This is a genomic window from Streptomyces sp. NPDC002130 (assembly GCF_040296465.1).
In the GTDB taxonomy this organism is placed as follows: Bacteria; Actinomycetota; Actinomycetes; order Streptomycetales; family Streptomycetaceae; genus Streptomyces.
The window spans coordinates 1-48,184 of sequence record NZ_JBEOXI010000031.1; the positions used below are offsets into that span (position 1 = coordinate 1).

Below are 48,184 nucleotides of genomic sequence, written 5' to 3' on the forward strand. Positions count from 1 at the left end.
GCAGATCGTCGGCGAGGCGCTGGGCGACCGGGTGGAGCAGTGGATCACACTCAACGAGCCGTGGTGCAGCGCGTTCCTGGGGTACGGCCGGGTATTGCGATCAGTTGACCGATCTCCACTACTCGGACACCTGCCAACGGCAGGTCTATTTCGTCGGTCATCGAATGATCTCCACATGAGGCGAAGTGACATCCTCAGCGGGCTCCAGGCAGCGCGCCAACAGAATGCCTTCGGTGTGGTTGCAGGGGTTCAACCGGTTTCTGTCGCCTTCTACTCCCCCGATTCGGATCGTCACGGTTCCATCGTCGTTGCGCTCGAAGTGGGCGTCGTTGAGGTTGACGGTGTGGTCGCGGTACTCGAAGGACTCGAACCAGTGGTTGTACAGCATTACGCCGAAGTAGGTGCAGTCCGGGACAGTAAATGTAATATCCACGGCAGTAGCATCTTTCAGTGACCACCAGCCGGCAACGTACTGGTTGGAGCTGGTGCCGTAGAAGTCTCCCCACCCTCGTTGCTCCGAGGTCACGCGAATCTCGTTGGGAGACTGACTGAGCGTTTCGATGAGCTGAAGACTGCGTCGAAGGCTCACATCCATACCCCGGGCAAGTTTCGTGAGGCGCTGGACCAGCCACGCCGTGTCGAGATCGGGGCGTGCACCAGGCGGCGGGCCGAGATCTACCTGCGAGGACGTCATCAACCTGTGCCAGGGGAATCCCGACCTGCCGACACCACCACACATCGTCGAGGCGCTCCGGACGGAGGTACTCGACCCCGTCACCCACCGTTACCCGGCCTTCTCCGGACTGCTCGAACTCAAGGACGCCATCAGCGCCTGGTACGCGACGCGGTACGGAGTGCGGCTGGATCCGGAGACCGAGGTGGCGATCCTGTTCGGCGCGAAGGCCGGCCTGGTCGAGATCAGCCAGTGCTTCCTCGACCCCGGCGACGTGTGTCTGATGCCGGATCCCGCCTTCCCGGACTACTGGGCGGGTGTGCTGCTCGCCAGGGCTCACATGCACCCCCTGCCGCTCCTGCGGGAGAACGGTTTCCTCCCGGACTACGGAGCCCTCGACCCGGCCGCGCGCGAGCGGGCCAAGCTGATGTTCCTGAACTATCCCAACAACCCGACCTCGGTGACGGCCCCGCACGGGTTCTACGAGGACACCGTGCGGTTCGCCGCCGAGCACGGCGTGATCGTGGCGTCCGATTTCGCCTACGGGGCGCTGGCCTTCGACGGGCAGTGCCCCGTCTCCTTCCTGCAGACGGACGGCGCCAAGGACGTTGGCGTCGAGTTCATCTTCCTGTCGAAGACCTTCAACATGGCGGGATGGCGCGTCGGTGCCGTGGTGGGACACCGCGACGTCATCGCCGCGATCGATCTCCTCCAAGAGCACTACTACGTCTCGCTTCCCCCGTTCATCCAGCGGGCGGCGGTAGCGGCCCTGACCGGGCCCCAGGAGAGCGTCCGGCACCTGGTGAAGACGTACGAGCAGCGCCGGGACGCCTTCCTGGACGGGCTGAGGAATTCCGGATGGTCCGTCGACACACCCCGCTCCATTTTCGCCTGGCTGCCGGTCCCACCCGGGGGAAACGGATCCGTCGCGTTCGCCGACGAACTGTTGTCCCGGGCCCACGTGGCGGTGGCACCCGGACGTTGGTTCGGCGAGCACGGCGAGGGATACGTCCGCGTGAGCCTGCTCGCCCCGGAAGAACGACTCCGGGAGGCGGCCCGGCGACTGGCCGGCTTCCGGCCCCGGCACCACACATCGAGCACGTGACCCGAAGGGAGCCCCATCATGACCGAAACGGTCGACAGCACCTCCCGTATCCAAAAGGAGCGCGACGCGATCGACGCGATCGACGCGCACATCATCGAACTGCTCAATCGGCGCGCCCACGTGTCCTCGGGCATTCAGAAGATGCGCACCGATGCCGGCGGCCCGCGCACGGTGTTCACCCGGGAGATGGAGATCCTCGCCCGCTACCGCGACGGCCTCGGCGAGTGCGGGACACAGATCGCGACGAGCGTCCTGAAGCTGTGCCGGGGCGTCGGCACGTTACAGCCCACCGTCGCACGGCCAGAAGGAGCCGCGTCGTGATACGGCACGTCGTCCTGTTCAAGTTCAAGCCCGGGGTGGACTGGGCTGATCCGCGGGCTGCGGGAGCGGAACGCACAGCCGCGAAGGTGGGCGGCGAGGTGCCGGATCTGCGCGAGTGGCGCTACGGGCGCAATGTGTCCCCGCGGGACATCGCCTACGACTTCCTGGTCGAAGGGCTCCTGGACGACATGGACGCGGTCGACCGCTATCTCGTTCACCCCTTCCACCAGCAGGCGATCCGTCAGTGGAAAGAGATCAGCGAATGGGTCGTGGTCGACGTCGAGGAGTGAGACGGCCGGTGCACCAGGACCGCAATCGCCAGGTGAACAACCCGCGAATTACCTGTGTGCGACGGTAATGGGACCGTGACTCGGATCCTTGTAGCCGGGTAGGATTTGAGACAAGAGGCCTGTGATCCAGTCGAGTTATTCCCAGGAGGTGTGCGATGAAGACGGTGCGGCGGCTGATTCCCGACGAACATCACCCCCAGTCGGCACACTCACTCCCGGACCGCTGCCGTTCCCCCCGGTCCTAGCGCGCATCTGCCTGGGAACCCCCCACCCCCCTTTTTTCTTCACCCTCAACACCCCTGCATCAAAGGAGGCATCGGTGTTCGACGAGCGCAAAGAAGCGGAAATGAGGTTGTACTCGGAGAAGCTGGCGCGGGAACTCGCCCTGAAGAAGGAGCGCGAGGAGACCGACCAGCCGGCCGAGACTCCCGAAACGCCCCTTGTTCAGAACTGAGGTTCAACGCCCCGCCGCGAACTCCACGAACTCGGACCAGGCACCGTCGGTGAACGCCAGCCGGGCGCCGTCCCGGTTCTTGGAGTCGCGGAGGAAGACGGTGGGCTGAGCAGTGGATATGGCGACCTCTACGCAATCGGGTCCGTCGTTGCCGCTGTAGCTGCTCTTGATCCATGTCAGCGGGGTGGGCATCATGTCTCTTCTCCCAGTACTTTCTCGATGAACGCCAATGAATCGCGGGGCGAGAGTGCCTGAGCCCGGATCATGCCATAGCGCATATCGAGGATCTGGACCTCCTTCGGATCACTGATCACCCGGTCGGACAGTTGACTCTCCGTGTGTCCGAGCGCCGTGCGGTCCTGCAGCTTCAGCAGCCGGAACGAGCCCATCACGGCCGCATGGTCCTCCCTGCGCGTGGGCATCACCTGGATCTCGACGTGCCTAAACTCAGCCACTTTCAACAGGTGTTCGAGCTGGCGGCGCAGCACCATTTTGCCCCCGAGCGGCCGTCGCAGCGTCATCTCTTCCTGGACAAAGGTGACCAGGGGATGGGGCACCCGATCGAAAACGGCCTTCCGTGCCATGCGCGCTGCCACGTGACGCTCGATCTCGTCCTCGCTGTACGCCGGCCGCCGCATCGCGTACAGCGCCTGGGCATACTCGGGAGTCTGCAACAGCCCGTGGATGTGCAGGGCCGCGTAGGCTCCGAGCTCGACCGCCTGGTCCTCCAGCTTGGTCAGGTCCCGGACGGTCTTCGGATACCGAGCCCTCTCCACATCCTCCTTCATCGCGGAGATCTTGCCCCCCGCACCCAGCACCTCATCGGCCTTGTCGAGAAAATCCGGCTTGGGGATCCGCCGCGCCCGCTCCACGGACGACACCATCTCCTCCCCGTACCCGATCGCCGAACCGAACTCCGCCTGCCTCAGCCCGGCCGCCTCGCGCCACATCTTGATCTGCCGCCCGACCGTCCTGAGCACGGCCGCCGCTTCCTCGTCCTCCACGCGTTCCCCTCCTGGCGTACGAGCCGTACGACCCCGCCATGCGCCCGGACAGTCACGCTCCGTACCGGGGTCGTCGCTGTTCAGAGTAGGGACGGGCGGCCACGCTGGGTGACATGAGCCAGAAATCCCTCGCTGAAACCAGCACCCCCGTACGCCACTTCGCGATCCAGCTGTCCGCCACTCGAAGGGGTGCTCGACTGGCTCGGCTGCTCACCGAACGCCAGCTCGACGAGTGGGGCGAGGCGTACGACGCCGCCGCGCAGGTCGTGGCGGAGCTGGCGTCGAACGCGGTGCTGCACGGGCGGGTCCAGGGCAGGGACTTCAGACTGGCCCTGAAGCTGCGCGCCGACCGCACGCTGCGTATCGAGGTCACCGACGCCCGGGGTGACCGGGTCCCGAGCATCTCGGAACCGGGGTGTGGGGACGCGGAGTTCGGCCGGGGTCTGTGGATCGTCGCGGCGTACGCGAGCCGCTGGGGAGTGGAGGAGGCACCTGCCCACGCCAAGACGGTATGGGCCGAACTGAGGCTGGGCTCCAGGGGTGACTTGACGGACTGGAGGCTCGAGGGGCCGGATCGCGGCCCGTCATGACCCGGCCGGTCCCGATGTCAAGAACCAAAGAACCGGGGAAAGAACCAACCCGCCCCCACCGCCCCCACGGCTCACCCGCAGGGGTGAACATCGCCAACTCGACAGTTGGCAGCGCTGGGCCATGACTCTGTGAGAGTCGGCAGGCCGTTCGACCGGGAGGCGGGGCTGCGGGAGTTCGACCTGCTGGGCGGGCGGGGCTTCATCAGCTTTCTGGCCGTACCCCGCCACGCGTGTGTCTACGTCTGCAACGTGATCTGGTACGGCTGACATCGACCCGTCGTCGATCAAGACCGCACGGACGGGTCTCAGGCAGTCCGCCCGAGTTTCTTCTCCAGCAGCGTGAAGGACTTGGGCGTCCCGCCCGGCTGTGGCTTGCCCTCCTTGTGGCCCACGACGCGGTATCCGGCGTCCCGGTAGTAGGTGGTCAGCGGGACGCTGCCGGCCAGGCAGTCCAGACGTACGCAAGTCCGTCCGGCTGCGGCCACGCGGTGTTCCGCGGAGCGCAGCAGGCGTCGGCCCGTCCCGGGCGGGGCGGTGCTCCGATCCACCATCAGCCGGTGCACGTACCCGGCCACGGGCGGCTGCGGGCCCCAGGCGGCCTCGTCCTCCCACCAGAGTTCCCAGGCGCCCGCGACGTGCCCTCCGAACTCGGCCAGCCACACCTCGCCGTGGGTCATGACCCGGCGGAAGTGGGACTCGTCGAGCTCTCCCGGCTGCCACTGCCCCATGATGCCCCGGTCCAGCATCCAGCGGGCCGCGTCGTCGCGGAGGCGGACGAGGGTGGGCAGATCGGCCCCGGTGGCCGGGCGTACGCGTAGATCGTTCACCCGGGGATCCTCGCACGCATGTCCGATACCCTCGAGTGCTCAGAGCTACGGTCCGTAGCCGGCCGTGAAGGCGGCGTTCCGGCCTCTGAACCCCCCGTCCCCGTTCGATTACAGTGCTGGGCGTCGTACGTGTGGACGGTCCCTGGGAGGTCAAGGTGGGTGCGACTGCCGGTGCCGTCTGGGGGCGTACGGAGCAGCAGGACTTTCGTAGCCGGGTGCGTGGGACGTTGCTCGGTGTGGCCGTCGGGGACGCGCTGGGTGCGCCCGTCGACGTGCTGGGGATCGACGCGATACGGGAGGCTCACGGCGCGGAGGGGCTCGTGGATCTCGCTCCCGCCTATGGGAGACGGGGTGCCGTCACACACCTCACCCAGCTCAGCCTCTTCTCCGTCGACGGACTGATACGCGCCCAGGTGCGGCGCGACACCGGCGCCTGGCATCCGCCCACCGACCTGCACCGGGCGTACCGCCGGTGGGCTGCCACCCAGCGTGACTGGGGGCCCGACGAGCGGCGCAAGGACGACGGGTGGCTCGCGCGGGAGGAGTGGCTGTACGCGCGGCGGGATCCCAGTCGCGCGCTGCTGCTGGGGCTCGGGGACGAGACCATGGGGACCCCGGACGCGCCCAAGAATCCCGGGGAGCTCGGGCCGGAGGCCGCCGCGCGGTCCGCCCCGTTCGGGCTGCTCGTGGGGTGGGAGCCGCAGCTCGTCGCCCAGCTCGCGGTGGAGTGCGCGGCGCAGACTCATGGTCATCCCACCGCCTGCCTCGCGGCCGGCGCGTACGCCGTGGTTGTGCACGCGCTGGCTCTCGGCGAGAGTCTTGACGGGGCCGTGCAGCGAGGGTTCGCGCTGCTCGCCGCCTGGCCCGGCCACCAGCCCGTGGCGGAAGCACTCCAGCACGCGCTCGGTGCCGTGCGGCAGGGCATGCCCGGGCCCGAGCGCGTGGCCGAGCTGTGCGGGGACGGTACGGCGGAGAGGCTCGTCAGCGCCGCCGTGTACTGCGCCCTCGTGGCCGCCGACGTCCGGCACGGGCTGTGTCTCGCCGTCAACCACGACGGCCCGTCCGCCGCCACCGCCGCGCTGACCGGCGGCCTGCTGGGTGCCCTGCACGGCGAGACGGCCCTCCCCCCGGCCTGGCTGGCCGAGCTGGAGGGCCGCCCCACGATGCTGGAGCTGGCCGACGACTTCGCGATGGAGATGACCCAGGGCCCGGCCCTGCACGGCCCGGGCGGTTCGTCCCCCGGCTGGCTCGCCCGCTATCCGAGAGCCTGAAACGCTCCCGCTGCGCCCCGCGACACGACGCCGGACACCATCACCACAGCCGGGCTCGGCGAGGACGAACCTCATCCCGGCCATCACCTCGCGATCCCGGTGACCTGTGTCTCCGGGCGGTCGTTTCCCGGCACCTGAGCACCGTGCGCACCTTGCCGTACGGCCGACTTAGAGGGCTATAGTGCTAGGCAACTAGATAAATGGAGGAACTGGTGATTGAGTTCCACCTGAACAGCCGGTCCGGCCTGTCCCCGTACCAGCAACTGGTCCAGCAGGTACGGCACGCGCTGCGCCTGGGTCTGCTGGAGGAGGGGGACCGGCTGCCGACGGTCAAGGACGTGGCGAAGCAGATGGCCGTCAACCCGAACACGGTGCTCAAGGCGTACCGGGAGCTGGAGCACGACGGCCTGGTGGCCGCCCGCCCCGGCGTCGGGACGTTCGTGACCCGGACGCTGGCCGACGGCACGCTCGCCGCGCACGGACCGCTGCGCAAGGACCTGCAGCGCTGGCTGACCAAGGCCCGCCTGGCCGGGCTCGACGACGAGAGCATCGAGGCGCTGTTCACGAGCACGTTTCGTGACGCCGCCGGAGAGGACGTGGCGTGAGCGCCGTCTTACGAGCCCAGGGCCTGGGCAAGAGGTACAAGCAGCGCTGGGCGCTGCAGAACTGCGACCTGGACGTCCCCGCCGGCCGGGTGGTCGGCCTGGTCGGGCCCAACGGCGCCGGCAAGTCGACCCTGTTGAAGCTGGCCTCCGGGATGCTGACCCCGACCGCCGGCACCATCGAGGTGTGCGGTGGCCGTCCTGCCGCGGGTGTGGAACAGCTGGCCAAGGTCGGCTTCGTCGCCCAGGACACCCCGACCTACTCCGCGCTGAGCGTCTCCGACCACCTCGACCTCGGCAAGCGCCTCAACCCGACCTGGGACGACGCCGTGGCGCGCGACCGGATCCGCCGCCTCGGGCTGGACCCCGGGCAGCGGGCCGGCAAGCTGTCCGGCGGCCAGCGCGCGCAGCTCGCTCTCACCCTCGGCATCGCCAAGCGCCCGGAGCTGCTGATCCTCGACGAGCCGGTCGCGGCCCTGGACCCGCTCGCCCGACGGGAGTTCATGCAGGACCTGATGGAGGCCGTCGCCGAGCACGAGCTGAGCGTCGTGCTCTCCTCCCACCTGGTCTCCGACGTGGAGCGGACCTGCGACCACCTCATCGTCCTGGTCGACTCCCGGGTGCAGGTGGCCGGCGACATCGACGACCTGGTCGCCTGCCACCACCGGCTCACCGGACCGCGGCGGGACCCGGCCACGCTCCCGGCGGGGCAGCACGTCATCACCGCCAGCCACACCGACCGGCAGACCACCCTGCTGGTGCGCACCGACACGGCGGTCCACGATCCGTCCTGGACCGTCAGCCCCCTCGGCCTGGAAGACGTCGTCCTGGCCTACATGACCCGGCCCGCCGATGCGGTGCGTGACACCCGGCCCGCACTGGAGGTACTCCGATGATCTGGCTGACCTGGCGCCAGTTCCGCACCCAGGCCGCCGTGGTCTTCGCCGCCGTGGCCGTCCTCGCCGCCGTCCTCGCGGTCACCGGCCCACAACTGGCCGACCTCCACCGGACGGCCGGCAGCGGCCTGGTGGACCAGGTCTCCGGTTCGGACCAGAGCCTCTACTACACCGGGCTGCTGGTCGTGCTCGCGGTGCCGGCGGTCATCGGGATGTTCTGGGGCGCGCCGCTGATCTCCCGTGAGCTGGAGACCGGCACGCACTACCTCGCGTGGAACCAGGGCGTCACCCGCACGCGCTGGCTGGCGACCAAGCTGGGCCTCGGCGCTGCCGCCTCCATGGCCGCCGCCGGACTGACCAGCCTCGCGGTGAGCTGGTGGAGCAGCCCCATCGACCGGGCGATCGACGGCGGCGGTCCGACGGACACGTACTTCGCGCGGATCGATCCCGTGGCCTTCGCCGCACGGGGTGTCGTCCCCATGGCCCATGCCGCCTTCGCCTTCGTCCTGGGCGTCGCCCTCGGGCTGGTCATCCGCCGTACCCTGCCCGCGATGGCCACCACGTTCGCCCTCTACGTCGCCGTCCAGATCGTGGTGCCGATGTGGATCCGGTCCCACCTGGCCGCCGCGGACCGGACCACCGTGCCGATCGAGCCCGACGGCGCCCCCATCAGCGTCCAGGACGAGGCCGGGCAGATCATCGCGCACCTCGACGAGGTGCCCGGGGCCTGGGTCACCTCCCAGCAGACGCTGAACGCCGCGGGCCAGCCGGCCCCCGTGCCGTCGTCCTTCCCCGACTGCCTGCGCACCGAGTCGGGCCCGCCCACCCTGCAGCAGTTCGAAGGCTGCATCGCCGACCTCGGCGCCCTGGGCTACAAACAGCAGGTGACGTACCAGCCCGCCGGCAACTTCTGGGCCCTGCAATGGGCCGAGACCGGGCTCTACCTCGGCCTCGCCCTGGCCCTGGCCGGGTTCTGCGCCTGGTGGATCCGCCGCCGGGTGACCTGACGGACGCACGTCCCGCCTCTGTGCGGTGGTGCCGGGCGGCGCCTGCCCAACGGGACAGGGTGCCGCCCGGCGTGAGCGTCCGGGGGTTCACCTCTTGGAGGGGCGCACCACGTCGTCCGCCGGACCGGCCGGGGTCGGGATCGTGGCCGATGCCGCGCCGTCCCCGTCCGTGTTGATCTTCTCGATGATCGCCAGCCGCTCCGGTGTGTCCTCCGGCCGGATGAAGCCGACGAGGACGTACAGCACCAGCGAGACCGCCAGCGGGATCGACACCTGGTACTGGAGGGGCACACCGCCCTCGACGTTCCAGTCGATCGGGTAGTTCACCAGCCAGAACGCGAACAGGCCCATCGACCAGCTGACCAGGGCCGCCGTGGGGCCGGAGCGGCGGAACGCGCGCAGCAGGCCCAGCATCATCGGGATGGCCATCGGGCCCATCAGACCGGCCACCCACTTGATGACCACCGTGATGATGTCCTTGAACGCGGGGGAGTTGACCTGCGTCGCCGCCGCCATGGACAGGCCGAGGAAGACGACCGTGGCGACCCGGGCGACCCGCAGGCCCTGGCTCTGGTTCCAGGCCCGGGCCCGCGCCCAGATCACCGGCGCGCAGTCCCGGGTGAACACGGCCGCGATGGCGTTGGCGTCGGAGGAGCACATGGCCATGGTGTGCGAGAAGAAGCCGACGATGACCAGGCCCAGCAGGCCGTGCGGCAGGAGCTGTTCGGTCATCAGGGCGTAGGAGTCCGAGCCGTCCTGCTTCTGCGACTCGACCAGCAGCGGCGACATCCACATGGGGAAGAACAGCACCAGCGGCCAGACCAGCCAGAGGATCGCCGAGAGGCGGGCCGACCGCTCGGCCTCCTTGGCGTTCGGCGTGGCCATGTAACGCTGCGCCTGGTTGAGCATGCCGCCGTTGTACTCGAAGAGCTTGATGAAGAGGAACGCGAGCAGGAACACCGTCCCGTACGGCCCGACCAGCGGTTTCCCGTGGCCCTGGAGCTCCGGCGAGTCCCAGACGCCGAAGAAGCCGCCGTGGTCGTCGAGGCGTACGAAGACTGCCACGAACATCGCGATGCCGGCCAGCAACTGGATGACGAACTGGCCGAGTTCGGTCAGCGCATCCGCCCAGAGGCCGCCGATCGTGCAGTAGACCGCCGTGATGCCGCCGGTGATGAGGATGCCCTGGTTGAGGGAGATCCCGGTGAAGACGGACAGCAGCGTGGCGATCGCCGCCCACTTCGCGCCCACGTCCACGATCTTCAGCAGCATGCCCGACCAGGCCAGCGCCTGCTGCGTCTTGAGGTCGTAGCGGTTCTTCAGGTACTCCAGCGGGGAGGCCACATGGAGCCTGGAGCGCAGCCGGTTGATGCGCGGGGCGAACAGCTTCGAACCGATGGCGATGCCGAGGGCGATGGGGAAGGACCAGGTGACGAAGGACGTGACGCCGTAGGTGTAGGCGATGCCCGCGTACCCGGTGAACATCACCGCGCTGTAGCCCGACATGTGGTGCGAGATGCCGGAGAGCCACCACGGCATCTTGCCGCCGGCGGTGAAGAAGTCGCTGACGTTGTCGACGCGTTTGTGCGACCAGACGCCGATCGCGACCATCACGGCGAAGTAGCCGATGAGCACGGCCCAGTCGAGACCGTTCATGTGCGCCCTCCCAGGGATCAGCCCGGCGCTCATCGTGGGCGCTGCCGCGTGAACACGACAAGTGAGCGTCAGGTCAAAGGGAGGTAAAGAAGTTCTGTGTGATGGTTACCGTTCACTCACATGAACTCACCGCATCAGCTCCCCGGCGTTGACCAGCAACGACTGTCCGGTGATCGCCCGCGCCCTGTCCGACGCCAGGAACGCCACCGCGTCCGCCACATCCGCGTCCGTGGCCAGATCCGGCAGCGCCATCCGCTCGGTCAGCCGCTCCAGCACCGCCGCCTCCGGGACACCCTCCGACTGCGCCGCGAACTGCACGTACGCCCGCACCGGCGGCCCCCACATCCAGCCCGGCAGCACGGTGTTGACCCGGATCCGGTGCGGCCCCAGCTCACGCGCGATCGAGTACATCGCACTCGTCAGCGCCCCCTTCGACGCCGCGTACGCCGCCTGCCGCACCTGCGAGGGGGCGGCCACCGCCGACTGCGTCCCCACGAACACCACGGATCCACCGCCCTGTTTCAGCGACGGCAGACAGGCCCGCGTCATCCGCAGTGTGCCCAGCAGGTTCACGTCCAGCACGGACCGCCAGGACTCGAAGTCGGCGTCCTCCAGCCCGCCGAAGTAGCTGTCGAGCGCGGCCACGTGCACGACGGCGTCGATCCCGCCGAACCGCTCCCGCGCCAGCCGGGCCAGCGCCTCGCACTGCGCCTCGTCGGAGATGTCCGTGGCCCGGTACGCGGTGCACGCCCCGCCGGGATCGACCTCGGCGGCCGTCTTCGCCAGGCTCGCCTCCGTCCGGGCCCCGAGCACGGCACGCCCCCCATCCCGTACGACGGCCGCCGCGACCTGCCGTCCGAGCCCGGCCCCGACCCCCGACACGACGACCGTCTTCCCCGCGAGCAGTGACATGGCAGGACCTCCCGGACCGGAACCCTGGCGCTATATCTGACGGAGCGTCAGAGTATGGGTCAGCCACCGACGAAGGGGAAGGGCATGAGCGAGGACACCCGCAGCGAGCTGTACGCCGAACTGGCCGCCGTCGGCCCCTACGGCACCCACCCCGGGCACGCCCTCATCACCATGGTCGAGCCGCACCCCGGCCACGAGTACGCCTACAACCGCTGGTACGAGGACGACCACTACTACGCCGGCGCGATGGCCATGCCCTGGATGCAGGCGGGCCGCCGCTGGGTGGCGACCCGGGACCTCCAGCTCCTGCGCTACCCCGAGAAGTCGGCCATCGCCCAGCCGGTCACCGCCGGCTGCTACCTCTCCACCTACTGGATCACCGCCGGCCGCTACGACGACCACATGCGCTGGACGGTCGCCGTCAACAAGCGCCTCAACCGGGACGCCCGCGTCTACCACGACCGCACGCACGTCCTCACGGCGTTCCAGAACCACGAGGTGACGGTGTACCGCGACGGAGCGGCCGGCCCCCGGGACGTCCACGCCCTCGACCACCCCTACGCGGGCCTGGTCCTCCAGGTCGTCGAAGCGGACACTCCCGAGCAACGCGCCCCGCTCCTTCAGTGGCTGCGCACCCGCCACCTCCCCAAGCGCCTGGCGGGCTCCCCCGCCGCCCTGGTGACGGTCTTCCGCCCCACGCCCCTCCCCGGCGACCGCATGACGTACGTCAAACAGGTCGAGGGCGTCGACACCCGCCTGACGCTCCTGTGGTTCCTCCAGACCGACCCCAGGGAGTGCTGGGACCCCTCCTTCACCGGCCTCGACGCGGCGGTGGCGGAATCAGGCCTGGGCAGAGTGGAGCTGGTCGCGCCGTTCATCCCGACGGTGCCGGGCACGGACCGGTACGTGGCCGAGCTGCGGTGAGTCCCGAGGTCTTCGGACCTCATCCGCCCTCCGGGGAACCCGGGGCAGGACCGAGGTCCCGGTCGGTGAGCTCGCGCAGTCGCCCGGCCGTCTGGCGCCCCTCGTTCATCAAGCTCTTGCCGCTGCGGACGTCATCCACCGCCTCGATGACGTCCGTCTGCACCAGCATGGCCTGCTCGTCCCCGCCACTGATGCGCTCCAGTAGGCGCAGGGACGCCAGGTACATCACGTTGGCCAGGTCGCCGCCGCTCAGCCCTTCGCTGCACGCGGCCAGTGCGGTGAAGTCCAAGAACTCCTTCCCGGGCAGGCGCGCAGGAGTGTGCAGTGCGAGGATGCGGGCGCGGGACCGCTCGTCCGGGAGTGGGAACTCGACGTGATCGAGGATGCGGCGATAGAAGGCCTGGTCATAGTTCGTGGGCAGGTTGGTGGCGAAGAGCACCACGCCGTCGAAATCCTGAAGTCGCATGAGCATGACCGCCCGGGTGCTGTTCACCGCGGTGTCGTACGACTGGCGGACCTCTTGCACCCTGGCGCCGAGGAAGGAATCCGCTTCGTCGAAGAAGAGGACGGCCTGCTCCTCGGTGGCCGCGTCGAAGACGGCCTTGATGTTCTTGGACGTCTCGCCCACATAGGCCGATTCGAGCTGTGCGTAGTCCACCACCAGCAGGGGGCGGCCCAGCTCATGTGCGACGGCCCTGGCCGCCAGGGACTTCCCGGTCCCGGAAGGGCCGACGAAGTTCAGGGAACTTCCCAAGCGGTTCTCGTAGCCGGGAATGTCACCAAAACCCCAGTCCAGCAGGGTCTCGCGATGGCGGAGCGCGGTGACATTGCGCAGGAGCCGGCGTTTGGTCGCCTCCGTGAGGACCAGGTCGTCCAGACCGGCCCGGGGACGGACCAGCTGGTAGAGCGACGCGGGATCGGTGCCGCGCCGGTCCGAGGCGGAATCGGCACGGTCATCGTGCGCCCCCGGGTCTCCGCCGTCGAGGTGGACGTGCAGTAGCGGCACCCCGGCGGGCAGACGAATCGGCACCTCTTGGAGTTGGGCGAGAATCTGCTCGCCCTGCTCCTGGTCGTGATAGCCGGAGACCGCGAAGGCGCGCACCTGCGAAGTCCTCTGGGCGAACCGGCTCTCGGACTCCAGAAAGACCACATGAGACGCGCCGTGCGCCAGACTCTCGATCTCCGACCACGACGGTGCCAGAACCAGCCGGACTGCCTCACCCAGCAGTTTCTCCGGGAGTATTTCCTTGATCTGCTCGGCCAGTGACCCCGACAACTCGGGCGGGAACAACGAGATGATCCGCATGGCTTCCCCCGACTCTTCTGCTGCGCGCCGTCACCGGCGGTTCAGTGGTGATCGACGACGTACAGCTTTCCGGCGTTCAGACCTGTCTGGCTGAACGCCTGACGCTCGGTCTCGGTCAGCGTCACGGTCCGCTTCGCTGTGGGTGGCATGCTCTTCAGCTGATCCAAGGTCTTCAGCTCCTGGATCTGGTATTCAGAGAGATTGAATGCCGTTGCTTCATCGCCCTTGAGCCAGAGGATCAGCTTCTTGGCCCCGTTGCGGACCCATGAGAAGCCGAACAACCAGTCGAGAACGCTCTTGAAATACCGTCCGACGGCGTTGACCACCCAGGCGGCTGCTGACCCCAGCGCGGTGAATGTCGCCACCAGCATCTCTTCGATCCGTTCCGAGACCCAGTCGATCGCGTCGTCGAACCAGTCGTCCAACATGCCCAGCACGTCGCTGAATGCCATGACGGCCACTTCCTCCTCGCAGGTCGTGTCAGCTGATTTCCCAGGCGCGTGTGTCGGCCGACCCGGCTGCCGGCCAGGAGGCGACAGACGTACCTTGCCAGGGCCCGACAACGCTTGCCGACACCTGCTCGACGAGCTGGGGACGCTGCTGCGGGGCTTGGTGGTACACGGCGAAAACGGGCTGGTCCTTGGCGCGTTCCTGAATCACCAGCACCCGGCCGGGCCCGTAGCCGCGGGCTTCCTCCACCGCGTTCCGCAGGGGGACCGGCAGTCCTGAAAGGGGCGTTCGTGCGAACGCGCGGCTCAGAGCCTGCTCCAGGCCACTTTCCTTCAGGCCGCGACGCATCAGGCCCGTGAAAGTGCGTCGCTCGTCGGTGTACGTCGGCCGGTGCTGATCGGCATGGGCGGGCTCCGGCAGTTCGATCGTGCTGCTGGTGAGCGGCAGCAACACGACACAGCGCAGCTTCGACCAGTCGACCGTCCAGGGCAGCACACCCGCCGCCACCCCGTTCTCGTCCGTCAGTGACTCCGGAGACTCCGCGACTCCCCGTCCACGCTTGTCGACCAGGCAGAACCGGAAGGGTGTGCGCGGAGCCAGGCCGTGCAGCGTCACCGTCGTGGCGCCTTCCTGGGTGATCTGAACCTGTGCTGAGGTACTGACGTTGCGGTCCATGGTTCTCCCCCCTTGTCGTGCGATGACGTGCGGTCGCATCCACCACGGGAGGCAGATGCAGACAGTTCCGTTGAGTCCGGGGCGAACGGGGTCATGGTTGGTGCAAACGGTGGGTTCCCCATCAAAGAACAGTAGAGTCGCCGACTCCCCGTCCTGCTGCGGGATTTGACCAGAAACCTTCGGCGTGGGTTCAGACGGTGCTGCCCGCCGCTTTGCGCAGGCCGCTCCAGTCGTGGATCACCACGCGCCGGTAACCGATGGACAGCGTTCCCAGCGACCTGAAGTCCGCGAATGCCTCGTTCACCGAGCGCTCCGTTGCTCCCACCAAGGCCGCTATTTCGCCCTGGTTCAGTCCGACCGCGATCTCCGTCCCGTGTGGTCCCGGCCGGCCCCAGCGCGCGCCGAGGTCGAGCAGAACCCTGGCGAGACGCGCGCGGACGGAGCCGACGTCCTCCAGCCGTCGTCGGATCGAGAACCTGAGCTTCTCGGTCACGCTCCGAGTGACCACGGTTGCTGCGGAAGGACGCCGGGCGAGGAACCCGAGGAACGGGGGTCCGCCGACGCCCAGCGCCACAACCGCTCCGGTCGCCGTCACCGTGGTCGGCCGAGGACTGCCGTCCAGGACGCCGACCTCGCCGACGAGCTCCCCCTGAGACCGTACGGCGAGAAAGACCAGGTGCCCCTCCTCGCTGATCGCGGTCACCTTCACAAAGCCGTCCAGTAGGACGTAGACCATGTCCGCGACTTCGCCCTGGCGTATGAGGACGCCGCCGGCCTCGAACTGACGTCTGGTGCCGAGTGTCAGCAACTGCTGCCGGTCTTCCGGGGCCAGCCGCCCTAACAGGCTCTTCTCGGAAAGGTCGAACATGCCACCACTCCCCCCTGAAGCACACCTGTGCAGCCAGGGAGGAAGAGGTGATCAGGGACGGCCGACGGCTCGCATTGCCCACCACCCACGCCGTCGAGGCCCCCCACCGGCCGGTGTTGCGCGGGATATTACCCACTTTTATGGCAGCAACCCACTCTGCGGGGGCGTCTGCTCCATGGGCACATCTGTCTGGCAGCCGTGTGCTTCAGCGCTGCTCGTCTCGCAGCTCCTCCGGGCAGGGCGTCCCCCGCGGGAGCTGGTACGGCGCCGCCAGGCGGTACGTGCCGGCCCTCGGGGCCAGCAGTTCCGTCCACTTGTCGCCCTGCGCGTCCTCCTCCGTCTCCGTCAGGCAGCCGTTGACGTTCACATACGTCTTCGGCTCGTCCTCGGGACGGTTCCTGGACTCCTCCGTCTCCTGGGGCGGCTTCAGGCTCTTGCCCTCCACGTCGACGATGCTCAGCCACGGCGAGTACGGGATGCGCACCAGGATCCGGCCCGCCTTCTTCACCTGGAGGATCATCTCGCCCTGCTCGGCCCGGTCGACCACCGCGTTCGGCTCTGCCAGCGGGGTCGGCGCGGTCACCTTGAACAGCTGCCAGGTGTCGTTGCCCCAGATCTGGGTCAGATACGGCAGCCCGCGCTGCACCAGCGCCCGCTCCCGCTGCCCCCCGTCACCGTCCGGCTCGCCCTTCGGCAGCACCACGTAGTGCACCGCCCAGCGCTTCAGCCACTCGTGGTAGTTCGCCGAGTTGAGCGTGTCGTCGTAGAAGAGGGGGTTGCGCTCCATGTCGGCCTGGCGGTTCCAGCCGCGGGCCAGGTTGACGTACGGGGCGAGCGCGGAGGCCTCGCGGTGGGAGCGGGCGGGGACGACCTCGACCCGGCCCTTCTCGGCGCCGACCTGCTGCAACTCGTTGACGAGCGGCGCGAGCTCACGCGACCAGGACGCCGCCGGGGCCGTGTGCACGATGTCGTCGACCGTCTTGAAGCCGATCCACCCACCGAAACCGCACAGCGCCACGACGGCCGCGTACCACTTGCGGCTGCGCGGCACGGTGAACGGCAGCGCGGCGACCAGCGCGACCCCCGCGAACAGCATCGCCAGCCGGGTGATGTTCGAACCAATCTGGGAACTGATCAGCCACACCAGCACGACCCCGAGGCCGTACACCGCTGCCGTGAGCCGGACCGTCTTCCACTCCCGCGGCACCAGCACATAGGCCAGGACCGAGAACGCGAGCGGCAGCAGCACCGAGCCGATCACCATCGGCTGCGTGCCCGAGAACGGGAACAGCCACGCCGACACCCCCACCACCGCGGTCGGCGCCAGGCCCAGCGCCCACGCGCCCGGCCGCCGCTTCTGCAGGAACAGCGCCACCGCCACCAGGCCCACGAACAGGCCCGCGACGGGCGAGGCCATGGTGGCCAGCGCGGCCAGCGGCGCCGCGCTCAGCGCCTTCGCCCAGCGCTTGTACCGCCACCGGTAGGGCCAGCAGAACACGACGGCGACCGCGCCGAGCGCGAACATCATGCCAAGACCGAACGTCACCCGCCCCGACACCGCGTTGCAGAACAGCCCGAACACGCCCGCCAGCGACGCCCACAGCGGGTTGAGGACGGAGCGGCTGCGCAGCAGGAGCAGGGTCAGCAGACCGGCCGAGACCGTCCCCGCGATCATCATCGTCGTCCGCACGCCGAGCACCGACATCAGATACGGCGACACCACGCTGTACGACACCGGGTGCATCCCGCCGTACCAGGCGAGGTTGTACGCCGAGTCCGGGTGCCGGCCGACGAACTCGGCCCACGCGTCCTGCGCGGCCAGATCGCCGCCGCTGTTCGCGAACGTGAAGAACCAGAGGATGTGCAGCGCCGCGGCGAGGCCCGTGATGGACAGCACGGGGTGGCGCAGCATGCGCTCACGCAGCGCCAGTACGGGGGCGGGCCACTGGAACCCCGCCCTGCTGTCTTCAGACGCGCTGCCGTCAGACGCGTGGGCTTCCGGCGCATCGACTTCCGGCGCTTCGGGCAGGCGTATTCGCGGGCCTGATACCGAGCCCGGTCCGGTGTCGTCTGCGCGTGTCGGCTCCGCAGTGGCCACTCGAAGGCACTCCCCGTGTCCCGTCTTCTGTTCTCGGCTTCCGCCACATCGCCTGCGCGAGCGGCGACCTGTCCCGATTCGGGACGCTAGCACGCACCCCGCCGGGCGGCGCCCGGACGGGCCGTTGCCGGGCGGGGTGCGGTGGTGCGGGTCGCGCAGCGGTCAGCCGATGCGCGTGAGCTTGGCCCCGAAGCCCGGCTCCGTCAGGTCCCTCTGGAGGGCGACCGGGACCTTCACGGCGCTGGTGGTGCCGTCACCGACGGTGAGCGTGCCCACCTTCGTGCCGGCCTTGGCCGTGTGCGGCAGGTCGTCCCCGGCGAACGTCAGCTTGACGGACAGGCCCGCCCAGCCGACGGCCGTGACGTCCTCGGTGACGGCGACCGGCGTCCGGCCGCCGAGACCGTCGTCGGCGTACCCGACGACGTCGCCCTTCTTCACGATCGTCGCCGACTCCAGCGCGCCCTGCGCGGCCCGGATGAGCTTGTCGCCCTCGTGCAGCGCGGCGCCCAGGATCGTGTTGTCCGGGCCGCCGGCGGGCTGGCGCACGACCGCGCCGATGATCCGGTGGGTCTCGCCGTCGACGTCCTTCTTGGCCGCGAAGACGAGGTTGCCGAGCGCCGAGGTGGTGGTGCCGGTCTTGATGCCGGTGACGTCGTTGGAGCCGACCAGACGGTTCCAGTTGTCGTGCTTCGTGCCCTTGTAGTCGACGTACGACATCATCGCCGCGACCTCGCGGAACGCGGGCTGCTGCATGGCGGCCCTGGCGAGCTTCACCTGGTCCACGGCCGTGGAGACGGTCGTGTTGTTCAGGCCCGACGGGTCGGTGTAGGTCGTGTTCTTCATGCCGAGGTCCTTGGCGGCGTCGTTCATCTTCTGCACGAACGCCTTCTCGGAGCCGGCGTCCCAGCGGGCGAGCAGTCGCGCGACGTTGTTCGCGGACGCGATGAGGATGCTTTCCACGGCCTCCCGCTCGGTGATCCGGTCGCCCTTGGTGACATCGACGGTGGACTCCTGGCCGGCGTCGGACTGGTCCTCGGCGGTCTGGTCGATGAGGATCTTCGGGCCGTCCTCGCCGCTCTTGAGCGGGTGCTCGCGCAGGACGAGGTAGGCGGTCATGACCTTCGCGACACTCGCGATCGGGACGGGCTTCTGCTCGCCGGAGGACCCGAACGTGCCGATGCCCTGGACGTCCAGCGCGGCCTGGCCGTCGGCGGGCCAGGGGATGTCGACCTTGCCGCCCTCGAACGTGTAGCTGTCCTTGGCGGTGAGTTCCAGGGTGGGCGCGGGGAGCGGGCGCACGCTCTGCACGACCGCGAAGACGACCACCAGCAGCAGTACCAGCGGCGTCCAGATCTTCACCCGCCGGGCCGCCGTGCGGAGCGGGGTTTCCGGGGGCGGCGGGGTGTTCGTCAGCTCGGCCAGCAGATCCAGCGGCGGCTTGGGCGGCAGCGGCTGCTGCGTGGTCCGCTCGGGGCCGACGGTGGGGACGGGCGCGGTGGCCTCGGCCGGTGCGACCGGCTTCCTGGCCGCCGGGTCGTCAAGCGGCTTGAGCGCGACGAACTTGCTGGTCCGTTCGGCGTCCCGCTCCGGAGCGTCCGTCTTCGGAGCGGCCTCCTTCGGAACATCCGTCTTCGGAGCATCCGTCTTCGGGAGGTCCGACTTCGGGAGGTCCTTGGCCGCACCCCCGAGCTTCAGCATGGTGGTGGGCTGATCGACCGGAGGCCGCAGGGCCTTGAAGACGGCGGTGGGCTGGTCGACGGGGGGCTCGGCGGGGGCGTCGCCGTCGTCTTCGCCGACGTCGCCCGCGGCGGCGGCACCGGCGGCCTTCGGGGTCTTGCCGGTGCCGGGCTTGCCCGTCGCGGTACCGGTGGTTTCACCGGGCTTCGCGGCCTTGCCTGCGCCGGGCTTGTCCTGGGGGGTTCCGGTGGCTGCGCCGGACTTCGGGGTCTCGTCCGTTTCGGGCTCGTCCTCGACGGCGTCGACGTCGGCGGCGGTCTCGGCGCCGGAGGTCTTCGCCCCGGCAGCCTTCGGTGCTGCGTCGGTGGCGGTGGAGACACGGGGGTCGACGGGGGCGCGGCCCTTGTCGCCGGCCCGCTCGGCAGCGTCGTCCTCGGCGTCGGCCACCTTCGACTCGGCCTCGGCCTCGGTGTCGGAGGCCTTCGTCTCGGCGTCCGTGTGGGTCCCGGCGGCCTCGGGCGCGGTCTTGGCGCCGCCGGTGGACCCGGCCGCCCGCTCGTCCGTGTTCGCCTCCGCGGTGTCCGCGGTGTCCGCGCCGCTCCCGCCGTCCGCTGTGGCGGAACGGTCCGCCTCGGGCTCGTCGGCGTCGTCCCGGCCCGCTTCGGAGCGCTCGGACGCCGCCCCTGGGGCTTCCTTGCCGTCCTCGTCGCCCGTGTCGGGGCCCTCGGACGCGCCCGCGTCTTCTCCCGAGCCCTCGGAGGCTTCCTGACCGCCCCGGGCGCCCGCGTCGGCCTTCCCGGCCTCCTGGGCGTCCGCTTCGGTCTCCTCGGGCTTCCCGGCCTTCTGCGCGCGCTCGGCCGCGGGAACCTCGTCACCGCCCTCGGCGGCAGCCTCCTCACCGTCCGCCGACGCGACCCACGCGGCCACGGCATCCCGCAGCCGCCCGTCACCGCCCTCGCCGTCGGAGGAGCCACCGCCCCCGGCCCCGTCGGCGGAGCCGGAAGCACTGCGCCCGGCACCGGCGGCCGCGTCCTCGGTGTCCGCGTCGCTCCCGGCGTCGGCGGCCGCGTCCTCCACGTCCGAGCCACTCGCGGCGCGCTCCGCGTCCGAGTCGCCTTCGGGCCGCTCGGAGTTCTCCGGTTCCTCCGCCGTCCGCGTGGACAGCACACGGGTCGCCGTATCGGCGCCGCCTCGTGCCGAGGACTTCTCCGCGTCCCGGGCCACCGCGAGCCGCGGGTCGGCGGCTTCGCTCCTGGCCTCCGGAACCGGACTCGCGCTCCCCGACGTCCTTCGTGCCGACGACTCGCGCTGCTTCGACCTGTCGGGGGACTCGCCCGCCACCGATGCCTCCTCCTCGCGCCGCACTCCCCGCGTGCGCGTACCGAACCGTGAACCGCCGCCCGTGACACCGCTCCGGCGCTGTCCGAACCATGTACCAGTGTCCTGTGTGCGGGCCAAACCCATCCGGTAGACGAGAACGACATACCTACTGGTTCCACTACGAACCGGTCACGCACCCTCGACAGACCAATGTGAGAGGGGTCACCCTGTCTTTCATCCACGCGGGGAGGCATGGATGGGCAGGAGCCGCAGAACACTTCCGGAGGAGCTTCTGCTGCTGGCGCTGGACCCGACCACGGGTACCACCGCACAGCCGCAGTCGCTCGACCTCGGTCTGGCCGGAGCACAGCTAGTAGAGCTGGCGCTGGCCGGACGGATAGCCCCAGACGGGGATCGTATCGCCGTGGTGGCACCACGGCCGACTGGAGACCCAACGTTGGACTGCGCGTTGGAGTTGCTGCGAAGGCGTGGCGCTCCCGTGCGGGCAGTGAACTGGATTGGCGGGCCGCGACTGGGGCTGCGCCAGACCTACCTCTCGCATCTGGAGCGGTGCGGCATGGTGCATGCCGTGGCCGGCCAGATGTGCGGAGTGCTGCCGACGACTCGCTACCAGGCGACGGACACCGAGATCAGCCGGGAGATCAGGTCCCGTCTGGACTCCGCGATCCGCACCGGCGTACCGCCGGACCCGCGGACCGCGGCACTCGCCGCCCTCGCTCACGCGGTCGGCCTCGGCAAGCACCTGTACCCGGGCAACGAGGGGCGTTCCTCTCGCTCCCGGCTCAGGGACCTGATCAGGCACGACCCCATGGGCGGTCTCGTCGCGCACGCGGTGATGGACGTCCAGAACGGCGTCGCGGCCCAGCCGCGTCGCAGCCCGGCACCGCCCGGCCGTCAGGCCGCCGGCGGAACCAGGCCCGCAACGGAACCCGCCCGAGGCGTTCCGATGCAGCCGCGCCACGGAACCATGGCGCGCGCCGTGGCCCACTGAGCCGCGCGCCGCGCCCGCAAGACCTACGACCGGCACGCACAACGGGACCCACGAACCCGGTCACGGGAGCCGCTGTCCGAGCGGGGCGGAGAGAGCGCACACTCTCTCCGCCCCGCTCGGCGTGCCGTGCCCCGACTGGCGTGTACCCGTCGCATATCCACCGTTTCCCAGCGGTAGTAAGCACCTTGGTGGCAGTCTGCTCAACAGCAGATACGCAAAGTAGAGGCACGCAGCCGGAGGTGCACGTCCCGTGGCGTCCAATGTCAATCCCACCGTCAGGCGGCGCCGGCTGGGCCAGGAGCTCCGCAGGCTCCGCGAGCTCAAGGGCATGACGGCCGAAGAGGTGGCGGAGCGGCTGCTGGTGTCGCAGTCGAAGATCAGCCGGCTGGAGAACGGCCGGCGCAGCATCAGCCAGCGCGACGTCCGCGACCTGTGCGGGGTCTACGAGGTCGAGGACCAGCGCATCGTCGACTCGCTGATGCAGATGGCCAAGGACTCCCGGCAGCAGGGCTGGTGGCACGCCTTCGGGGACATCCCCTACAGCGTCTACATCGGCCTGGAGACGGACGCCGAGTCGCTCCGGGTCTACGAACCCCAGATCATCACCGGCCTGTTGCAGACCCGTGCGTACGCCGAGGCCATCATCCGCGGCGGCTCGCCCGAGGCGTCGGAGGCCGACAACGACAAGCGCGTCGAGGTGCGGCTGCGCCGGCAGGGCCGGATCACCGCCGAGACCGAACCGCTGCGGCTGTGGGTGGTCCTGGACGAGGCGTCCCTGCACCGGATCGTCGGCAGCCGGCCGGTGATGCGCGAGCAGCTCGAGCACCTCATCGAGATGTCGCAGCTGCCCCACATCACCGTGCAGGTCCTGCCGTTCGAGGTCGGCGCGCACGCCGGCATCAACGGCCAGTACTCGATCCTGGAGTTCGCCGACGCGGCCGACTCGAGCGTCGTCTACATCGAGGGCGTCACCAGCGACCTGTACCTGGAGAAGCCGCTGGACGTGCAGAAGTACACGGTGATGTACGAGCACCTGCGCGCCCAGTCGCTGAACGTGGACCAGTCCCGGCAGCTCATCGAGCGCGTGGCGAAGGAGTACGCGCGCTGAGCCAGAGCCGGAGGATGACCTTCCGTCGGGCGGGGCGCGGGATGCTACACCCCTGACACGCCTGACTGGAAGACTCCCCTGGAATATGCCATCCGGTCGAGTGAATGGCTGCGCCGAACGAGGAGGGTGGCGAGTAGCGTCGATCACGCCAACCACCAGCACAGGTTGGCGTAAACGCAACTCGCAACGGAGCGAACATGGCAATTCGTCTGGGCGCCACGGAAACGTGGACGACCTCCTCCTACACCAACAACAACGGCGCGTGCGTGATGGTCAGGTCGACCGTCGACGAGGCCCTGGAGCTCGGTGACACCAAGGTCCCCGAGGGCCCCAAGCTCGCGTTTCCCGCCGACGCGTGGAACGCCTTCGTGGCCTCGGTCAAGGCCTGACCCCGCGATCGGCAGCACCACAAGCACCACCGACAGAGCCCTCTCGACCAGCATCGCCGTCCTAGCCGAGAGGGCTCCGCTTGTGCCCGGAGATCTCCGAGAGGGAGATCAGCTCACCGGGAACGCCACGTCACACACCGGGTCCCCGGGCCCCGATGCCTCCCAGTCGGCGAAGTACAGCTCCCGGCAGGGGCCGGTCACCGTCAGCCCCCGCGCCGCCATCCACTCCTCCACCGCCTCGAACGCGGCCAGGATCTGCGGGTGCGCCACCTGCGCCTTGGTGATCCTGGTGTACGCCAGCCGCCGGGCCGGCTCCACCCGCACCGCCGTCTCCCACGCCCGGCCCCGCCGCTCCGCCCAGGCGCGGGCCGCCGTCTCGTCGGCCACCGGCACACACGCCTCAGCGGGGCCGTCGCTCTCCATCGACACTTCCGCGTGGTAGGCGACGTACGGCACTCCGGCCACGCCCCCGCACTCCCGGGCCGCCTCCTCCAGCCGGCCCAGCGCCGCCCCGATCCACGCCGGCAGCTCGTCCGCCAGCGTGTGCCGCTTCTCTGAGATCACCACCTGGGCGGGCATCTCCACCGTCTCGACCGTGAACTTCCCGTACATCTCGGAGCTCCTCCCCGACAGTCGTCCACGGAGGTACTCGGCGAGCGTCCGCTGCCCGGCCACCCGCGCCTCGACGTCCGCCCAGTAGGCGCCGAGCAGCCCGGCCGCAGCGGGCCCGTCGCCCGCCCCGACCACCTCGGCGATCCGGGCGAGCGGCATGTCCAGCTGCCGCAGCATGGCCACGAGCCGGGCCCGTTCGACCTGGCCCGCGCGGTAGTAGCGGTAGCCGGTGGCCTCGTCGACATGCGCCGGGGCCAGCAGGCCCAGCCGGTCGTACAGCCGCAGGGCCTTCGCCGACAGGCGGGCGCGTGCGGCGAACGCCCCGATGGTGAGCAGTTCCCGGTCCGGTCCGTCCACCACGGCATCCTCCGTCACCGGGCGGCTCTTCCGCCCGATGACGAGGACACTCGGGCCTGCCCCAGGGGCAAGGTCAACGCGCCGCGGGCCCTTCTTCAGGCCAGCTGGGCCTCGATCGCCGCCACGACCTCCGCCGAGTCCGGCTCGGTCTGCGGCGAGAAGCGGGCCACGACGCTGCCGTCCCGGCCGATGAGGAACTTCTCGAAGTTCCAGCGGATGTCCCCGCTGTGGCCCTCGGCGTCGGCGAAGCCGGTCAGGCGGTCGTACAGCGGGTGCCGCCCCTCACCGTTCACCTCGACCTTCTCGGTCATCGGGAAGGTCACACCGTAGGTCGCCGAGCAGAACTCGGCGATCTCGTCGGCGCTGCCGGGCTCCTGCCCGAGGAACTGGTTGCAGGGCACGCCGAGGACGGCGAAGCCGCGCGCCGCGTACTGCTCGTGGAGCTTCTCGAGGCCCGTGTACTGCGGTGTCAGGCCGCACTTGGAGGCGACGTTCACCACGAGCACCGCCTTGCCCGCGTACTGGGACAGGTCGGCGGAACCGCCCTGCAGCGCACCGATCTCGACGTCGAGGGGAGAGGAACCGTTGCTTGTCGTCATGAGCGGATGCTAACTCCGGCGGGTGCCGGGCCGGGCCCCGGCCTCGGTGGCCTCCACCAGCACCTGCCCCGCCGCCGTCCGCGAGTACAGCACCGACCGGCCCGCTCGCCGCCGCTCCACGAGACCGGCGTCCAGCAGCACCCGCAGATGCCGCCCCACCGAGCCGAGGCCCTGCCCCGTCACGGCGACCAGCTGGCTGGTGCTCAGGGGCGAGCCCAGCCGGACCAGCACACCGGCGCGGGCGGTGCCCAGCAGCGCGCCCAGGCTCGCGGGCACGGGCCTGCCGCCGGGGTCGGCGAGTGCCCCGGCACACGGATAGACCAGCGCGTACCGGTCCGTGCCCTCCCACGCCACCCAGCCGATGCGCTGAATCGTGATGGGCACGAACACCAGCTCGGCGCCGGACAGCTCGCGCGGCGGGTACTCGTGCGCGTTCACCTGGAGCCGGTTCTTCCCGAGCCACTGCGTCCCCGGCCGCAGCGTGTCCAGCGCACTCGCCCAGCCGCCCCGGCTGACCTGCGCGGTCCGAGCGACCACATCGGCCTCGAGGATGTGCCTGCGGTGCGGCCAGTACGGCCGTACGGCCGTCGTCCAGACGTACGTGAGCAGGTCCGCGGCACGCTCCGGGAGGTCGTCCCGGTGCAGCCGGGCCGGGACCGGGCCGCGCAGCGAGACCGTCAGGTCCGCGCGGGCCGCGTCCGGGTCGGCCGCCCGCACACGCGCGACGCCCTGCTCGAAGGTCTCCCCGTCGCGCGGGGCGGGGGAGAGGAAGTCCGCCGTCCACTCCCGCCCGATCCCGGCGCTGACCAGCTGCGCGGTCACCGGGTCCCGCCCCAGCCGCCGCCGGTAGGCCGGCAGATGGGCGTCGAGCCACCGCCGCTCGCCGGGATGCGCCGCCTCGGCCGCGTGCAGCAGCCGCAGACTCGCGAAGGCCTCGGCGAACGGCGAGATCACGAACCGGCTCCCCGCCAGGGTGTCGGCGTTGATCTGCCACCATCCCATCGGCCACCCCTTCCGCGAACCTCTCGGCGAGCCGTGCGCGAGCTGCTCGGGGAGCCTGGGCGCGAGCCCGTGCCCGAGCTCCTCCGCGAGCCTCTGGGCGAGCCCGTGCGCGAGCTCCTCCGCGGACCGCGCCGCGGACCTCTCCGCGATCCCTTCCGCGACGTTTCGCGTCTGCGCGAAACAATAACCAGGCGCACAGGCGCGTCGAAGACTCCGCGTATGCGCAGCTACCGCGAACTGTTCCGCACACCCGAGTTCAGCCCGTTCTTCCTGGCCGCGTCGGCCCAGACGGTCGCCCAGACCATGGGCGGACTCGCCCTGGGCGTCCTGGTGTACCGGGCGACCGAGTCACCGCTGCTGTCCGCGGTGAGCATGTTCGGCTCGTCGCTGGTGCAGGTGCTGGGCGCGACCTTCCTGCTCTCCGCCGCCGACCGGCTGCCCCCGCGCGCGGCCCTGACGGCCCTGCCCCTGCTCTTCGCCGCCGCCACCGCCGCCCTGGCCCTGCCCGGCCTGCCCGTCTGGACGATCTTCGTGATCGTCTTCTTCAAGGGGCTGGTGGAGTCCGTGGGTGGGGGAGTGCGCTGGGGCCTGCTCAACGAGATCCTCTCCAAGGACGGCTATCTGCTCGGCCGTTCGGTGTTCAACATGATGAGCGGCCTGATGCAGATCGCCGGCTACGCGACCGGCGGCGCCCTCGTGGCCCTGCTGTCCCCACGGCTGTCGCTGCTGGCGGCGGCTGCCCTGTACTTCCTGGCGGCCGCCGTCGTCCACCTCGGCCTGACCCGTCGCCCACCCCGTACGGCGGGCCGCCCCTCGGTGGCGGCGACCCGGCGCGCCAACGCGCTGCTCTGGTCCTCCCCGCCCCGCCGCCAGGTCTACTTGGCCCTGTGGATCCCCAACGGCCTGGTCGTCGGCTGCGAATCCCTCTACGTCTCCTACGCCCCCGACTCCGCCGGCACCCTCTTCGCCTGCGCCGCGCTGGGCATGCTCGCCGGGGACGTGCTGGTCGGCCGCGTGTTCCCACCGCGCCTTCGCCGCCGCCTGGGCTTCCCGCTCCTGCTGCTCCTGGCCGTTCCGTACGTGCCGTTCCTCCTGCACCCGGCGCTGCCGCTCGCGGCGGCCGCGGTCACGCTGGCCTCCGTGGGGTTCGGCGCGAGCCTGGTGCAGCAGGAGCGCCTGGTCGCCCTCACTCCCGACGGGCTCACGGGGCACGCTCTGGGGCTGCACTCGGCGGGGATGCTCACGATGCAGGGGGTGGCGGCGGCGCTCGCCGGGTCGGTGGCCCAACTGACGTCCCCCGCTACGGCGATGACGGCGATGGCCGTGGGATCGGCGGGGGTGACGTTGTCGCTGATGGGCGCGGGGAAGCGGGAGGAGTCCAGGGCGGTGGAAGTCCGTCGGCCGGCCGGCGACGGGACCCGCTAGTCGACGCCGGAGACCGGGACCTTCGCGGCTTGCGCGAACAATTCGGGGACCTCGTTGTCCACCACGACCCGTGACAGCAGGACGGCCAGCCGGTCCCGCTCGGCGCCGCTCAGCCCGGACGGCAGGGCCTCCACACGACGGCAGGTCTCGGCGTGGAACTTCCCGGCGAGCGCGGCGCCTTCATCCGTCAGAGCCACCCGCACGGCCCGTCCGTCGCGCGGGTCGGCCTCCCGCCGTACCAGTCCTCGCCGTACCGTCCGGTCCACCAGCCCGGTCAGACTCGACTTGGCCAGCCCGAGCATCTCGCCCAACTCGCTCATCCCGTACGGCCGGCCCAGCAGCACGCACAGCAACTGCCCCTGCTGCGGCGTAAGTCCGTACGCACGGCCGGCCTCCGCGTACACACCGTCGACCAGGAACGCCGTGCGCACCAGCGCGGCGACGACCCCCACCTGCCCGGCTGCCCCGTTCCCCATCGGGTCAGGGTACCGACCGGTAGGTCGCCGTGCGGGGCTGCGGGTCACTCCTCGTCCGGGGCCTCGCCCTCGATGAGGCGTTCGGCGATGTCGTCGGCCCACTCCTGAGCCCAGCGGCGCAGCGCGGCGACGGAGGAGGCGTCGACGCCGTGGACGGTGAACGCCCTGTCGTCGAGCCAGTCCGTGCCCGTCAGCCGGGCCTGGAGGTCGGTGAGGTCGAACGTGTCGGGGGCGTGGCGGCGGCCCAGTTCCTCGAGTTCGGGGTGGCTCCAGCGGGCCGAGGCGGCGTGCACGTCGACCAGGTCGCGTGCGAGCCCACGGTCGGCCAGGTCCCGGACCCGGGTGCCGACCAGGTCGTCGAGGGCGAGCGCCGGCCCGAGTTCCGTCGCCACGGGCGGGCGCCACAGCACCTCCTTGCGCAGGGCGACCTCGCACTCCGCGCCGCTCGGCGCGTCGGTCACGAGGAACTGGGCGGACAGCGGCCCGGCCTCCAGGGTCTGCACGAGCCAGCCGCGTCCGACCAGCCCGGTCCGGACGGCGTCCGCGATGACCTCCGTCGCCGCCGGGTGCTCGGTGGCCACGTCCACGTCCCGCCCGGCCCGCCCCACCAGCCCGTGCGCCAGCACCGCGTAGCTCCCGGCGAGAACGAGGGAGTAACCCCCACCCACCACCACCAGATCACCGAGCAACCGCCCGACGGGCTCGGGGAGGGGCTCGGCGACGGGGGGAGGGGCGGGCATGTCCTGATTATCGGGGCGGGGGAGACGAAGGACTGAGACGACCGGCCCGGACGGGTGAAACACGACACCGACCCCACCCAGGGTGACCGACTTGGACGGGCGACGCACGGCACCGGCCTCACCCAGGGTGACCGACTTGGACGGGCGACGGACGCTACCGGCTCCACCCAGGGGCGCGGGGAACTGCGCGACGAGCCCCCACGGCGCGGCACACGACGACGGCGGGACCTACGGCCTACGCCCCACCCTGACCGGCCCGGACGGGCGACGGACGGCACCGGTCCCACCCAGGGGCGCGGGGAACTGCGCGACGAGCCCCCACGGCGCGGCACACGACGACGGCGGGACCTACGGCCTACGCCCCACCCTGACCGGCCCGGACGGGCGACGGACGCTACCGGTCCCACCCAGGGGCGCGGGGAACTGCGCGACGAGCCCCCACGGCGCGGCACACGACGACGGCGGGAACCTACGGCTTACGCCCCACCCCGCAGTAGGCGTCAACGGCGGCACCGGAACCCGCACCGGCGCCCGCGGAACCCTCCGGCCGCCACTCGGGAACCCTCACCACTCCCGGCTCCACCATCTCCAGCCCCTCGAAGAACCCGGCGATCTCGGCGACCGGCCGCACGTAGTACGGCACCGCCCCACTCGCGTTGTACGCCTCCGACGCGGCGATCATGCCCTCACTGGTCGCGGTGCTGTCGCTGATCACCAGGTGGCTGCCGGCCGGAAGCCCGGCCATGAGCTGCCGCACCAGCTCGCGCGCCCGCTCGTAGTCGGCGACGTGACCGAGCGTGTTGAGGATCATCAGGCCGACCGGCCGGGACAGGTCGAGCGTGCCGGCGGCGGCCTTCAGGACCGCCTCCGGGTCGTACAGGTCGGCGTCCAGGTACGCGGTCCTGCCCTCGGGGGTGCTGGTGAGCAGCGCGTTGGCGTGGGCCAGCACGATGGGGTCGTTGTCGACGTAGACGATCCGGGAGTCCGGGGCGACGCGCTGGGCCACTTCGTGCGTGTTGTCGGCGGTGGGCAGCCCGGTACCGACGTCCAGGAACTGCCGTACGCCCTGCTCACCGGCCAGATGTGTGACGGCCCGCCCCAGGAACCGGCGGCTCGTGACCGCCACGTCGATGAGCCCCGGGAAGATCGACTTGATCTGGTCGCCGATCTCGCGGTCGACCTCGTAGTTGTCCTTGCCGCCGACGAAGTAGTTCCAGAAGCGGGCCGAGTGCGGCTTGGAGGTGTCGATGCGGTCACGCAGGCTGTCGTCGGACACGGCGGGGCCTCCTGGGGGGTGGGGAAGGGGGACCGGTCCACCAACCTAGGGGAACTTCCCGACAGGGCAGGGCCGTTGCCCTTCCCCGCAGCGGTCCGCCGTGGTGTTTCGGCCACGGCCCCGCGGCTACACCCCGCGGGAGGCGACACCGCCCATTTCTCCGCCACCGAACCCGCCCTCGTGCCCGTGGCGCTGGGTGACCAGCCAGAAGGACCACGCCAGGGACCACAGCAGCAGCCCGGCGGCGATCGGCGTACCGAAGATGATCAGCAGCCCGGCTCCGATGTTCGCTCCGATGCCCCCCGCGGTCAGGATCCGCCACCCCACACCGGCCATCAGCCCGAGCGCCACCAGCGGCCCGAGCACGCCCCACCAGCGCTGGTCCATCGCCCCGCGCAGCGAGGCCCGCACGAGCACCGCCGCACCGCCCACCGCCAGCACCAGCGCGAGCCCACCGGCGACCGCGGCCACGCCGTCCCCGATGTCCCACGGCTGAAACGCGTAGTCGAGCTCACTGGCCGGCAGCCCGGCGTAGTTCTGCTGCCCCATCAGTCCCCAGGCGGCCACAGGCACACCACCGACAAGCGCGGCTCCGGCCGCAACGATTCCCCGATTCCTCATACACCCAGGATCGGGGGGCGGCGGGGGCCCGTCATGAGCACGCGTACTCAAGTACGTCGCACACCAGCGCGCGCATCCGCAGCCCGTGCGTCCGAGGGGACGGCGAGTTCGGCTCGGCCGGCGATGCCGCCGGGCGGGCACTGAGAAGGCTCTCGTCGAGGCCCCTGCGCTGTCAGTCCCGTCGCGTAGGGTTCCCGCCATGGCACTCTCGGACATATCGCGCGTCGAGATCGAGAAGGCGATCGAGGAGTGTGACCGGCTCGGGCGGGACGCCTTCCTGAAGACGTACGGGTTCCGGCGTGCGCGTCGCTACGTGCTGGTGCACGAGGGCAGGCGGTACGACTCCAAGGCGATCGTCGGCGCGGCACACGGCTTCCTGCCGGGCGAACGCCCCCTGACGCCCGACACACCGGGTTTCTCCGGCGGAGCGGAGCACGCTGCCCGCCGGCTCGAGCGCCTCGGTTACGACGTCGTCGACGGGCCGGGGGCGGGCGGGCCGGCCCACGACGAGCTGATCCACCGCATCACCCACCTGCAGGTGAACCGCTCGGCGAGCCACCGGGCCCTGTACAAGCCGATCGCGCTGCTGTGGGCCATGGGCCGAGCACTGCGGGGCGAGCCCCGGCTCCTCCCCTGGACCGAGACCGAGGCAGCCCTCAAGCTCCTGCTGCAAAGGCACGGGCTGAGGGGTGAACGGCCGCGCCCGGACTACCCGATCGCGTCCCTGCACCGGGACGGCGTATGGGAGTTGCGGGAGTACACCGACCCGGTGACCACCGCTCACGGGGACGCGAGGGTGAAGCGCTGGTTCACCACGAACCAGCCCCTCGGCGGCCTCGCCGAGCCCGTGTACGACCTGTTCCGGCACTCCACCGTGACGCGTCTGGCCGTCCTCGACGAACTCGTGGGCACCTTCTTCGAGGACCTCGACGCAGCCCCGCTCCTCACCGAGGTGGGCCTGGACGACGTCGACCCGGCCGAACCGCGCACCGGGTCCGGCCGCGCACCGGAGCGTTGGCTCCTCACCGCGGCCGAGTACGAGCGTGGCTGCACGTTCGTCGAGGAACGGGAAGCACAGACCCACGGCCGCCGCCGCACCGGCACCACCCACCGTCCGGTCCGCTCCCGCACCGCCCGCTATCTGGTCCTGAGCCGCAGCCGGGGCCGCTGCGAGAACCCCGACTGCACGGGCCAGCCGGCCGATGTGACCGACCACGACCACCCGATCCTGGAAGTCGACCACGTCGTCGACCTCACCCGGGGCGGCCGCGACCACCCGAGCCAGATGGTGGCTCTCTGCCCCAACTGCCATGCCGTCAAGACCCGAGGGCGCACCCGGGAGGCGCTGCGCGAGACTCTGCTCAGGGTGGCGTCGGAGCGGCATGCGGCGAGCGGTGGTGCAGGGGCTGCCCCCGGGCAGCCCCTCTAGGATCCTCCAGACCGCCCTGTGGCGCGACGGCGTCGGGTGCCGTCGCGCCGTGTGCTCACGTCGGGGCCACCGCGCGGCCCGTCTGCGGAGAGATCGTTCCCGCGCACAGGCCTCGGGAGGTCAGGGTCCGGGCGATGCGGGGGATGGCGGCGACGGTGTTGGCGGGCCCGTCGTGCATCAGGATGATCTGGCCGTTGGTGAGGCGGGCGGCGGACTGGACGATCGCGTCGGTGCTCGCGCCGTTCCAGTCCTGTGAGTCGACGTGCCAGATGATCTCGGTCAGGCCGTACCGGGCCGCGACCGACTTCACCGTCGCGTTGGTCTCCCCGTACGGCGGGCGGAACAGCTTCGGCGTGCCCCCTCCCGCGTTGGCGATGGCCTGCTGGGTGCGGGCGATCTCGGAGTCGATCTGTGCCTGGCTCAGCCGGGTCAGGTGCGGGTGGGTGTAGCTGTGGTTGGCGACCCACATGCCGGCCGCCACCTGCGCCCGGACCAGGGACGGGTTGGCCGCCGCGGACTGCCCCGTGTTGAACATCGTGGCCCGCAGCCCGTTCCGGCCGAGCGCGTCGAGCAGCTTCGTCGTGTTGCCGGAAGGGCCGTCGTCGAAGGTGAGCCCGACGTAGCCGGTGCAGGCGGCGGCCCGCGCAGGGGCGGCGGTCGAGGCCGTGACGGTCGTGACGGTGAGGGCCGCGGCCGCCACCGTCACGAGCACGGCCGGCATCGGCCTCGTCCTCAAGGCCCCACCCTGATGCTGGAGTTGCCGCTGCTCCGGTAACCCTCGGTCGCCATGATCATGTAGTACTTGAAGTTGCCCAGCGGCATCCCGGCCCGGGCCCACGCGTCGAAGTGGTTGCCCGCCGTGATGGTGCCGCCCGTCCGCTTCGACTGCCGTACGCTCCAGTACTGGTCGAAGGTTCGTACGCCCTCGACGGACGGGGCGTTGTACCGCGTCGTCTTGTAGATGTCGTACGTACCGCCGTCGCTGGTGACGGTGCCCTTGTAGGTGCCGGTGGGCCGGTAGGTGCCCCAGTTGTCGACGATGTAGTACTCGACGAGCGGGTTCGCCGTCCAGCCGTACAGCGTCAGGTAGGCGTTGCCGGACGGGTTGAACGTGCCGGAGTACGTCACGGTGCGGCGGGCCCCGGTGCTCCAGCCCTTGCCGGCGACGAAGTTCCCGGTGTTGCGCCATGAGGTGCTGTAACTGCCGCCGGAGGACAGGGTCATGGAGACCGTGCCCGGCGCGTCCGTCCAGAACGAGTAGTAGTAGCCGTTGTTGGTGCCCGTCTGGTTCGTGGTGACGACGGTGTCGGCGTGCGCGGTGCCCGGCATGGTGAGCGCCGCGGCCGCGACCAGCAGCATGGTGCAGGTGCTGCTGATGAGCAGCCGGAAGCGGCCTGGTGACTTCTTCATGGGGGTGCTTCCTCCTCGTCCGAGTGGGGTGGGTCGACGGGGGAGCTCTGTCACCGGGGAGTGTTGGCCGGGCCCTTCCAACTGTCAATGCTTTCGACGCCGGTTGCGAAAGGTTCGCAAAATCGTCGATGCGAGTTGCTCTGAATTACCGCTGTTCAGAGGGGGTTTATGGTTGCGACGAGATGATCTCCTGCGATGCGCAGCCCTGACGGCATCGAACCCTGAACCCCACTCTTCGAATGTTTCGAGGGGTTCAGGGGTAATTCCACGTCACGCCGGGGCCGGCCCCTGTACTCTCCGCGGGTGACCTCGACGTCCGCCGCGACACCCGCCACGCCGTCCGACAAGGACGCCGAGTGCCTCGCCCTCACCCGGGGTCTGCGCCGCCGCGGCGTGCTGGTGCTCTCCCTGTTCGCCCTGCTGTGGGCCGTGGCGGCGGCCTCCGGGACCGGTTCGGCGACGGATGCCGTGCCGCTCTGCATCGAGGCGGCGGCGCTGCTGCTCACCGCGGCGGCGATCCACCTGGGGTATCGCAAGGACGCCGCGCCCTCGCCCCGGATGGTGAACCTGCCCGCCAACTGGGTGCGTGGTGTGGGAATCGTCAACACCGTCGAGCTCGTGGCGGTCTTCGCCGTCATCGCCGCGTCCAACGCCGCGGGCCGGCCCGAGGCCGTCCCCGCCGGCATCGCCCTCGTCGTGGGCCTGCACTTCTTCCCGCTCGCCCGGCTGTACGACCAGTGGCAGTACCGGTGGACGGCGGCACTGCTGACGGCCGTCGCGGTCGCCGGGTTCGCCCTCGTCGCGTACGGCCTCGCGAGCGAGACCGTACGGGTCGTGGTGGGCCTGGGCAGCGCACTGGTGTTGTGGGCCTCCTCGTACCACCTGGCGCTGCGCGGTTAGGTTCCGCCCACGGGCCTACTCGGCCGCGTAGGCCCCCGTCAGGTAGTCCAGCTCGGGGCTGGGCGGCCCGCAGTGGAGGATCGCGTCCACCGCCGGCCACACCTCGACCGGCACGGGATAGCAGTGGATCATCCAGGGATCGTCGGCATCCGGCGTGATCACCTCTCGCAACAGCAGAAGCTGTTCACGGCTGATGGGGTGCTCGACCTGCAAGGTGTCGTCGGCCTTGCTGAACCCCTCCAGGACCCAGACGGTGTGTGTCATCAGAGCGGGCCGAGGCGGGCCTTGAGGAGGCAGAACTCATTGCCCTCGGGGTCCATGAGAACGTGCCACTGCTCCTCGCCGGTCTGACCGATGTCGGCCGGGCGCGCCCCGAGCTTCAGGAGGCGTTCGAGCTCGGCGTCCTGATCGCGGTCGGTGGCGTTGACGTCGATGTGCAGCCGGGACTTCCCGGCCTCCGGCTCGTCCCTGCGGCTGAGGATGATCGTCGGCTGCGGGCCGCCGAACCCTTCGCGCGGGCCGATCTCGAGGGTGCCGTCGTCCTCGCGGTCGAGTACGACGAAGTCCAGGACCTCGCACCAGAATCGCGCCAGCAGCTCGGGGTCACGGCAGCCGAGCACGAGTTCACTGATACGACATGCCATGGACGAAACCCACTCTCAGTGTCGGAACAGCCGGGGCCATCACGCGCGGAGCTCTCGAGCCGCCCGCAGCAGGAACGCGCTCGTGACCGTACCGGGCGGCGCGAGCCGGTGCGAATGTTTTTCGGTACGTGCCGCCGTCCGTTTCCGGAAGTGATGGGCGAAGTCGACGACATACCGCACACCCAACATGCGTACGGAAATCCGTTCTTGCCCGGAATTCCCGGATCGACTCCAATGATGTCGACCGACCGTCGACTCCCTGTTCGCTGAACGACGAGGCAAAGGTGAGTGAGTGCACATGGCGGATTCCGAGCGGGAACGGGAACCCGGCGCTGTCGAGAAGGAGATCTACGGAAGGATCGGCGACGCGATAGGTGCTGCCAGCGGCGATGGCACGGGACTCCTGGGCAAATTGTGGGGCCGCGCGATAGAAGAGGTGGCGGCAAACCCCAAGCGGTTCAACCGCAACGTCGCCACATACGGCACGCTTCCGGGATCCGGCCAGATGATGCTGGTGGTCAAAGCGATGGACGACATGGAAGAGCGCCGACGCAACGACGAACGGCAACAGGAGCAGACGCCGAAGAAAAACAAGAAAAAGAAGTGACCGGCCGGGCCCGGTCACGCCTCCAGGGCGGCCAGATCGTCGCGGAGGACCACGCGAGCCGCCCGGGTCGCGTCTCCGTGGGTCTGCCGGGCGGCGTCGTACTCCTCGGACGTGAGCGTGGACCCGGACGCGAGTTCTTCGCGTATCCGACGCAGCGAGTGGTACGACGCGTCGATCGCCGCTGTCACGTCGGCGCTCGCCGTCAGGACGAGCCGCTCCCGCGCTTCGTCGCACCCTGAAGCCTGGAACGCCTGACGGATCTTGGCCGCCCTGATCTGCGGGTCCGTGTGGTTCTCCTCGGCGATCAACCGCATGGCCTCGTGCGCCCTGCGAAGTGCCACCAGACAGTCCGCGTACATGGCCCGGCGGTCCTGCAGCCTGTTGTCCCTGACGGTCCGTCGCCACCGCAGATGCTCACCGGCCAGCGTCGCGCCGACACCGAGCACCGCTCCCAGTGCCGTCCCCACGAGAGTCACCCATTCCACGCGGTGGATCGTGCCATACGGAGACTCGCTCCGGGGCGCATCGCGACGCTCAACCGGACCGGTCCCGACGGTAATTCGCTTGCCCGGACCACGGGCCGACGCTGCACTGTGGCCAGACACCACGCGTCGTGGTGCGGGTATCCCGAGGAGGCCGCAGCAGCAATGGAGATCCGTCCCACGACCGACCAGGACCTCGACGTCTTCGTCGACACCGTTCATGCCGCGTTCGGGCGCTTCCCGGAAACCCCGGTCGAGGGCGGCGGGCTCTGGTGGTCGGCGCTCGAAACGGACCGCTGCCTACTCGCCCTGACGGCGGACGGCCGGCCCGTCGGCACCGCCGCCACGCACTCCTTCGAGCTCACCCTGCCCGGTGGGTCCCTCGTCCCGGCCCCCGGGGTGACCGCCGTCGGCGTCCTGCCCTCGCACCGGCGCCAGGGCGTACTCACCGCACTGATGCGGCATCAGCTCGCCGAACTGCGGGCCCGCGGGGAGCTGCTGTCCGTGCTGCTGGCCTCCGAGGCCTCGATCTACGGCAGGTTCGGCTACGGACCGGCGACCTACACGGCGCAGCTGACGGTGCCGCGCCACGAGGCCGCCCTCTCCGCGCCCCGGGGCCGCGAACTGGCCGACGAGCCGGCAGCCGGCCCGGGCGACGGCCCGGACAGCGGCTCGGTCGAAGTGCTGCGAGGGGCCGACTGCGGCGGGATCCTGGAAGAGGTCTACGACCGGTACCGCCGCGCCCAGCCCGGCGCGCTGTCCCGGCCGCACCGCTGGTGGGCCCTGCGGGCGGGGCAGCCCCCGATCTCTCCGGAGCCGCGCTACATCGCTGTCCACCGCGACGCCGACGGAGTCCCGGACGGGTACGCCAGCTACTCGATCGAGTCCGGCACCCTGACGGTCGACGAGACCATCGCCACCGACGACGCCGTCTTCACGGCCCTGGCCCGTTTCGTACTCGAACACGACCTGGTCTCCCAGATCGTGTTCAAGCACCTCCCGCCCGAACACCCGCTGCGCCGGCAGCTCGCGGACTTCCGTGCCGGTCAGGTGAGCGGCGACATGGACTGGCTCTGGGTGCGACTGCTGGACGTCCCGCGTGCGCTGACCGCGCGCGGCTGGTTCACGGACGGCGAGCTCGTCCTCGACGTCCACGACCCGTTCCTCGGCGAACGCGACCGCCATCTGCTGACCGTCCGCGACGGCAAGGCCGACTGCGCCCCGACGGACCGGAAGCCCGACCTCTCCCTGGACATCCGCGACCTGGGCTCGGTCTACCTCGGCGGCACGGCCCCGAGCACGCTCGTGCGCGCCGGACACATCCGGGCCCACCAGCCGGACGCGGCCACCCTCGCCGACACGCTCTTCCGGGCCGAGCGCTCCCCGCACTGCCTGCACTGGTTCTGACGTCGTCTCACAGAGGTCAGCGGTTGTCGAGGTAGCGCTCCTTGAGAACTTCGACGAGGGCGGTGGCGACGAGGGCGACATCGCTGTCGTCGTCGTGGGTCAGTTGGCGCAGGACCTTCCGCGCGGTTGTTCCCGCGAGCTCGACCAGTGCTTGGGCGAGGCGGATCCGTGTCGCGGAGTCCGCGGTGGGGGCGGCCAGTTCGTCCACCAGGGCGGTCGTGATCAGGTCCGTGCACCCGGGGTCCAGGGACAGAGTTCCCAGAACCTCTGTCGCGTCCACGTCGTTGGAGCCTTCCACCACCATGCTGACGAGCGTGGGCACGGCAGCGACCACGCCCTGCCTGCCCAGCGCCAGAGCAGCGTGCCTGCGCACGGTCGTGTCCGGGTCCCCGAGAGCGTGCGCGAGCACCTCGACCGCGCCCGGAGCCTCGGGCATCCCGGCGATCGCCAGCACCGCACGCCGCCGGATACCGGCGTCCTCCGAGTTCGTGGCGGCGCGCAGCGTCGCCACGCCGTCGCCGCCCGATCGCGCGAGCGCCCAGCGCAGGGCGCCTGCGACGTGCGGGTCGGATTCGGTCAGAACCGCCTCGGCCAGCAGTTCGGCGGGGACCGACGCGTTCTCCGGCGGGGCCAGGACGGCCTGTTGTCTGCGCGCGGCACTGGTCGAGGTGAGTTCCCGCAGGAGTTCGACGATGCGCAGCACTTCCTGCCAGTCGGTGGGCGTCGATGCGTCGATCGCACGGAGCCGCTCGAGCAGTTCCTTCTCCCGTGCCAGGCGGTCCTCCGTCTGCCGGATGAGGTCACTGACCAGGGCGGACGGGGTGAAGGCCGGGTCCTCCAGCGCGCGCCCGATCTGTTTGAGCGAGAGCCCGAGGGACCGCAGGCTCTCCACGTGGAAGATCCTGCGGACATCCGCGGCGGAGTACTCGCGGTAGCCACCGACAGTGCGCCCTGTGGGCCGCACCAACCCCAGGGCGTCGTAGTGCCGGAGCATCCGGGCGCTCACCCCGGAGCGGCGGGCCACATCGCCGATCAGCAATCCGCCCCCTCCGCCTCTGCGGCCTCCCTCGGCTGGGCCGTCGCCGCGGGCCCGCCCGTCTCCGAGGTCTCGATGGCTGCCGACGCAGCCTCGGCAGCAGCTCGTTCCTCGCCGAGTGCGACCACGCGCTTCGCCTCGTCGATGGCCTCGTCGAAGCCGGTCTCCGGGTTCTGCCGGAGAAGTTCGGTGGCACGGGCGTGCGCGGCCACCGCGAGGTCGGAACTCCCCGCGGCCCTCGCCAGCGGGGGCTCGGTGGCCTCACCGAGGTCGACCAGGGCCCGGCTCAGACTCAGCTGCACAGCGCGGTCGCCACGGCCGAGCTGCAGGACCAGATCGGCTGCGAGGTCCTTCTCCTCGCCCTCGGGCACCAGGACGACCGCGACGCGCCACGCAGTCCGCGCGACCTCGTCGTCGGCGTCCCGCAGCATGTCGCGGGTGATCCATACCCACGTGCTCTTGTCGCCGACTTTGGAAAGTGTGTGCAGTGCCTGGCTGCGGGCCCGGGGCCGCTCGGAGTCGAGCTCCCGGCGGATCCGGGGCAGGGTTACCTCCGGCGGGAGACGGGTCAGCGCCCAGGACAGCATGTCCCGTACGAAGAAGTCCGGCTCGACCGCGCACCGTTCGACGAGCGTGTCCAGGAACACGGGATCGGGGTTCGAGCCGACCGCCAGGGCCGCCCGGAGCCGGACCGACGAGTCGTCGGCGCTCAGGGCGTCGGTCACACGGGTGTTCTGCGGGGTCGTGTTGATCGGGACCACCTCCTGCGCCCAAGTGAAGACCTTGTCACCGTGTCAGGGTCAAGCGCGTGACCGGCGACCTACGTCCGAGCCGCCACCCGAGTCCCGGCCACGGGAAGCCCGTGACCGGAAGCCCGAGGTCAGCCACCGCTACGGCCGGGACCCCCGACTCCGGGTGCCCCTGCCGGCGAAGTGGCCGCAGGCGGCTAGTTCCGGTACCGGAACACGATCCGTCCGCGCGTCAGGTCGTACGGCGGGAGCTCCACCAGTACCCGGTCCTCCAGCATGATCTTGATGTAGTTCTTGCGGATCTTCCCGCTGATGTGCGCGAGCACCTGATGGCCGTTCTCCAGCTCCACGGTGAACATGGCGCTGCGCAGGCACTCGACGACCCTGCCCTCGACCTCGATGACGTTCTTGTTCCTCGTCATCGGACCAGCTCCAGGTTGCTGCTCATCGGCCGGGCGCCGACGCCCTCGAACAGCGCCGTGGCCGCGTGGTTGGACTCGTGGACCTCGGTCCAGGCCGCGGTGAACCCGGAGCGGTGCGCCGTCACCAGCGCATGGGCCAGCAGGGCCCGCGCGATGCCGCGGCGCTGCTCGCCGGCCCGGACCGCGACCAGCCCGATGCGCGGCCGAATCGCCGTCACCACCCGGATCAGCCCCAGGTAGCGGTCCGGCGCCGCGGCCACCGCGTACTTCGACGGGTCGACGACGGTGTCGCCCTCGGTGCGGGGCATCACCTCCGCGGGCATCGACTGCCACCACCCGGCAGTCGCCTCGACTTCGTCCCGGATCGCGCGGTCCACCTCCCGCAGCAGACCCTCGTCCGCCTGACCGGCGGGCACGATCGTCACGCCCGAAGGCGGCCGGACCCCTTCGAGCCCTGTGACCCGAGGGTCGGTCGGTACGGCGTACTCCCACTCGCGGCGCCGGACCGTGAAACCGGCCCGCCGCCAGCCGGCCGTCAGCTCGGCGTCCGCTTCGTCGACCACCGTGTACAGCGGCTCCGGCAGGTGCGCCACCATCACCTCGGCGAGCCGGTCGAAGGCGACGTCGTGCCAGGCGTCGATGCTGACGAACAAGCGGCCGTCGGGCCGGTGGTGGGCATGCCCGCGGCCGACCACCAGGTCGTCGTCCAGTGCGTGCCATTGCCGGTACGCGACGCGCGTGATCGTCACCGCGTTCTCGCTCAGGCCGGATGCGTAAGGTTTTGTGTCCATCGGAGTCTCCCTCCCAGGAGTGCCTCGATCTCAGGCGCTCCGGGCGACACCGAACGTCAGCCGCCGGACCGTGACGGGTTGAGGGAGCGCCCACGGGTAACTGCGTTCACGGGGCTCACCTCCCTACGTCGACTTCACGGTCCGACCGGGACCGTAGCAGCGGGCCGCCGCCGCGCTCAAAGCCTTTTTCCGCGGCGGTCATGGAAAGGGGGCGGCTGATCGAACCAGCCGCCCCCTGACTCCGCTCAGGCGGGCTTACGGAATGTAGCCGTAGTCCAATTGACCGGCCAGCCTCGTCCTGTCGTCCTTCAGGGACAGCACGAGCGTGCGTGCGAGGGTGCCGCCGAAGCGGGTCCCGCCGTCGGCGGTCGGGACCGTGTCGATGAAGCTCTCCACGAGTCCGTTGGGCATCACGTAGTGCGAGTACTGCTGTGTCGGGGCGTCCTCGGGGTTGCCCAGCACCAGCGCGCTGCCGTTGAGCGGCCGGTAGTCGCTGCGCAGCCCCGGGCCGACGAACCCGTAGAGGCCGTCCCAGCCGCTCAGCCCCGGCGCGAACGTGAACTTGTGGCTGATCGTGAACAGGTAGTACTTGCCGCCGCGGATGATCAGGTGCGGCCGTTCGGTCTGCTGGTTCACGCAGTTGGCCGAGAGCAGCGGGGGCTGGAGCTTCCAGTCCTCCATGTTGTCGCCGGTGGCCGTGGCCAGCCCGATGTTGCCCGTGTAGTACTTCGAGTCCTCCGGCACCTCGTGGCCGGCCGGGAGGTCGCCCAGGTCACGCTTGGTGCCCTGGTACGAGCCCGCGGTACCGCCCGTGTTGCCCTCGAACAGCAGGTGGACCTTGCGGTCCCGCGGGTCGCGGAAGACGAACGGGTCGCGGAAGGCGTAGATGATCGGGCCTTGTTGCGACTGCTCGAGGGTCTGGTACATCTTGCCGTCGGCCTCGGCGATGATGCGGTGGTCCCGGAAGCCGGAGAACCACACGCGGTTCTTGTCCGCGTGGATCTTGCCGGTCGCCTGCGCCAGACGCTGCAGCGCGTCGCTGGGGTCGACCCCGCCGTTGTCGCGCCCGGAGGCGGTGTAGAAGGACTGCACCTTGTCGCCGATGAGCGCCGTCGAGCCGGCCCACTCACGTGAGCCGAACGAGGTGCCGGCCGGGAACAGGTCGCCGCCGTACTTCCAGCTCTTGGCGTCACGCGAGTAGAAGTAGCCGATCTTCGCGTACCAGTGCCGGTCGCCGAACGGCACCGAGCGCGGGGCCGTCAGCGAGAAGATGACGTGCCAGCCCTTGTAGGTGGCGGTCCGGGTGCTGAGCTTGGTGAGCGGCCAGGTGTCCCACACCCACACCTTGTCGGTCATCACCGGGAAGTCGGGTGACACGCGGGGGGCGGTGTTGGTCCTGTCCTGCCGGAGTTTCAGGGCGTCCGCGCGGGACCAGACGGCTGTGTGGTCGTCGTCGGCGGTGTACTGCCGTGTGCCTGTCCTGGACACCTCGTGGGGGGAGGCGGAAGCGGGAGTGATGATGCCGCTCAGCGTCGCGAAGGCTGCCAGACCCGTCGCCAGCCGGAGCACCGCTCGTCTTGCTCTGTACATACGTCACCCTTGGGGGGAAGAGGGAACGAATGGAAGCTTTGGAGCCGGTTCCATGGCTGACGCTACCTCAGGTTTGCGGGAAAAGGGTGAACTTGTGGGGTGAAAGTTTACGTACGAGCGGTAATCGGTTTCGCGCCATGGAAGTTAATGGAAGCCGATCCAGCGTCGTCGGGCAGTGTGGATCAGGCTCCAGCGGCGGCCGTCGTATGCCGGGGCACGAGCTCCAGTTCCAGCATCTGCTCGACGGGGTCGCCGAGGGGCCGGCCGATGCGCTCCAGCAGCAGGCGCGCGGCGATGTCGCCGCTGGTGCGCAGGGGCTGGCGTACCGTGGTCAGCCCGACGTAGGCGGCCACGTCGAGGTCGTCGAAGCCGACCACGGACAGTTCCCGGGGGACCCGCACGCCCGCCGAGCTCGCCGCTTCGATCACCCCGAGCGCCCGGGTGTCGGACGCGGTGACGATCGCGGTCGGAGGCTCCGCAAGGGCCAGCAACTCGTCGGTGAGGCGGTGCGCCACCGCGCGGCCGTGCGGTCCGACGCGGACGTACCGCTCCTCCAGCGCGAGGCCGTACGCCTTGAGCGCCAGCTCGCAGCCCTCGCGCCGCCGGGCGCTCGCGCTGAAACGGAAACGGTCGTCGGCGACATCGCCCATGAACGCGATGCGCCGATGGCCGAGTTGCAGCAGATGACGCGTCGCCAGCATGCCGCCGCGCACGTCGTCGATCACCACACGCGGCAGGTCCGGGTGCTCACAGTCCAGCAGCACCGTGGGCAGACCGGCCCGTGCCAGTTGCTCCGCTTCGTCGTCGGTGGGAGCGAGCGAGATCGCCAGCAGCCCGTCGAAGCGGTCCCCGGCCGCCACCGCCCGGTACTGATGATCACGCTGGTCCGGTGTGGCCACGTCGAGCAGAGTGAGGTCGTGGTCGCTGCCGTGCAGCACGTGCGAGATGCCGCGCAGCCGCTCGACGACCGACGGCTCGGTGGCGAAGGGCGCGATGACGGCGATGCTCTGGGTGCGTCCCGTGGACAGCGCGCGAGCGCGCCGGTTGGGCCGGTAGTCCAGGTCCCGAATCACCCGCAGCACCCGCTCGCGGGTGTCCTCGCTGACGTTCCGGCTGTCGTTCAGGACGCGCGAAACCGTGCCGACGCCCACCCCGGCCCGGGCCGCGACATCGCCGATGGTCGCCCGTTCTCCCACGGCCGTACAGTACCCGAACTCGCAGAATTAGCTGCCCTGCACACATTTCCGGGTGCTCGGTGCCGGCCGGCCCCTCAACTGCTCTTCCGTCCAGGGCCGCACCGCTCGTGGGAGGCGCTTCGGTCCGTCAGCGACCGCCGTCCCGGATGCGTTGCTCCCCCGAGCCACGGACGACCAGCCGGGTGGGCACGGTGATCGTGCGGGCCCGGGAGCGGTCGCCGTCGAGCCGGGCCAGCGCGGTGGTCGCGGCGCTGCGGCCGATGTCCTCGGGGGACTGGGCGACGACGGTGAGGGCCGGTTCCAGCGCTTCGGCGAGGGCCACGTCGTCGAAGGCCACGACGGCCACGTGTTTGCGTTTGCTGCGGGCGAGTTCGGCGACGATGCCGAACGCCATGATGTTGTTCCCGGCGAACAGGGCCGTGGGGGGATCGGGCAGTTCGAGGAGCTGAGCCGTCACGGCCTCCGCCCCCTGCTGATCGTGCGCACTGACGATCAGCGACCGGTCGTAGGGGATGTCGGCCTCCTGCAAGGCGGCCCGGTATCCGGCGAGGCGCTCGCGGCGGGTGTACAGCTTGACCGGAAGGTCGCCGACGAACCCGATGCGCCGGTGCCCGTGGGCGATCAGGTGGGCGACGCCCTCCTGGGCCCCCGCACGGTTGGAGCTGACGACGCTGTCCGTGGACAGGCCGACCCCCGGCCGGTCGAGGAAGACGACGGGCAGTCCCGCCGTACGGTGCGACTTGAGGTCGGAGTGGTCCGCGCCGACGGACGGAACGACGATCAGGACGCTGACACGCCGTGCGAGGAACTGAGCCGTCAGGGCGCGTTCGCGCTCGGGGTCGTCCGCGGACGAGCCCATGAGCAGCGTCAAGCCGCGGTCCCGGACGGTGTCCTCGATACCGCGGGCCACGGCTCCGAAGAAGGGGTTGGCCAGGTCGGGGATGACCAGCCCTATGGTCGTGTCGGGACCGCCGACGCGGATGTTGCGGGCCATGAGGTTCGGCTGGAAGCCCAGCTTGGCGACAGCGGCGAGTACCTGCTCCCGCGTCCGAGCCGAGGCGGGCCCGTCCTCATTGAGGACTCGGGAGACCGTCTTGGCGCTGACACCCACTTCTCGGGCGACATCGGCCAAGGTGGGTCTGCGGCTCGCTGCCATGGAGTAAACCGTCTCCTGGATGCTCCCCGTTCCGGGCCGCGGCCTCGGCCGGAACATGCGAGAGCGGGGTTGCGCTGTCAGGTGGCCTGTACTCCGGCGGCCTTCGCGGCCTCGGAATCCGCTACGACAGTATCTCCGGCCTCGTCGACGGTGAGCGCGCCCGTCATGATGGCCACGACCTCCGCCATGGAGTAGTCGGACGGCTTGATCACGGCGGCGCGCCGGCCCAGCCGGTGGACGTGGATCCGGTCGGCGATCTCGAAGACGTGCGGCATGTTGTGGCTGATCAGGACGACCGGCATGCCCTTGTCGCGGACGCGGCGGATCAGGTCGAGGACCTGGCCGGACTCCTTGACGCCGAGGGCGGCGGTGGGTTCGTCCATGACGACGACGCTGCGGGCCCAGGCGACGGCGCGGGCCACCGCGACGGCCTGCCGCTGCCCGCCGGAGAGGGTCTCGACGGCCTGGGTCAGCGAGCGCAGGCCGATCTTCAGGTCGGCCATGTGCTCGGCGGCCTCCTGACGCATGCGCTTCTTGTCGAGCATGCGGAAGGCGCTGCCGAGGATGCCCGGGCGGCGCAGCTCGCGGCCGAGGAACATGTTCGAGGCGATGTCCATGGACGCCGCCACGGCGAGGTCCTGGTACACCGTCTCGATGCCGTGGGCGCGTGCGCTCTGCGGGCCGGAGAACTGGATCGGCTCGCCGTTCAGGCGTATCTCGCCCTCGTCCGGCACCACGGCCCCGGTGAGGGCCTTGATGAGGCTGGTCTTGCCGGCGCCGTTGTCGCCGATGACGGCGAGGACCTCGCCGGGCAGCAGGTCGAAGTCGGCGCCGTCGATGGCGGTGACCTGGCCGTAGCGCTTGACGAGACCACGAGCCTGCAGCACGGGGGTCTCGGTGGTGGTCGTGGTCATCGGGCCTTCCTCCGGGAGATCTGGTCGACGGTCACCGCGAGGATCACCAGGACCCCGGTGATCAGGGTCTGGTAGATCGAGGCGACGCCCATCAGCTGGAGCCCGTTGCGGAAGACGCCGACGATGAGGACGCCGATGAACGTGCCCAGGACCGAGCCGCGTCCGCCGAAGAGGCTGGTGCCGCCGAGCACCACGGCGGTGATGCTGTCGAGGTTGTCGGTCTGCCCGGCCTGCGGGTCACCGACGCCGGTGCGGGAGATGAGCAGCAGAGCGGCGATGCCGTACAGCACACCGGCCGCGGTGTAGACGCCGATGGTCAGCCGGGAGGTGCGGATGCCGTTCAGCCGCGCCGCTTCCGGGCTGTTGCCCAGCGCGTAGACGTGCCGGCCCCAGCCGGTGCTGCTCAGCGCGTAGGCGAGGAGGAGGAACAGGGCGATGGTGACCAGCGAGCCGTAGGTGATGTCGGTCTTGCCGAGCGGGAAGGTCTGCCCGAGGGCCGTCAGCGGGCCGGGCAGGTTGCTGACCGTCTGCTCCTCGGAGTAGATGTGCGTCAGCGCGAACGCCACGTTGAGCATGCCGAGGGTGACGATGAACGGCGGCAGCGGGATCTTCTGCACGAGTGCCCCGTTGAGCATGCCGAAGCCGCCGCAGACGACCAGGCCCAGCGCGATCGCGGCGAGCGGTGGCAGGGAGCCCTCGGCGGCCATCTTCGCGATCACGATGCTGCCGAACGCCATCACCGCTCCGCAGGACAGGTCGATGCCCGCGGTGAGGATGATGAGTGTCTGGCCGATGGCCAGCGTGCCGACGACCATGACCTGCTGGACGATCAGCGAGAAGTTCCCGCCGGTGAGGAACTGGTCGGTCGAGACGGAGAAGAAGACACAGGCCAGGAGGAGGGCGATCAGCGGGCCGGTGGTCGGCTGGGTGAGCAGTCTGCGGGCCGTGGTCGGCGCTTTGAGGTCGGAGTACGGCGTGGACGTGGAGGGTGGCGTGGACGTGGCAGTCATGCGAGGTCCTTGTCGGAAGACAGAAGTCCTTGTCCGTCCCTTTGGGGCGGCAGGAGGACGAGGAGGCGGCCGTCCCCGGTCGGGGAGGAGGGGCCGGCCGCCCCGCCCAGGGGTGTCGAACGGTGTCAGCGGGGAGCCGGCGGCTCAGCCCCAGCAGTTGTCCAGGCCGTAGGCGGTGTCCTTGGAGTCGACCCCGTCCTGCGCCTTGTCGGTGATCAGGGTGACTCCGGTGTCCGTGTAACCCGACGCCTTCTTGCCGTCCTTGGCGTACGTCACGACGGCCTTGACGCCCTCGGCGGCCATCTTCAGCGGGTACTGCTGCGAGGTCGCGGCGATCTTGCCGTCCTTGACGGCCTTGGTGCCGGTGCAGCCGCCGTCGACCGAGACGATGAGGACGTCCTTCTCCCGGCCCTTGGCCTTGAGCGCGGTGTACGCGCCCAGGGCGGCGGGCTCGTTGATGGTGTAGACGACGTTGATGCCGGGTTCCTTCTGGAGGCAGTTCTCCATCGCCGTCTGGCCCTTGGACTGGTCGCCGCCGGTGTCCTGAGCACAGGCGACGTCCTTGTCGGTGGCGCCGAAGCCCTTGAGGAACCCGTTGTGCCGCTGGACGCCGACGGACACACCCGGCGCGAGGTCGAGGGCGGCTATCTTCGCGGTCTTGCCCTTCATCGCGGCCTTGGCGTACTCGCCGATCAGCTCACCGGCCTTGAGGTTGTCGGTGGCGAAGAGGGCGTCGACCGCGCTCTGCGGCTCCGTCGGGGTGTCCAGGGCGATGACCAGGACGCCCTTGGCCTTGGCCTTCTCGATCGCGGGCACGATCGCCTTGGAGTCGCTCGGGGTGATCAGGATGCCCTTCACGCCGGCGGCGACCATGTTCTCGATCGCGGTGACCTGCCCGGCGTTGTCTCCGTCGAACTTGCCGGCCGCGGTCATGAGCTTGACGCCTTCGGCCTTCGCGGACTTCTCCGCGCCCTCCTTCATCTTGACGAAGAACGGGTTGGTGTCCGTCTTGGTGATCAGACCGACCTTGACCTCGCCCGAGCCGGTGCTCGTGCTGCCCGATCCCGATCCGGAACCACAGGCGGTCAGGGCGAGCGCCGCGACACCCGTGCAGGCAGCGGCTCGGAGCAGTGAGGAGGGCAGACGAGAGGTGCGTGACATGAACGACTCCTGCGGGATGTCGGGCGGGTGGCCGGCAGCGGGGCCTGCCGTCCCGCGATGTCAACGATGACTGATGTCATCGTTGACACTGCTTGGCGAGGATGATGGACTCCGCTCACCGGCAACGTCAATGCCTTGCACTCGTCACAAATCGGCAACGCCCCTCGGCGGCCGCCCGCCCCGAAGCCGCTCGTCGGCATGCCCGGGTCATGCCCGTTTGCGCTCCGCGCGTCCCCAGAGAAGAGCAGCCCATGAGCCCGAGCCAGATCACCGTCCTCGGTGAATGCGTCGCAGACGCGTTCACCGAACCCGCACCCGCCCGGAACGAACTCGCCCTGCGCGTCCTGCCGGGCGGCGGGCCGGCCAACACGGCGGTGGCCCTGGCACGCCTGGGCACCCCGGCCCGCTTCCTCGCACGGCTGTCCGGCGACGTGTTCGGCCGCCTCTTCCGGGCCCACCTCACGGCATCCGGCGTGGACCTCTCGCACGCCGTGGAGGCCGCCGAGCCCAGCACGCTCGCCGTCGCCGAACTGGACGCCCGGGGCCAGGCCGCGTTCTCCTTCCACGCCCAGGCCACCGCCGACTGGCAGTGGACGAGCGCGGAGCTGGCCGGGGTGGACCTGGCCGACACCGCCTGTGTGCACACCGGGTCGCTGGCCCTGGTCAGGGAACCGGGAGCGGCGGTGGTGGAGGACTTCCTGGCAGCGGCCGCTCCCCGGGCCACCATCAGCATCGAC

The 48,184-nt window shown here is 70.3% G+C and carries 54 protein-coding genes; 20 read left to right on the top strand and 34 right to left on the bottom strand.

The features are described 5' to 3' along the window. Positions 1–157: 157 nt before the first annotated feature. The gene (locus tag ABT116_RS08425) at positions 158–526 is read right to left on the bottom strand and encodes a hypothetical protein (protein WP_351629758.1); all 369 of its coding nucleotides are present in this window, start codon (positions 524–526) and stop codon (positions 158–160) included. A gap of 109 nt (positions 527–635) precedes the next feature. Here ABT116_RS08425 and ABT116_RS08430 point away from each other — a divergent pair, with 109 nt between their 5' ends. The 4 genes from ABT116_RS08430 (at position 636) to ABT116_RS08445 (ending at position 2,843) form a co-directional block, all read left to right on the top strand. Beyond that, positions 636–1,778, top strand: a complete 1,143-nt coding sequence (locus tag ABT116_RS08430; protein WP_351629647.1) for an aminotransferase class I/II-fold pyridoxal phosphate-dependent enzyme — start codon at positions 636–638, stop codon at positions 1,776–1,778. 18 nt (positions 1,779–1,796) lie between these two features. Then, positions 1,797–2,099, top strand: a complete 303-nt coding sequence (locus ABT116_RS08435) for a chorismate mutase (RefSeq protein ID WP_351629649.1) — start codon at positions 1,797–1,799, stop codon at positions 2,097–2,099. Continuing rightward, positions 2,096–2,389, top strand: a complete 294-nt coding sequence (locus tag ABT116_RS08440) for a Dabb family protein (RefSeq protein WP_351629651.1) — start codon at positions 2,096–2,098, stop codon at positions 2,387–2,389. Before ABT116_RS08435 ends, ABT116_RS08440 begins: the two co-directional genes overlap by 4 nt. A gap of 319 nt (positions 2,390–2,708) precedes the next feature. Next, a complete protein-coding gene (locus tag ABT116_RS08445; protein WP_351629654.1) occupies positions 2,709–2,843 on the top strand; it encodes a hypothetical protein in 135 nt (44 codons plus the stop codon). 3 nt (positions 2,844–2,846) lie between these two features. Here ABT116_RS08445 and ABT116_RS08450 read toward each other — a convergent pair whose 3' ends face one another. Both ABT116_RS08450 and ABT116_RS08455 read right to left on the bottom strand, forming a co-directional pair. Next, positions 2,847–3,038, bottom strand: coding sequence for a DUF397 domain-containing protein (locus ABT116_RS08450; RefSeq protein ID WP_351629655.1), 192 nt, complete (start codon positions 3,036–3,038; stop codon positions 2,847–2,849). Beyond that, positions 3,035–3,847, bottom strand: coding sequence for a helix-turn-helix domain-containing protein (locus ABT116_RS08455; protein WP_351629657.1), 813 nt, complete (start codon positions 3,845–3,847; stop codon positions 3,035–3,037). Before ABT116_RS08455 ends, ABT116_RS08450 begins: the two co-directional genes overlap by 4 nt. 113 nt (positions 3,848–3,960) lie before the next feature. Here ABT116_RS08455 and ABT116_RS08460 point away from each other — a divergent pair, with 113 nt between their 5' ends. Next, the gene (locus tag ABT116_RS08460; RefSeq protein WP_351629660.1) at positions 3,961–4,437 is read left to right on the top strand and encodes an ATP-binding protein; all 477 of its coding nucleotides are present in this window, start codon (positions 3,961–3,963) and stop codon (positions 4,435–4,437) included. 129 nt (positions 4,438–4,566) lie between these two features. Continuing rightward, on the top strand, positions 4,567–4,704 hold the full coding sequence (locus ABT116_RS08465; RefSeq protein ID WP_351629662.1) for a hypothetical protein: 138 nt from the start codon (positions 4,567–4,569) through the stop codon (positions 4,702–4,704). A gap of 38 nt (positions 4,705–4,742) precedes the next feature. On the opposite strand, the gene ABT116_RS08470 is transcribed toward ABT116_RS08465, so the two are convergent. Beyond that, positions 4,743–5,264 carry a GNAT family N-acetyltransferase gene (locus tag ABT116_RS08470; RefSeq protein WP_351629665.1) on the bottom strand — a complete coding sequence of 174 codons (522 nt, stop codon included), beginning with the start codon at positions 5,262–5,264 and terminating at the stop codon, positions 4,743–4,745. Positions 5,265–5,419: 155 nt separating this feature from the next. Here ABT116_RS08470 and ABT116_RS08475 point away from each other — a divergent pair, with 155 nt between their 5' ends. The 4 genes from ABT116_RS08475 (at position 5,420) to ABT116_RS08490 (ending at position 9,040) form a co-directional block, all read left to right on the top strand. Then, positions 5,420–6,535 carry an ADP-ribosylglycohydrolase family protein gene (locus tag ABT116_RS08475; protein ID WP_351629667.1) on the top strand — a complete coding sequence of 372 codons (1,116 nt, stop codon included), beginning with the start codon at positions 5,420–5,422 and terminating at the stop codon, positions 6,533–6,535. 200 nt (positions 6,536–6,735) lie between these two features. Continuing rightward, positions 6,736–7,140, top strand: coding sequence for a GntR family transcriptional regulator (locus tag ABT116_RS08480; protein ID WP_184561234.1), 405 nt, complete (start codon positions 6,736–6,738; stop codon positions 7,138–7,140). Next, on the top strand, positions 7,137–8,033 hold the full coding sequence (locus ABT116_RS08485) for an ABC transporter ATP-binding protein (protein WP_351629670.1): 897 nt from the start codon (positions 7,137–7,139) through the stop codon (positions 8,031–8,033). Before ABT116_RS08480 ends, ABT116_RS08485 begins: the two co-directional genes overlap by 4 nt. Further along, complete coding sequence (locus ABT116_RS08490; protein ID WP_351629673.1) at positions 8,030–9,040, top strand: ABC-2 membrane transporter-related protein; 1,011 nt, start codon at positions 8,030–8,032, stop codon at positions 9,038–9,040. The genes ABT116_RS08485 and ABT116_RS08490 overlap by 4 nt, the downstream gene beginning before the upstream one ends. An 87-nt stretch (positions 9,041–9,127) precedes the next feature. Here the strand turns inward: ABT116_RS08490 and ABT116_RS08495 are convergent, their stop codons facing one another. Beyond that, positions 9,128–10,696, bottom strand: coding sequence for a sodium:solute symporter family protein (locus tag ABT116_RS08495; protein ID WP_351629675.1), 1,569 nt, complete (start codon positions 10,694–10,696; stop codon positions 9,128–9,130). 126 nt (positions 10,697–10,822) lie between these two features. Beyond that, on the bottom strand, positions 10,823–11,608 hold the full coding sequence (locus ABT116_RS08500; RefSeq protein ID WP_351629677.1) for an SDR family oxidoreductase: 786 nt from the start codon (positions 11,606–11,608) through the stop codon (positions 10,823–10,825). An 84-nt stretch (positions 11,609–11,692) separates the two neighbouring features. Here ABT116_RS08500 and ABT116_RS08505 point away from each other — a divergent pair, with 84 nt between their 5' ends. Then, positions 11,693–12,532: a hypothetical protein gene (locus ABT116_RS08505; RefSeq protein ID WP_351629680.1), complete on the top strand. Its 840-nt coding sequence runs from the start codon at positions 11,693–11,695 to the stop codon at positions 12,530–12,532. 19 nt (positions 12,533–12,551) lie between these two features. On the opposite strand, the gene ABT116_RS08510 is transcribed toward ABT116_RS08505, so the two are convergent. From ABT116_RS08510 to ABT116_RS08535, 6 genes are all read right to left on the bottom strand, one after another. Continuing rightward, positions 12,552–13,838, bottom strand: a complete 1,287-nt coding sequence (locus ABT116_RS08510; protein WP_351629683.1) for an ATP-binding protein — start codon at positions 13,836–13,838, stop codon at positions 12,552–12,554. 41 nt (positions 13,839–13,879) lie between these two features. Beyond that, positions 13,880–14,290, bottom strand: a complete 411-nt coding sequence (locus ABT116_RS08515; protein WP_351629685.1) for a hypothetical protein — start codon at positions 14,288–14,290, stop codon at positions 13,880–13,882. Between the two features lie 28 nt (positions 14,291–14,318). Further along, a complete protein-coding gene (locus tag ABT116_RS08520) occupies positions 14,319–14,963 on the bottom strand; it encodes a hypothetical protein (RefSeq protein WP_351629688.1) in 645 nt (214 codons plus the stop codon). A 190-nt stretch (positions 14,964–15,153) separates the two neighbouring features. Beyond that, on the bottom strand, positions 15,154–15,831 hold the full coding sequence (locus ABT116_RS08525) for a Crp/Fnr family transcriptional regulator (RefSeq protein ID WP_351629695.1): 678 nt from the start codon (positions 15,829–15,831) through the stop codon (positions 15,154–15,156). 205 nt (positions 15,832–16,036) lie between these two features. Further along, positions 16,037–17,929 carry a DUF8823 domain-containing protein gene (locus ABT116_RS08530; RefSeq protein WP_351629698.1) on the bottom strand — a complete coding sequence of 631 codons (1,893 nt, stop codon included), beginning with the start codon at positions 17,927–17,929 and terminating at the stop codon, positions 16,037–16,039. 162 nt (positions 17,930–18,091) lie between these two features. Then, positions 18,092–20,947: a D-alanyl-D-alanine carboxypeptidase gene (locus tag ABT116_RS08535; protein ID WP_351629700.1), complete on the bottom strand. Its 2,856-nt coding sequence runs from the start codon at positions 20,945–20,947 to the stop codon at positions 18,092–18,094. A gap of 235 nt (positions 20,948–21,182) precedes the next feature. On the opposite strand from ABT116_RS08535, the gene ABT116_RS08540 reads away from it, so the two are divergent. The 3 genes from ABT116_RS08540 (at position 21,183) to ABT116_RS08550 (ending at position 23,435) form a co-directional block, all read left to right on the top strand. Then, on the top strand, positions 21,183–21,938 hold the full coding sequence (locus tag ABT116_RS08540; protein ID WP_104780067.1) for a GOLPH3/VPS74 family protein: 756 nt from the start codon (positions 21,183–21,185) through the stop codon (positions 21,936–21,938). A gap of 250 nt (positions 21,939–22,188) precedes the next feature. After that, complete coding sequence (locus ABT116_RS08545; protein WP_033312892.1) at positions 22,189–23,046, top strand: helix-turn-helix domain-containing protein; 858 nt, start codon at positions 22,189–22,191, stop codon at positions 23,044–23,046. 197 nt (positions 23,047–23,243) lie between these two features. Then, the gene (locus tag ABT116_RS08550) at positions 23,244–23,435 is read left to right on the top strand and encodes a DUF397 domain-containing protein (RefSeq protein ID WP_030849723.1); all 192 of its coding nucleotides are present in this window, start codon (positions 23,244–23,246) and stop codon (positions 23,433–23,435) included. A 108-nt stretch (positions 23,436–23,543) separates the two neighbouring features. Here the strand turns inward: ABT116_RS08550 and ABT116_RS08555 are convergent, their stop codons facing one another. From ABT116_RS08555 to ABT116_RS08565, 3 genes are all read right to left on the bottom strand, one after another. Continuing rightward, positions 23,544–24,422 (bottom strand): MerR family transcriptional regulator, encoded by an 879-nt coding sequence (locus ABT116_RS08555; protein ID WP_351629703.1) that lies wholly within the window; start codon positions 24,420–24,422, stop codon positions 23,544–23,546. Between the two features lie 77 nt (positions 24,423–24,499). Further along, the gene (locus ABT116_RS08560) at positions 24,500–25,003 is read right to left on the bottom strand and encodes a glutathione peroxidase (protein WP_351629705.1); all 504 of its coding nucleotides are present in this window, start codon (positions 25,001–25,003) and stop codon (positions 24,500–24,502) included. Positions 25,004–25,012: 9 nt separating this feature from the next. Further along, positions 25,013–26,005 (bottom strand): ArsR/SmtB family transcription factor, encoded by a 993-nt coding sequence (locus ABT116_RS08565; protein WP_351629707.1) that lies wholly within the window; start codon positions 26,003–26,005, stop codon positions 25,013–25,015. Between the two features lie 219 nt (positions 26,006–26,224). On the opposite strand from ABT116_RS08565, the gene ABT116_RS08570 reads away from it, so the two are divergent. After that, positions 26,225–27,430 (top strand): MFS transporter, encoded by a 1,206-nt coding sequence (locus ABT116_RS08570; RefSeq protein ID WP_351629709.1) that lies wholly within the window; start codon positions 26,225–26,227, stop codon positions 27,428–27,430. On the opposite strand, the gene ABT116_RS08575 is transcribed toward ABT116_RS08570, so the two are convergent. The 4 genes from ABT116_RS08575 to ABT116_RS08590 all read right to left on the bottom strand — a co-directional run bounded on the left by ABT116_RS08575 (position 27,427) and on the right by ABT116_RS08590 (position 30,543). Next, a complete protein-coding gene (locus ABT116_RS08575) occupies positions 27,427–27,906 on the bottom strand; it encodes a MarR family winged helix-turn-helix transcriptional regulator (RefSeq protein WP_502983841.1) in 480 nt (159 codons plus the stop codon). The two genes, ABT116_RS08570 and ABT116_RS08575, sit on opposite strands and share 4 nt — an antisense overlap. Before the next feature lie 44 nt (positions 27,907–27,950). Further along, positions 27,951–28,646, bottom strand: a complete 696-nt coding sequence (locus ABT116_RS08580; RefSeq protein WP_351629711.1) for a hypothetical protein — start codon at positions 28,644–28,646, stop codon at positions 27,951–27,953. A gap of 469 nt (positions 28,647–29,115) precedes the next feature. Further along, a complete protein-coding gene (locus tag ABT116_RS08585; protein ID WP_351629713.1) occupies positions 29,116–29,922 on the bottom strand; it encodes an SAM-dependent methyltransferase in 807 nt (268 codons plus the stop codon). A gap of 126 nt (positions 29,923–30,048) precedes the next feature. Next, positions 30,049–30,543, bottom strand: a complete 495-nt coding sequence (locus tag ABT116_RS08590; protein WP_351629715.1) for a hypothetical protein — start codon at positions 30,541–30,543, stop codon at positions 30,049–30,051. Between the two features lie 199 nt (positions 30,544–30,742). Here ABT116_RS08590 and ABT116_RS08595 point away from each other — a divergent pair, with 199 nt between their 5' ends. After that, entirely contained in the window at positions 30,743–31,972 is a 1,230-nt protein-coding gene (locus ABT116_RS08595) for a phosphorothioated DNA-binding restriction endonuclease family protein (protein ID WP_351629717.1), read from the top strand. 55 nt (positions 31,973–32,027) lie between these two features. Here ABT116_RS08595 and ABT116_RS08600 read toward each other — a convergent pair whose 3' ends face one another. Both ABT116_RS08600 and xynA read right to left on the bottom strand, forming a co-directional pair. Then, a complete protein-coding gene (locus ABT116_RS08600) occupies positions 32,028–32,693 on the bottom strand; it encodes a polysaccharide deacetylase family protein (RefSeq protein ID WP_351629719.1) in 666 nt (221 codons plus the stop codon). Positions 32,694–32,704: 11 nt separating this feature from the next. Next, entirely contained in the window at positions 32,705–33,382 is a 678-nt protein-coding gene (gene xynA, locus ABT116_RS08605) for an endo-1,4-beta-xylanase XynA (RefSeq protein ID WP_351629721.1), read from the bottom strand. 303 nt (positions 33,383–33,685) lie between these two features. Here xynA and ABT116_RS08610 point away from each other — a divergent pair, with 303 nt between their 5' ends. Then, positions 33,686–34,282, top strand: coding sequence for a DUF7010 family protein (locus ABT116_RS08610; protein ID WP_351629723.1), 597 nt, complete (start codon positions 33,686–33,688; stop codon positions 34,280–34,282). Positions 34,283–34,297: 15 nt separating this feature from the next. On the opposite strand, the gene ABT116_RS08615 is transcribed toward ABT116_RS08610, so the two are convergent. Both ABT116_RS08615 and ABT116_RS08620 read right to left on the bottom strand, forming a co-directional pair. Continuing rightward, positions 34,298–34,546, bottom strand: a complete 249-nt coding sequence (locus ABT116_RS08615) for a DUF7683 domain-containing protein (protein ID WP_351629724.1) — start codon at positions 34,544–34,546, stop codon at positions 34,298–34,300. Beyond that, the gene (locus ABT116_RS08620) at positions 34,546–34,926 is read right to left on the bottom strand and encodes a VOC family protein (RefSeq protein ID WP_351629727.1); all 381 of its coding nucleotides are present in this window, start codon (positions 34,924–34,926) and stop codon (positions 34,546–34,548) included. Before ABT116_RS08620 ends, ABT116_RS08615 begins: the two co-directional genes overlap by 1 nt. 298 nt (positions 34,927–35,224) lie before the next feature. On the opposite strand from ABT116_RS08620, the gene ABT116_RS08625 reads away from it, so the two are divergent. Beyond that, positions 35,225–35,533 carry a hypothetical protein gene (locus ABT116_RS08625; protein ID WP_351629728.1) on the top strand — a complete coding sequence of 103 codons (309 nt, stop codon included), beginning with the start codon at positions 35,225–35,227 and terminating at the stop codon, positions 35,531–35,533. 14 nt (positions 35,534–35,547) lie between these two features. Here ABT116_RS08625 and ABT116_RS08630 read toward each other — a convergent pair whose 3' ends face one another. Beyond that, positions 35,548–36,018, bottom strand: coding sequence for a hypothetical protein (locus tag ABT116_RS08630; RefSeq protein ID WP_351629730.1), 471 nt, complete (start codon positions 36,016–36,018; stop codon positions 35,548–35,550). Positions 36,019–36,180: 162 nt separating this feature from the next. Here ABT116_RS08630 and ABT116_RS08635 point away from each other — a divergent pair, with 162 nt between their 5' ends. Beyond that, positions 36,181–37,422: a GNAT family N-acetyltransferase gene (locus ABT116_RS08635; protein ID WP_351629731.1), complete on the top strand. Its 1,242-nt coding sequence runs from the start codon at positions 36,181–36,183 to the stop codon at positions 37,420–37,422. 16 nt (positions 37,423–37,438) lie between these two features. On the opposite strand, the gene ABT116_RS08640 is transcribed toward ABT116_RS08635, so the two are convergent. The 10 genes from ABT116_RS08640 to ABT116_RS08685 form a co-directional block, all read right to left on the bottom strand. Next, positions 37,439–38,461, bottom strand: a complete 1,023-nt coding sequence (locus ABT116_RS08640; RefSeq protein ID WP_351629732.1) for a HEAT repeat domain-containing protein — start codon at positions 38,459–38,461, stop codon at positions 37,439–37,441. Next, positions 38,455–39,183 carry a HEAT repeat domain-containing protein gene (locus tag ABT116_RS08645; RefSeq protein WP_351629734.1) on the bottom strand — a complete coding sequence of 243 codons (729 nt, stop codon included), beginning with the start codon at positions 39,181–39,183 and terminating at the stop codon, positions 38,455–38,457. The genes ABT116_RS08640 and ABT116_RS08645 overlap by 7 nt, the downstream gene beginning before the upstream one ends. A gap of 221 nt (positions 39,184–39,404) precedes the next feature. Then, complete coding sequence (gene infA, locus ABT116_RS08650; protein ID WP_031047878.1) at positions 39,405–39,629, bottom strand: translation initiation factor IF-1; 225 nt, start codon at positions 39,627–39,629, stop codon at positions 39,405–39,407. Further along, positions 39,626–40,420, bottom strand: a complete 795-nt coding sequence (locus tag ABT116_RS08655) for a GNAT family N-acetyltransferase (RefSeq protein WP_351629737.1) — start codon at positions 40,418–40,420, stop codon at positions 39,626–39,628. Before ABT116_RS08655 ends, infA begins: the two co-directional genes overlap by 4 nt. A 255-nt stretch (positions 40,421–40,675) precedes the next feature. Next, positions 40,676–42,010 (bottom strand): glycoside hydrolase family 68 protein, encoded by a 1,335-nt coding sequence (locus ABT116_RS08660; RefSeq protein WP_351629740.1) that lies wholly within the window; start codon positions 42,008–42,010, stop codon positions 40,676–40,678. A 182-nt stretch (positions 42,011–42,192) separates the two neighbouring features. Next, entirely contained in the window at positions 42,193–43,206 is a 1,014-nt protein-coding gene (locus ABT116_RS08665; protein WP_351629742.1) for a LacI family DNA-binding transcriptional regulator, read from the bottom strand. Positions 43,207–43,333: 127 nt separating this feature from the next. Further along, complete coding sequence (locus tag ABT116_RS08670; protein ID WP_351629745.1) at positions 43,334–44,362, bottom strand: LacI family DNA-binding transcriptional regulator; 1,029 nt, start codon at positions 44,360–44,362, stop codon at positions 43,334–43,336. Between the two features lie 77 nt (positions 44,363–44,439). Continuing rightward, on the bottom strand, positions 44,440–45,276 hold the full coding sequence (locus ABT116_RS08675) for an ATP-binding cassette domain-containing protein (protein ID WP_104780092.1): 837 nt from the start codon (positions 45,274–45,276) through the stop codon (positions 44,440–44,442). Continuing rightward, positions 45,273–46,286, bottom strand: a complete 1,014-nt coding sequence (locus ABT116_RS08680) for an ABC transporter permease (RefSeq protein ID WP_351629748.1) — start codon at positions 46,284–46,286, stop codon at positions 45,273–45,275. The genes ABT116_RS08675 and ABT116_RS08680 overlap by 4 nt, the downstream gene beginning before the upstream one ends. Positions 46,287–46,430: 144 nt before the next feature. Then, entirely contained in the window at positions 46,431–47,447 is a 1,017-nt protein-coding gene (locus tag ABT116_RS08685; protein WP_351629750.1) for a sugar ABC transporter substrate-binding protein, read from the bottom strand. A gap of 251 nt (positions 47,448–47,698) precedes the next feature. On the opposite strand from ABT116_RS08685, the gene ABT116_RS08690 reads away from it, so the two are divergent. Next, positions 47,699–48,184 (top strand): PfkB family carbohydrate kinase (locus tag ABT116_RS08690; protein ID WP_351629753.1); only part of this gene is annotated, 486 nt, incomplete at its 3' end.

Bases quoted from the DNA above. Each gene is read 5' to 3' on its own strand.
- ABT116_RS08510 (WP_351629683.1), bottom strand. From the start codon at position 13,838: ATGCGGATCATCTCGTTGTTCCCGCCCGAGTTGTCGGGGTCACTGGCC.
- ABT116_RS08615 (WP_351629724.1), bottom strand. From the start codon at position 34,546: ATGACACACACCGTCTGGGTCCTGGAGGGGTTCAGCAAGGCCGACGAC.
- ABT116_RS08480 (WP_184561234.1), top strand. From the start codon at position 6,736: ATGGAGGAACTGGTGATTGAGTTCCACCTGAACAGCCGGTCCGGCCTG.
- ABT116_RS08595 (WP_351629717.1), top strand. From the start codon at position 30,743: ATGGCACTCTCGGACATATCGCGCGTCGAGATCGAGAAGGCGATCGAG.
- ABT116_RS08570 (WP_351629709.1), top strand. From the start codon at position 26,225: ATGCGCAGCTACCGCGAACTGTTCCGCACACCCGAGTTCAGCCCGTTC.
- ABT116_RS08655 (WP_351629737.1), bottom strand. From the start codon at position 40,420: ATGGACACAAAACCTTACGCATCCGGCCTGAGCGAGAACGCGGTGACG.
- ABT116_RS08580 (WP_351629711.1), bottom strand. From the start codon at position 28,646: ATGCCCGCCCCTCCCCCCGTCGCCGAGCCCCTCCCCGAGCCCGTCGGG.
- ABT116_RS08550 (WP_030849723.1), top strand. From the start codon at position 23,244: ATGGCAATTCGTCTGGGCGCCACGGAAACGTGGACGACCTCCTCCTAC.
- ABT116_RS08635 (WP_351629731.1), top strand. From the start codon at position 36,181: ATGGAGATCCGTCCCACGACCGACCAGGACCTCGACGTCTTCGTCGAC.
- ABT116_RS08620 (WP_351629727.1), bottom strand. From the start codon at position 34,926: ATGGCATGTCGTATCAGTGAACTCGTGCTCGGCTGCCGTGACCCCGAG.
- ABT116_RS08525 (WP_351629695.1), bottom strand. From the start codon at position 15,831: ATGTTCGACCTTTCCGAGAAGAGCCTGTTAGGGCGGCTGGCCCCGGAA.
- ABT116_RS08600 (WP_351629719.1), bottom strand. From the start codon at position 32,693: ATGCCGGCCGTGCTCGTGACGGTGGCGGCCGCGGCCCTCACCGTCACG.
- ABT116_RS08575 (WP_502983841.1), bottom strand. From the start codon at position 27,906: ATGGGGAACGGGGCAGCCGGGCAGGTGGGGGTCGTCGCCGCGCTGGTG.
- ABT116_RS08625 (WP_351629728.1), top strand. From the start codon at position 35,225: ATGGCGGATTCCGAGCGGGAACGGGAACCCGGCGCTGTCGAGAAGGAG.
- ABT116_RS08515 (WP_351629685.1), bottom strand. From the start codon at position 14,290: ATGGCATTCAGCGACGTGCTGGGCATGTTGGACGACTGGTTCGACGAC.
- ABT116_RS08490 (WP_351629673.1), top strand. From the start codon at position 8,030: ATGATCTGGCTGACCTGGCGCCAGTTCCGCACCCAGGCCGCCGTGGTC.
- ABT116_RS08680 (WP_351629748.1), bottom strand. From the start codon at position 46,286: ATGACTGCCACGTCCACGCCACCCTCCACGTCCACGCCGTACTCCGAC.
- infA (WP_031047878.1), bottom strand. From the start codon at position 39,629: ATGACGAGGAACAAGAACGTCATCGAGGTCGAGGGCAGGGTCGTCGAG.
- ABT116_RS08670 (WP_351629745.1), bottom strand. From the start codon at position 44,362: ATGGCAGCGAGCCGCAGACCCACCTTGGCCGATGTCGCCCGAGAAGTG.
- ABT116_RS08500 (WP_351629677.1), bottom strand. From the start codon at position 11,608: ATGTCACTGCTCGCGGGGAAGACGGTCGTCGTGTCGGGGGTCGGGGCC.
- ABT116_RS08590 (WP_351629715.1), bottom strand. From the start codon at position 30,543: ATGAGGAATCGGGGAATCGTTGCGGCCGGAGCCGCGCTTGTCGGTGGT.
- ABT116_RS08560 (WP_351629705.1), bottom strand. From the start codon at position 25,003: ATGACGACAAGCAACGGTTCCTCTCCCCTCGACGTCGAGATCGGTGCG.
- ABT116_RS08435 (WP_351629649.1), top strand. From the start codon at position 1,797: ATGACCGAAACGGTCGACAGCACCTCCCGTATCCAAAAGGAGCGCGAC.
- ABT116_RS08505 (WP_351629680.1), top strand. From the start codon at position 11,693: ATGAGCGAGGACACCCGCAGCGAGCTGTACGCCGAACTGGCCGCCGTC.
- ABT116_RS08685 (WP_351629750.1), bottom strand. From the start codon at position 47,447: ATGTCACGCACCTCTCGTCTGCCCTCCTCACTGCTCCGAGCCGCTGCC.
- ABT116_RS08460 (WP_351629660.1), top strand. From the start codon at position 3,961: ATGAGCCAGAAATCCCTCGCTGAAACCAGCACCCCCGTACGCCACTTC.
- ABT116_RS08675 (WP_104780092.1), bottom strand. From the start codon at position 45,276: ATGACCACGACCACCACCGAGACCCCCGTGCTGCAGGCTCGTGGTCTC.
- ABT116_RS08495 (WP_351629675.1), bottom strand. From the start codon at position 10,696: ATGAACGGTCTCGACTGGGCCGTGCTCATCGGCTACTTCGCCGTGATG.
- ABT116_RS08565 (WP_351629707.1), bottom strand. From the start codon at position 26,005: ATGGGATGGTGGCAGATCAACGCCGACACCCTGGCGGGGAGCCGGTTC.
- ABT116_RS08520 (WP_351629688.1), bottom strand. From the start codon at position 14,963: ATGGACCGCAACGTCAGTACCTCAGCACAGGTTCAGATCACCCAGGAA.
- ABT116_RS08540 (WP_104780067.1), top strand. From the start codon at position 21,183: ATGGGCAGGAGCCGCAGAACACTTCCGGAGGAGCTTCTGCTGCTGGCG.
- xynA (WP_351629721.1), bottom strand. From the start codon at position 33,382: ATGAAGAAGTCACCAGGCCGCTTCCGGCTGCTCATCAGCAGCACCTGC.
- ABT116_RS08660 (WP_351629740.1), bottom strand. From the start codon at position 42,010: ATGTACAGAGCAAGACGAGCGGTGCTCCGGCTGGCGACGGGTCTGGCA.
- ABT116_RS08450 (WP_351629655.1), bottom strand. From the start codon at position 3,038: ATGATGCCCACCCCGCTGACATGGATCAAGAGCAGCTACAGCGGCAAC.